At 69.1% G+C, this 56,797-nt stretch carries 51 protein-coding genes, 1 tRNA gene and 1 pseudogene (2 of these 53 running past the window's edge); 17 read left to right on the top strand and 36 right to left on the bottom strand.

Going from position 1 to position 56,797, the window contains the following annotated elements:
• Nucleotides 1-1,603: part of an IniB N-terminal domain-containing protein coding region (locus tag ACWDSJ_RS13155; protein WP_450031779.1), annotated on the bottom strand (this coding region is incomplete at its 3' end). Its footprint begins 157 nt before the window's first position; the window shows 1,603 of its 1,760 annotated nt.
• Nucleotides 1,604-1,856: 253 nt separating this feature from the next.
• Here ACWDSJ_RS13155 and ACWDSJ_RS13150 point away from each other — a divergent pair.
• From ACWDSJ_RS13150 to ACWDSJ_RS13130, 5 genes are all read left to right on the top strand, one after another.
• Nucleotides 1,857-3,566: an Hsp70 family protein gene (locus ACWDSJ_RS13150; RefSeq protein WP_450031777.1), complete on the top strand. Its 1,710-nt coding sequence runs from the start codon at nt 1,857-1,859 to the stop codon at nt 3,564-3,566.
• 9 nt (nt 3,567-3,575) lie between these two features.
• On the top strand, nt 3,576-6,089 hold the full coding sequence (locus tag ACWDSJ_RS13145) for a LuxR C-terminal-related transcriptional regulator (RefSeq protein ID WP_450031775.1): 2,514 nt from the start codon (nt 3,576-3,578) through the stop codon (nt 6,087-6,089).
• A 59-nt stretch (nt 6,090-6,148) separates the two neighbouring features.
• Nucleotides 6,149-7,261, top strand: a complete 1,113-nt coding sequence (locus ACWDSJ_RS13140; protein ID WP_450031773.1) for a hypothetical protein — start codon at nt 6,149-6,151, stop codon at nt 7,259-7,261.
• Between the two features lie 121 nt (nt 7,262-7,382).
• Nucleotides 7,383-8,741, top strand: coding sequence for a S1 family peptidase (locus tag ACWDSJ_RS13135; protein WP_450031771.1), 1,359 nt, complete (start codon nt 7,383-7,385; stop codon nt 8,739-8,741).
• A 77-nt stretch (nt 8,742-8,818) separates the two neighbouring features.
• Nucleotides 8,819-10,153 carry a S1 family peptidase gene (locus ACWDSJ_RS13130; RefSeq protein ID WP_387357998.1) on the top strand — a complete coding sequence of 445 codons (1,335 nt, stop codon included), beginning with the start codon at nt 8,819-8,821 and terminating at the stop codon, nt 10,151-10,153.
• 627 nt (nt 10,154-10,780) lie between these two features.
• Here the strand turns inward: ACWDSJ_RS13130 and ACWDSJ_RS13125 are convergent.
• On the bottom strand, nt 10,781-11,578 hold the full coding sequence (locus ACWDSJ_RS13125; RefSeq protein WP_387358000.1) for a hypothetical protein: 798 nt from the start codon (nt 11,576-11,578) through the stop codon (nt 10,781-10,783).
• A gap of 456 nt (nt 11,579-12,034) precedes the next feature.
• Here ACWDSJ_RS13125 and ACWDSJ_RS13120 point away from each other — a divergent pair, with 456 nt between their 5' ends.
• On the top strand, nt 12,035-15,238 hold the full coding sequence (locus ACWDSJ_RS13120) for a heterodisulfide reductase-related iron-sulfur binding cluster (protein ID WP_450031768.1): 3,204 nt from the start codon (nt 12,035-12,037) through the stop codon (nt 15,236-15,238).
• Nucleotides 15,239-15,716: 478 nt separating this feature from the next.
• Here the strand turns inward: ACWDSJ_RS13120 and ACWDSJ_RS13115 are convergent, their stop codons facing one another.
• From ACWDSJ_RS13115 to ACWDSJ_RS13015, 21 genes are all read right to left on the bottom strand, one after another.
• Nucleotides 15,717-16,172: a hypothetical protein gene (locus ACWDSJ_RS13115; protein ID WP_450031766.1), complete on the bottom strand. Its 456-nt coding sequence runs from the start codon at nt 16,170-16,172 to the stop codon at nt 15,717-15,719.
• Nucleotides 16,173-16,185: 13 nt separating this feature from the next.
• Nucleotides 16,186-17,478 (bottom strand): hypothetical protein, encoded by a 1,293-nt coding sequence (locus ACWDSJ_RS13110; RefSeq protein WP_450031764.1) that lies wholly within the window; start codon nt 17,476-17,478, stop codon nt 16,186-16,188.
• A gap of 37 nt (nt 17,479-17,515) precedes the next feature.
• Entirely contained in the window at nt 17,516-18,559 is a 1,044-nt protein-coding gene (locus ACWDSJ_RS13105; protein WP_450031762.1) for a hypothetical protein, read from the bottom strand.
• Nucleotides 18,560-18,590: 31 nt separating this feature from the next.
• Nucleotides 18,591-19,676 carry a hypothetical protein gene (locus tag ACWDSJ_RS13100; RefSeq protein WP_450031760.1) on the bottom strand — a complete coding sequence of 362 codons (1,086 nt, stop codon included), beginning with the start codon at nt 19,674-19,676 and terminating at the stop codon, nt 18,591-18,593.
• Nucleotides 19,677-19,686: 10 nt separating this feature from the next.
• Complete coding sequence (locus tag ACWDSJ_RS13095) at nt 19,687-20,724, bottom strand: hypothetical protein (RefSeq protein ID WP_450031758.1); 1,038 nt, start codon at nt 20,722-20,724, stop codon at nt 19,687-19,689.
• 22 nt (nt 20,725-20,746) lie between these two features.
• The gene (locus ACWDSJ_RS13090) at nt 20,747-22,366 is read right to left on the bottom strand and encodes a Gp37-like protein (RefSeq protein WP_450031756.1); all 1,620 of its coding nucleotides are present in this window, start codon (nt 22,364-22,366) and stop codon (nt 20,747-20,749) included.
• A complete protein-coding gene (locus ACWDSJ_RS13085) occupies nt 22,366-23,259 on the bottom strand; it encodes a phage tail protein (RefSeq protein ID WP_450031754.1) in 894 nt (297 codons plus the stop codon). The genes ACWDSJ_RS13090 and ACWDSJ_RS13085 overlap by 1 nt, the downstream gene beginning before the upstream one ends.
• Nucleotides 23,256-25,616 carry a hypothetical protein gene (locus ACWDSJ_RS13080; RefSeq protein WP_450031753.1) on the bottom strand — a complete coding sequence of 787 codons (2,361 nt, stop codon included), beginning with the start codon at nt 25,614-25,616 and terminating at the stop codon, nt 23,256-23,258. The genes ACWDSJ_RS13085 and ACWDSJ_RS13080 overlap by 4 nt, the downstream gene beginning before the upstream one ends.
• A 52-nt stretch (nt 25,617-25,668) precedes the next feature.
• Complete coding sequence (locus ACWDSJ_RS13075) at nt 25,669-26,085, bottom strand: DUF5361 domain-containing protein (protein WP_450031751.1); 417 nt, start codon at nt 26,083-26,085, stop codon at nt 25,669-25,671.
• Complete coding sequence (locus ACWDSJ_RS13070) at nt 26,046-26,336, bottom strand: hypothetical protein (protein WP_450031749.1); 291 nt, start codon at nt 26,334-26,336, stop codon at nt 26,046-26,048. Before ACWDSJ_RS13070 ends, ACWDSJ_RS13075 begins: the two co-directional genes overlap by 40 nt.
• A 119-nt stretch (nt 26,337-26,455) precedes the next feature.
• Complete coding sequence (locus ACWDSJ_RS13065; RefSeq protein WP_450031747.1) at nt 26,456-27,046, bottom strand: phage tail tube protein; 591 nt, start codon at nt 27,044-27,046, stop codon at nt 26,456-26,458.
• Nucleotides 27,047-27,120: 74 nt separating this feature from the next.
• Nucleotides 27,121-27,552 carry a hypothetical protein gene (locus tag ACWDSJ_RS13060; RefSeq protein ID WP_450031746.1) on the bottom strand — a complete coding sequence of 144 codons (432 nt, stop codon included), beginning with the start codon at nt 27,550-27,552 and terminating at the stop codon, nt 27,121-27,123.
• Between the two features lie 4 nt (nt 27,553-27,556).
• A complete protein-coding gene (locus ACWDSJ_RS13055) occupies nt 27,557-27,826 on the bottom strand; it encodes a hypothetical protein (RefSeq protein ID WP_450031744.1) in 270 nt (89 codons plus the stop codon).
• A 45-nt stretch (nt 27,827-27,871) separates the two neighbouring features.
• Complete coding sequence (locus ACWDSJ_RS13050; RefSeq protein WP_450031743.1) at nt 27,872-28,477, bottom strand: hypothetical protein; 606 nt, start codon at nt 28,475-28,477, stop codon at nt 27,872-27,874.
• Nucleotides 28,478-28,502: 25 nt separating this feature from the next.
• Nucleotides 28,503-29,075, bottom strand: coding sequence for a hypothetical protein (locus ACWDSJ_RS13045; protein WP_450031741.1), 573 nt, complete (start codon nt 29,073-29,075; stop codon nt 28,503-28,505).
• Complete coding sequence (locus ACWDSJ_RS13040) at nt 29,072-29,479, bottom strand: hypothetical protein (protein ID WP_450031739.1); 408 nt, start codon at nt 29,477-29,479, stop codon at nt 29,072-29,074. The genes ACWDSJ_RS13045 and ACWDSJ_RS13040 overlap by 4 nt, the downstream gene beginning before the upstream one ends.
• The gene (locus ACWDSJ_RS13035; RefSeq protein ID WP_450031737.1) at nt 29,479-29,745 is read right to left on the bottom strand and encodes a hypothetical protein; all 267 of its coding nucleotides are present in this window, start codon (nt 29,743-29,745) and stop codon (nt 29,479-29,481) included. The genes ACWDSJ_RS13040 and ACWDSJ_RS13035 overlap by 1 nt, the downstream gene beginning before the upstream one ends.
• The gene (locus ACWDSJ_RS13030; protein ID WP_450031735.1) at nt 29,742-30,572 is read right to left on the bottom strand and encodes a glycoside hydrolase family 25 protein; all 831 of its coding nucleotides are present in this window, start codon (nt 30,570-30,572) and stop codon (nt 29,742-29,744) included. The genes ACWDSJ_RS13035 and ACWDSJ_RS13030 overlap by 4 nt, the downstream gene beginning before the upstream one ends.
• Nucleotides 30,573-30,620: 48 nt before the next feature.
• Entirely contained in the window at nt 30,621-31,385 is a 765-nt protein-coding gene (locus ACWDSJ_RS13025; protein ID WP_450031733.1) for a PE-PPE domain-containing protein, read from the bottom strand.
• Between the two features lie 747 nt (nt 31,386-32,132).
• Nucleotides 32,133-32,921: a hypothetical protein gene (locus ACWDSJ_RS13020; RefSeq protein ID WP_450031731.1), complete on the bottom strand. Its 789-nt coding sequence runs from the start codon at nt 32,919-32,921 to the stop codon at nt 32,133-32,135.
• Nucleotides 32,918-33,130: a helix-turn-helix domain-containing protein gene (locus tag ACWDSJ_RS13015; RefSeq protein WP_450031729.1), complete on the bottom strand. Its 213-nt coding sequence runs from the start codon at nt 33,128-33,130 to the stop codon at nt 32,918-32,920. Before ACWDSJ_RS13015 ends, ACWDSJ_RS13020 begins: the two co-directional genes overlap by 4 nt.
• Nucleotides 33,131-33,315: 185 nt before the next feature.
• On the opposite strand from ACWDSJ_RS13015, the gene ACWDSJ_RS13010 reads away from it, so the two are divergent.
• Complete coding sequence (locus tag ACWDSJ_RS13010) at nt 33,316-33,573, top strand: helix-turn-helix domain-containing protein (protein ID WP_450031727.1); 258 nt, start codon at nt 33,316-33,318, stop codon at nt 33,571-33,573.
• Between the two features lie 551 nt (nt 33,574-34,124).
• On the opposite strand, the gene ACWDSJ_RS13005 is transcribed toward ACWDSJ_RS13010, so the two are convergent.
• On the bottom strand, nt 34,125-34,571 hold the full coding sequence (locus ACWDSJ_RS13005; RefSeq protein ID WP_450031725.1) for a hypothetical protein: 447 nt from the start codon (nt 34,569-34,571) through the stop codon (nt 34,125-34,127).
• A 254-nt stretch (nt 34,572-34,825) separates the two neighbouring features.
• Here ACWDSJ_RS13005 and ACWDSJ_RS13000 point away from each other — a divergent pair, with 254 nt between their 5' ends.
• From ACWDSJ_RS13000 to ACWDSJ_RS12990, 3 genes and pseudogenes are all read left to right on the top strand, one after another.
• Nucleotides 34,826-36,163, top strand: a complete 1,338-nt coding sequence (locus ACWDSJ_RS13000) for an XRE family transcriptional regulator (RefSeq protein ID WP_387358010.1) — start codon at nt 34,826-34,828, stop codon at nt 36,161-36,163.
• Nucleotides 36,164-36,197: 34 nt separating this feature from the next.
• Entirely contained in the window at nt 36,198-37,457 is a 1,260-nt protein-coding gene (locus tag ACWDSJ_RS12995; protein WP_387358012.1) for a pyridoxal phosphate-dependent aminotransferase, read from the top strand.
• Between the two features lie 363 nt (nt 37,458-37,820).
• Nucleotides 37,821-39,089: pseudogene (locus ACWDSJ_RS12990) on the top strand (YibE/F family protein); the annotation flags it as partial.
• Between the two features lie 514 nt (nt 39,090-39,603).
• On the opposite strand, the gene ACWDSJ_RS12985 reads toward ACWDSJ_RS12990, so the two are convergent.
• The 6 genes from ACWDSJ_RS12985 to ACWDSJ_RS12960 form a co-directional block, all read right to left on the bottom strand.
• Nucleotides 39,604-40,968 (bottom strand): Hsp70 family protein, encoded by a 1,365-nt coding sequence (locus ACWDSJ_RS12985; protein WP_450031723.1) that lies wholly within the window; start codon nt 40,966-40,968, stop codon nt 39,604-39,606.
• A 102-nt stretch (nt 40,969-41,070) separates the two neighbouring features.
• Entirely contained in the window at nt 41,071-42,393 is a 1,323-nt protein-coding gene (locus ACWDSJ_RS12980; protein WP_387358016.1) for a UDP-glucose dehydrogenase family protein, read from the bottom strand.
• Nucleotides 42,394-42,501: 108 nt separating this feature from the next.
• The gene (locus ACWDSJ_RS12975) at nt 42,502-44,067 is read right to left on the bottom strand and encodes a PfkB family carbohydrate kinase (RefSeq protein ID WP_450031721.1); all 1,566 of its coding nucleotides are present in this window, start codon (nt 44,065-44,067) and stop codon (nt 42,502-42,504) included.
• A gap of 33 nt (nt 44,068-44,100) precedes the next feature.
• Nucleotides 44,101-45,618, bottom strand: coding sequence for a PfkB family carbohydrate kinase (locus ACWDSJ_RS12970; RefSeq protein ID WP_450031719.1), 1,518 nt, complete (start codon nt 45,616-45,618; stop codon nt 44,101-44,103).
• 99 nt (nt 45,619-45,717) lie between these two features.
• Nucleotides 45,718-45,788: transfer RNA gene (locus ACWDSJ_RS12965), tRNA-Gly, on the bottom strand.
• Between the two features lie 455 nt (nt 45,789-46,243).
• Complete coding sequence (locus tag ACWDSJ_RS12960) at nt 46,244-47,287, bottom strand: GAF domain-containing protein (RefSeq protein ID WP_450031717.1); 1,044 nt, start codon at nt 47,285-47,287, stop codon at nt 46,244-46,246.
• 120 nt (nt 47,288-47,407) lie between these two features.
• Here ACWDSJ_RS12960 and ACWDSJ_RS12955 point away from each other — a divergent pair, with 120 nt between their 5' ends.
• Entirely contained in the window at nt 47,408-48,430 is a 1,023-nt protein-coding gene (locus tag ACWDSJ_RS12955; RefSeq protein ID WP_450031715.1) for an acyl-CoA dehydrogenase family protein, read from the top strand.
• Here ACWDSJ_RS12955 and ACWDSJ_RS12950 read toward each other — a convergent pair.
• Nucleotides 48,390-49,124, bottom strand: coding sequence for an MmyB family transcriptional regulator (locus ACWDSJ_RS12950; protein ID WP_450031713.1), 735 nt, complete (start codon nt 49,122-49,124; stop codon nt 48,390-48,392). The genes ACWDSJ_RS12955 and ACWDSJ_RS12950 overlap by 41 nt on opposite strands.
• Nucleotides 49,125-49,321: 197 nt before the next feature.
• On the opposite strand from ACWDSJ_RS12950, the gene dcd reads away from it, so the two are divergent.
• The gene (dcd, locus tag ACWDSJ_RS12945) at nt 49,322-49,900 is read left to right on the top strand and encodes a dCTP deaminase (RefSeq protein ID WP_387358028.1); all 579 of its coding nucleotides are present in this window, start codon (nt 49,322-49,324) and stop codon (nt 49,898-49,900) included.
• A 16-nt stretch (nt 49,901-49,916) separates the two neighbouring features.
• Here the strand turns inward: dcd and ACWDSJ_RS12940 are convergent, their stop codons facing one another.
• The 4 genes from ACWDSJ_RS12940 to ACWDSJ_RS12925 form a co-directional block, all read right to left on the bottom strand.
• Nucleotides 49,917-50,414, bottom strand: a complete 498-nt coding sequence (locus tag ACWDSJ_RS12940) for a YdcF family protein (protein WP_450031711.1) — start codon at nt 50,412-50,414, stop codon at nt 49,917-49,919.
• A 43-nt stretch (nt 50,415-50,457) separates the two neighbouring features.
• A complete protein-coding gene (locus tag ACWDSJ_RS12935) occupies nt 50,458-50,787 on the bottom strand; it encodes a hypothetical protein (protein ID WP_387358032.1) in 330 nt (109 codons plus the stop codon).
• A 105-nt stretch (nt 50,788-50,892) separates the two neighbouring features.
• Nucleotides 50,893-51,189 (bottom strand): hypothetical protein, encoded by a 297-nt coding sequence (locus ACWDSJ_RS12930; RefSeq protein ID WP_450031709.1) that lies wholly within the window; start codon nt 51,187-51,189, stop codon nt 50,893-50,895.
• Nucleotides 51,176-51,400: a hypothetical protein gene (locus ACWDSJ_RS12925; RefSeq protein WP_450031707.1), complete on the bottom strand. Its 225-nt coding sequence runs from the start codon at nt 51,398-51,400 to the stop codon at nt 51,176-51,178. Before ACWDSJ_RS12925 ends, ACWDSJ_RS12930 begins: the two co-directional genes overlap by 14 nt.
• Nucleotides 51,401-51,668: 268 nt before the next feature.
• On the opposite strand from ACWDSJ_RS12925, the gene ACWDSJ_RS12920 reads away from it, so the two are divergent.
• The 4 genes from ACWDSJ_RS12920 (at nt 51,669) to ACWDSJ_RS12905 (ending at nt 55,198) form a co-directional block, all read left to right on the top strand.
• On the top strand, nt 51,669-52,454 hold the full coding sequence (locus ACWDSJ_RS12920) for an alpha/beta fold hydrolase (protein WP_450031706.1): 786 nt from the start codon (nt 51,669-51,671) through the stop codon (nt 52,452-52,454).
• Nucleotides 52,451-53,194 carry a crotonase/enoyl-CoA hydratase family protein gene (locus tag ACWDSJ_RS12915; protein WP_450031704.1) on the top strand — a complete coding sequence of 248 codons (744 nt, stop codon included), beginning with the start codon at nt 52,451-52,453 and terminating at the stop codon, nt 53,192-53,194. Before ACWDSJ_RS12920 ends, ACWDSJ_RS12915 begins: the two co-directional genes overlap by 4 nt.
• A gap of 187 nt (nt 53,195-53,381) precedes the next feature.
• The gene (locus ACWDSJ_RS12910) at nt 53,382-54,485 is read left to right on the top strand and encodes a DUF4185 domain-containing protein (protein WP_450031702.1); all 1,104 of its coding nucleotides are present in this window, start codon (nt 53,382-53,384) and stop codon (nt 54,483-54,485) included.
• A 23-nt stretch (nt 54,486-54,508) separates the two neighbouring features.
• Entirely contained in the window at nt 54,509-55,198 is a 690-nt protein-coding gene (locus tag ACWDSJ_RS12905) for a class I SAM-dependent methyltransferase (RefSeq protein WP_450031700.1), read from the top strand.
• A 6-nt stretch (nt 55,199-55,204) separates the two neighbouring features.
• Here the strand turns inward: ACWDSJ_RS12905 and ACWDSJ_RS12900 are convergent, their stop codons facing one another.
• The gene (locus ACWDSJ_RS12900) at nt 55,205-55,810 is read right to left on the bottom strand and encodes an alpha/beta hydrolase family protein (protein ID WP_450031698.1); all 606 of its coding nucleotides are present in this window, start codon (nt 55,808-55,810) and stop codon (nt 55,205-55,207) included.
• 199 nt (nt 55,811-56,009) lie between these two features.
• On the opposite strand from ACWDSJ_RS12900, the gene ACWDSJ_RS12895 reads away from it, so the two are divergent.
• Nucleotides 56,010-56,797: the 5' end (the start) of an acyl-CoA dehydrogenase gene (locus ACWDSJ_RS12895; RefSeq protein WP_387358049.1), read on the top strand. The gene runs 1,039 nt beyond the window's last position; only the first 788 of its 1,827 coding nucleotides appear in the window; its start codon is at nt 56,010-56,012; its stop codon lies beyond the right edge, outside the window.

Raw genomic sequence — 56,797 nt, 5'->3', positions numbered from 1 at the left:
CAGCCCCGGCGTGCGCCGCACCACCGAGAGCGCTATCAATACCGGTCCCCAGCCCGGCCCCGGCCTGCGCCGCGCCACCGATGCCCGGGGAAATCCCGGACTGCAAACCACTTCCGGCCTGCACGGCACCGCCGAGGCTCGCGCCCAGATCGGCACCGGTCTGCGCGGCGCCGCCCAAGGAGCCGTTGAGGCCCGTGGAAAGGCCCGCGCCCAGGTCCGCACCGGCCTGCGCGGCTCCGCCGAGGCCCGTGGAAATGCCTGTGCCCAGCTGACTTCCGACCTGCCCGGCACCGTTCAGGGCGCCGCCGAGGTTGGACGAGAGCCCGGCACCCGCGCCCAGCGAGGCGTCCAGGCCCGAGGAGATCCCGGTCTCCAGACCGCTGCCGACCTGGGCCGCGCCGCCGAGGGCACCGTTCAGATCCGAGGACACGCCGGTCCCGAGATTCCCGGCCGCCTGCGCTCCCCCGGCGAGCGCCCCGCCGAGACCCGCCGCGGCCGAACCCGCGCCCTCGATACCACCGTTCAGCGAACCGCCCAGCGCCGCACCGAGATCCGAGCCCAGCTCGGCCGCCCCACCGAGGGCGCCCCCGAGCTCGGCCCCCGCCTCGAGGCCACTGTTCAGCGCCCCACCGAGATTCGCGCCGAGATCGCCCGCCGCACCGAGAGAACCGTTGAGGGCGGCCCCGAGGTCACCGGCCGCCCCGTTCAGGGCCGCACCGAGGTCGCCCACCGCACCCACGGAACCATTCAAGGCCGCACCCAGATCACCGACCGCACCCACGGAACCATTCAGAGCCGCACCCAGATCCGTGCCGAGGTGGGTGGTGGCGTCGGCGAGGCCGCCGACCGTGGCCTGTGTGGCGGCGTTCACCGCGCCGGTGATATCGGCCGTGGCCTCGGTGAATGCCGATGCGGCCGTCGAGATTCCGGCCTCCAGGCCGGTCGTCACATCCGCGCCGATCTCCGTGCCGAGAGTGCCCTCGAGCCCGGTGCCGAGCGCGCCTTCCAGGCCCGTGCCGATCTCCGCGCCGAGGTCACCGCCGATGTCGGTGGTGGCGCCGAGCGAACCGCCGAGGCCGCCCGCGACACCCGCGAGGGCGCCGATGCCGGCCGCGAGGCCCGCCTCGAGTCCGGCGACCGCGCCGGTTCCCACCGCGGCGGCCGCGCCGAGTCCGGCGGACAGCCCGGCACCCAGACCGGCCGCGGTCTGCAGGCCGGTCGCCAGGCCCGCGCCCAGATCGAGGCCCGTCGCGCCGGTCAGGCCGAGGTCCAGCCCCGTCCCGGCCTGCACGCCGGTCTCTACCCCAGCCGCGACACCGGCGCCCAGGCCCGCCTCGGTGACCGCGCCCGCGGTCGCGCCGAGCCCCCCGGCCGCGGCGGCACCGGCGCCCGCGCCCGCCGCCACGATCGCCGAGAGCTGGGAACCGCCACTGATCAGGGCCGATTCGGCCACCATGGGCGCCACGGCGGCGATATCCTCCGGGGTCACCGCCTCGAGACCCGCGGCGCAGAGCGCCTGGGTCGGGTTCGCGCAATAGCCGACCGCGGCCTCTTGGTCGCGCAGCAGGCTGAGGATGAACTCGAGAATCGCGTTGGGGCTCATCGCCATCGTCTCCTGGTTCGGCGGACCGTCGGCGATCCGCAGTAGTCGAATTGCCTTTCACGCTAGGAAGCCCTTGCGTTACGCGAAACGGGGTGAAGCCCCCTCCTTGCCCACCCCGGGGGCATTGGGGGCCGACCGCGTATTAGGGGAATTTCCCCGTATTAATCGACCCCGAGTAACGAGGAACCCCCAGCAACCGACAGGCCCGTTAGGTCGAGACGACCGCACCGCGCTAACGACAGGGGATTCCCGAATGACTCAGGGCCTCGCGCTCGGCATCACCGTCGGGTCGTCGAACACCGTCGCCGTCACGATTCCGGAGCGAGACGACGACCTGCACGCCGCCGCGATCGATGTCCGGCCGAGCGCGCCGGTATCGGAGGACGTGCTGGCGCGGGTCGGCGATCCGGTCGCCATCCGCACCGACGACGGCGACTCGATCGCCGCGGCCGACCTCGTGGCCGAACTGGTCGGTTGTCTCAGCGACGACACCGGGCCGGTCGCGACGGTGCTCGGCTACCCCGCGTGGTGGTCCGGGCACGCCGTCACCGCCCTGCGCGCCGCACTGGATCACGCCCGCCTGACCGATCTCACCCTGATCCCCGAACCGGTCGCCGCCGTGCGCGGTCTCGCCGCCACCCACGACGACGTCTCCGGCGGCGCACCGGTCGTCGTCTACGACCTGGGCGCGTCCGGGATCACGGTCTCGGTCGTGGGCGCCGAGCCGGGCGCCGGGCTGCTCGCGCAACCGCTGCGGTCCACCGAGACCGGCGGCGCCGAATTCGATCTGTTGACAATGCGTTACGTACTGGCAAACGCTCAGGGCGAAAACTCCTTCGATCCCTTCGACCCGATGGTCGAAAGGGAATTGGCGGCCCTGCGCCGCCGCTGCGAAAAAGCGAAAGAGGAGCTTTCCGCTATTACCGCGACCGTCGTACCGGTCCGGCTGCCGGGGAGCGCCCGCGACGTCCGCCTGGTCCGCGACGAACTCGAGGATCTGCTGCGCGAATCCCTGCTCGCCTCACTGGATCTGATCCACCGGGCCGCGCGCCTGGCCGGACTGGACCGGATCGAGCGCGTCCTGCTGACCGGCGGCGGCAGCGGCATCCCGCTGCTGACCGAACTGGTCTCCACCGAATTCGGCGTCACCCCGATCACCGTCGAGAATCCCGCGCACACCGCGGCGCGCGGCGCGGCCCTGCTGGCCGCCGACATCGCGGCACAGGCGGTCGACACCGCCCCCGCACCCGAGGTGGCCGCGACCACCGAAGCCCTTGCGGTGCAACGACTTCCGGAACCCGAGCGGGCCGCCCTGCTACCTCCCCTCCCGCAGGCGCGCCCCACTCCGCGCTTCGGCTCCTGGCGGCGCGCGGCCTTCGTCGCCGGCGCCGCGGTGGCCGTGGCCGCGCTCGCGACCGGCACCCTCGCGGTGGGCACGGCCCTGCAATCCACGCCGACCTCGAATTCGTCGTCGACCTCCACGGGCACCAGCGCCACCGGCACACCGACCACCGCGAACAGCGCCACCGCCTCCGCCGGTTCGGTCGCGCCGGTCGCGAATACCGCTCCCGGCCAATCGGATCGGGCCCCGGGCGCCGCCGCACCGGTCGCCTCCCGCAACTCGACCGATCCCGCCGCCCCCGCCGCCGCGGGCAACCCCAGCACACCCGGCACCCCGGGCACCGCGTCGGGCGCTCCGCAGGCTGCGGCACCGGACGCCAATACCCCGGCCCCCCAGGCGAATTCACCCGCCCCACAACCGGCCCCGGCCCCCGCTCCGGCACCCTCCGCGCCGACCGTGCAGCCGCCGGTCGTGCAGCCACCCACCGCGCCGTCCCCACCCACCCGGCCGTCCGTGCCGGATCTGGGCAGCACCCTGAACAACGGACTGGATCAGACCGGCAACACCCTCGGCCAGGTGCTCGACACACCGGGCCAGGTGCTCGGACATACGGGTGGCTGAGGTCGAAACGTGGTCACCGACAACACAGTCGCGCTCGAATCGCTCCCGGGTGCGCGCGATATCCTCCGCGAACTCGACGCCCAGGACGGGGAACACCGGGTCTACCTGATCCGCGGTCGCTCCGGCACCGGCAAGTCCACCCTGCTCGCCGCCATTCGAAAACGGTTGCGGGGCAGGGATTCCGCCACCGTCCTCATCGTCGACGACGCGCACACGCTCGCGCGCGCCGACCTCGCCGAACTCACCGCCACGGTGACCTCCGGTACCCGCACGGTCGTCGTCGCGACCCGGCCGCGGCCGCACGACGCCGGACTGCGCGCGCTCACCGACGCCGTCTCCCGGCGCGGTCGCGTCCTGGACCTGCGCGCCCTGGGCGCGGCCGAGATCGCCCCGTTCGCACGGGAATTGGGCATGATGGTGCCCCGCCCGGTCGCCCAGCACATCCATCGCCGGACCGGGGGCATCCACGGCGGTGTCGTCGCGGCCCTCACCGCGGCGTGCGCCACTCGCCTGGACGCCGGGATCGTCGCGGTCGACGAGGCGGTGGCGGGCTGGGCCCGCTCGCTGCTCGACGGCACCGATCCGGGCCTGCTCGACGTGTTCGTGGTGGCCACCACCGGCGCCGGACTCGACCCCGGCGAACTGGGCGAGGTGCTCGACATCGAGCACGAGACCGCCCTCGACCTCATCGACCGCGCCCGCGCGAGCGCCCTGATCACCGACGCGGATCTGTTGCTCGCCCCCGCGATCGCGCCGCTGCGCACCCTCGTCGGCGACCGCCGTTTCCTGGCCGTGCAGCGCCGGCTGCTGGAGGCGCGCTGGGCCGCGGGCCTGCTGCGCGACCACACCGCGCTGCTGCTGGCCGAATCGGGTCTGCGCGATCCCCGCTTGGCCGAATTCCTTTGCGCCGCGGCCGAGAAGGCGGGCGAGGAGGCGGTGCGCTACTACGCCGCGGCGGCCGCCGCCGGGGCCGACCGACAGGCGGTCGCGGTGCGCTGGGCCGAGGCCGCCGCCCGCGCGGGCGACGACGAGACCGCGCTGCGCCTGGCCGAACCCGTCTTGTCCGGAACCACCGCTCCCCCGGCAGAACTCGCCGCGGCGGTGCGGATCTGCGCGAGCGTGTGGACCCGCCGCGGCCTGGCCGCCCGTGCGGCGCAACTGTATTCGTGGCTCGGCCCGCAGCGCGTGGGCCCGGACTGGGCCGTCGGCGCCACCGTCCAATATCTGGCGGGCGAGGTCGAGGCGGCGACCATGCTGTCGGCCTCCGCCGCGCACTGGCCGCCCACCGAGGCCACCGCCCGCGCGGGGCTGATCGCCACGGCACTGGCCTACACCCTGCCCGAACCCCTTCCGCCCGGCGGCGCGCCGCGTCCCGGCGAAAGCGTCCGCGCGGCAGCGGTTTCCGCCGCGTCGACCCTGATCCAGGCCGCCCGCGCCGCGACCACCCCGGCCGCCGACCGCTTCCTGCCCTGCACCGCGGTGTCCATCGCGACCCTGCTGTGCCTGAGCATGGGCGAGCCGCGCCGCGCGGCCGACGCCCTGCGCGGCGGCTCCGAACGCGATCCGCATCTGCTGGTGTTGAGCGCCTGGACCGCCATGCTCGGCGGCGACGAACAGGCCGCGGCCGGATTCCTCGCCGCACTGGATCTCCCGGCCCTGTCGCGCCGCGATCAGTTGCTGGCGCACGGCGTCGCGATCGGACTGGCCCGCCGCGGCGGCGATCACGCCGCGCTCACCCGGGCCTGGGAGTCGGCGTATCCGCTGTTCGACGATGTCGCCGCCGACCTGCTGGCGCTGTTGCCGATCGGCGAGCTGTGGCTGGCGGCAATCCGCCTGCGCGACGAGCGCCGGGTGAGCGCCTTGGTGGACGCCGCGCGAGAGTTGTTGCACCGCTTGGGCAATCCGCCCGCCTGGGCGAACGCCTTCAGCTGGTACGAGATCCAGGCCGCGATCGCCCACGAACGTCCCGACGAACTGCTGCCGCCCGCCCACCGGCTCAAGGCCGCCGCCCACGCCGGCGACCCGCACGCCGCGGTACTCGCCGACGCGGGCCGCACCTGGGTGCTCGTGCTGCGCGGGGAGGTCGCCCACGACGAGGTCGCCGCCGCCGTGCGCCGCCTCGCCGAGATCGGCATGAGCTGGGACGCCGCCCGGCTGGCCAGCGAGGCCGCCCTGGCGACGGGCGACTCCGCCACCGCCACCGCGCTGCTCAAACTTGCCCGCTCGGTGCGCGCCGAGGCCCGCCCGCCGCAGCGGCCCGCCCCCGCGCCCGATCCGGCCCCGCGGGCCCGGCCCGAACAGGCGGCCGCGCCCACCGACGCCCTGCTCAGCGACCGCGAACGCGAGGTCGCCGAATTGGTGCTGCTCGGCCTGACCTATCGCGAGATCGGCGCTCGGCTGTACATCTCGGCGAAGACGGTGGAGCATCATGTGGCGCGGATCCGGCGTCGGATCGGAGCGGGCTCCCGTTCCGAGTTATTGTCGATGCTCCGCGCCATGGGACACGGTTCGCTGCTCGTGTGATGCTCGGCGCGGACGGCGCCGCCCCGGGGGCGCACGAGACGCGAAGCGAGGTAACGAGGATGGCCACAGGGGTGGGCCTACGGATCGCCGAGGACGAGTGCATCGCGGCGATCCTCACCAGCGGCACCGAGGACGCCCCCGAACCGGTCTACATCGTGCGCGAACCCGTGCTGCACATGTCCGACGACGGCGACGCGGCGCTCGGCGGCGAACCACCTGTGGGACACAGCCATTCGATCACCGGATTCTTCGCCGCGGTCGGCGATCCGGCGGGCATCCCGGTCGACGACGGGGAGGCGTACCGGGCCGAGGATCTGGTCGCCACCGCGCTGTTCTGCCTGATCAATCTGGCCGCCGACCATCTCGAGGGCCCGGCCGAGTTCTACGCCACCCATCCCTCGGACTGGCCCGAACAACAGGTCGCCGCCCTGCGCGACGCGCTGGACTATCTGGGTCTGCGGGCGGTCGTGCTGGTCAGCGAGGCCGATCTGCCCGAAACCGACGGCGGCGGACGGGCTTACGCGCGCGACGCGGCCCGGGCCGCCCTCGCCGCGGTGCTCGCCACCCCGGCCGGGACCACCCCGCCCGACCCCACGCACGCCGAGAACGCGCTCGACGTCACCGACATCCTGCCCGCGTTGCAGACCCCGCAACCGGTCGCGCAGGCGTACTCCGCCGCCTTCCCGGCCGCCGAATCCGTCGAGACCACGGCCGCCGAACAGCCGCCCACCACCGCCGAACCCCCCGCGTCCCGACAGCGCCGCCGCATCCCGCTACTGATCGCCGCGGCCGCACTGGTCGGACTCATGCTGGGCGGTCTGGTCGTGGCCCTGCTGCTCCGCGACCACGACGCCCCGGCGTCCCCGCTCCCGGACGCGCGCTCCTCGATCTCGACCACCACGCCGCCCCCGCCGCCGCCCGCCCCGACGCCCGAACCGGTCACCGAGATCCCCGAACCCGCGCCGATCGAGACCCCCGAGGTCACCGAGACCACCCCGCCGCCGCCCCCGCCGACGACCACACCGCCGCCGACCAGCGCGCCCTCGTCGACCACGACGCCCGCCCGGCCCACCCGGACCACGCCGCGACGCTCCACACCCACGGTTCCGAACCCCTGGGATCCCATTCCGGGCCTGCCGCTGCCGCCCGCGCTGGAGGTCCCGAATCCGTGATCGTTTTGTAGCGAACTTTGCCCGTTCGTGCCCTAAAGTGAAGCGCTGACCGGTGTTACCGCACAACGGCTTACCGCCCCCGGATCTGCCGGCACACACCGGTGCCTGACGAAGGGACTCCATGCGCAACCTGCCGGCGCGTCGCGCCACGGTCAAAGCCGCCGCCGTCGCATTCGCCTCCACCGTACTCCTCGCCCCGGTGTTCACCGCGCCCGCGCAGGCCGCGCCCGGGGTGGAGCAATCCACCGCGGACGAGTTGTCACCCGAACTGGCACAAGCGATTTCGCGTGATCTGAAGATGACGCCCGCCGAATACCTGGACCGGGCGGCCCGGGCGCAGCAACTGGGCGACTACGCGCGCGAGTTCCGCTCCGAGCGGCCCGAGGACTTCGCCGGGGCGTGGCTGGGCGCCGACGGCAAGCCGATCGTGGCGGTCACCTCGCTCGACGCGGCCCGGATCGCGGCCTCCGACGGGTATCAGACGCGGCTGGCGCCGATCTCGGCCGACGGGCTGGAGAGTTCCCTGGATCAGTTGGCGCAGTGGGTCGGCGGGCTGCCGCGCGAGATCTCCTCGGCGATCAACTCGGTGGCCATCGACTTCCTCAACAGCCAGCTGGTCGTCAATGTCGCCAACACCCCGGCCGGACATCTGCTGAACCTGCCCACGCTGATCGCCAACGTCAAGGTGGTCCTCTCCCCGGGCAGCGGCGGGCCGGTCGAGCGGCGGCCGATGGGCGGGGACACCTACATCAGCGCGCCGACCTCGCTGGCCGACGAGGCGCTCAGGACGGTCGACGTGTGCTCGTTCGGCTTCAACAGTTTCGACGCCTCGGGCAACGCACTGAACATCAGTGCGGGACACTGCGATCCGAACATCGACAAGGGCGATCAGCACGCCGAGGTCTACGTGCCCGACGTCCGCGACCTCAAGGCCAGCCCGCAGGTGGGCTCGTTCGTGCGGGCCCAGCTGGGCGGGCGCAGCGGCCTGGACTACTCGGTGATCAAGCTGAACGACCGCGCGGTGCGGGCGGGCATGGATCAGCCCTCGGTGCGCGGCGCGAACGGGACCACCCTGACCGTCACCGGCGTCGCCGATCCGATCGTCGGCGCGCCGGTCTGCAAGTCGGGCCAATCGTCCACGTTCACTTGCGGTTTCGTGGTCGCCGACCGGGTCGAGACCCAGCTCTACACCACCGACGGCGAATCGAAGACCGTGCGCGGTTTCGCCAGTTCGGCCTGCACCCTCGGCGGTGACAGCGGCGGCGCGATCGTCTCCGGCACGCTCGCCCTGGGCATCACCAGCGGCTCCAACGCCGCCGACGCCCCGGACTGCGGGGAGGCCAACATCGGTCTCGCGCAGTACGGGGGAACCGCCTCGCTGGGCATTCCGATTCGCGCGATTCTCGCCGATATCGAAGCCAATCCCGCAGGTGGGGTGGGTTCCGGAATTACGGTTCGCACGCGTAACAACGCGGGCTGAACCCGAACGCGAGATGAATTTTCCCCGCTCCTTCGAGACGAGTAGGCATAACGATCAGAACCCCATATAGTCGCCTCATGCTCCTGCCACGCATCCGTCTGTCCGCCGCGGGATCGAGCCCGCGGAACCCTCTCCGCAGAGCAGCGGTCGCCGCGTCGGCCGCCGCGCTGGTCCTCGGACCGATGGCGGGGTCGGCTTCCGCGGAACCCGCGCCGGCGCCGAATCTCCCGGCCGAGCTCGTCGCGGCGGTCCAGCGCGACCTGAAGATCTCCCCCGAGGAGTACCTGCACCGCGCGGACGTCGCGCAGAAGCTGGCCGGTTTCGCGACCAACGCCCAGCGGCAGTATCCGCAGTCCTACGCGGGCGCGTGGCTGGACAACGCCGGCCAGGCCGTGGTCGCGCTGGCGCAGGGGCAGGGCCTCGACGACGCCCGCAAGGCCGCGCAGGACGCCGGTTTCACCGTCAAGGACGTCGCCAAGACCGAGACCGTGCTGCGCAGCGAGAAAAACGCCTTCCAGCAATGGCTTTCGAATCAGCCCGAGGCCGTGGCCAAGGCCGTGCGCGGCGTCGCGATCGACACCGTGAACAACAGCATCGCGGTGCGCGTCGACAAGGCCGGTCTGCCGATGCCCGGATTCGTCGATCCGGCGCGCGTCATCGTCATGCCCGCCCCGCCGGTCGGCCCCGAGGAGGCGGAGATCCCGCAGGCCCAGCCCGTTGCGGGCGAGGGCAACGGCGCGTACTCCGCCGGCACCGGATACGCCTCGGTCGCCGGACGCATGCAGCTGATCTGCTCGGCCGGGTTCAACGGCCTCGACCGCAACAACAACGTCGTGAACATCACCGCGGGCCACTGCGATCCGAACATCCCCGCCGCGGGCACCGCCAACGCGCCGGGCATGTTCGAGCTGCTGCCGGGCAACCGCCTCGGCAACCAGCTGGGTTCGTTCCAGAAGTCGGTGCTGGGCAACCAGGACTACTCGATCATCGCGATCAACGACGGCAGCCGGGATCGCTTCAGCAACAACCTGGTTCGCGCGGCCGCGGGCCCGATCGCCATCACCGGCGTGGCCGACCCCGTCGTCGGCGCCCCCGTCTGCAAGTCGGGCTCGCGCACCGGCTTCAGCTGCGGCGTCGTCAACGCCGTCGACCAGACCGTCCAGGTCGGCGATCGTGAACTGACCCAGTCGTTCTCGGCCAACATCTGCGCCCTCCCCGGCGACAGCGGCGGCCCGATCGTCACCGGCACCCTGGCCCTCGGCATCTCCAGCGCCTCCTCGGTAGCCGACTACCCCGTCTGCGCCATCCCCGAGTTCCTCGGCCTCCTCACCGGCGACGCCCCCCAACTCTTCGCCCAGCCGGTCAACGTGGTCCTCTCGGACAACCCCGGCCTCCGGGTCCGCACCAACTGAGTCTGACGCCGAAAAGGCCGACAGCCCTTGGGCTGTCGGCCTTTTTTGTGTCGTTGATCAGAGGGGTTCCGACCCCTAAGGCACGGCATCCCTCACGTAAGGCACCCCCTCGCGCAAGGCCCCCCTCACGCACGGCATCGCTCACGCAAGGCACTCCTCAGGCACGGCACTCCTCACGCACGGCATGCTTCACGCACGGCACCCCTCACGCGAGGCACTCCCAGGCACCACCACCTCCGAAGGCTTACCGATCCGCAGGCTCCTATGAGTACTGCCTCCGGAGGGCACGCCTTCAATGGCAAGGCAACCCCAGTCGCACCCCTTATTCGAATCCGCACCCGTTTCAGGGCCTTACAAGGGGTGCGGATCCGAATAAAGGGTGCGGCTGGGTTGCCTTGCCTGGGGATGCCAAACCCATGGGGGTGCAGTGCCTTTGGAGGTGCGGCAACCCAAGTCGCACCCTTTATTTGGATCCGCACCCGTTTCTGGGCTCTAGAAGAGGTGCGGATCCAAATAAGGGGTGCGGCTGGGGTTGCCGTTACCACGTAGACGTACAGGGTTTTTGGGGCGTGTAGACGGAAGCGGCCCGTGCTCTGGGAGCACGGGCCGCTTCGGGGCTTGCGGGGGTTACTTCTGGGCGGGCTGTTGGTTTTGGGCGGCCTGTTGCTTGGCCATGTTCTCGTCGCTCCACTGGGTGGTGCCCGCGTCGGCGATCATGGTGTTGACGAGTTCGATGCCCGTGGCGATCAGGGTGGGGCCGCCGACGGCGACCGTGCCCAGGATGCCGCCGATGCCGGCGCCGAGGGGGAGGCCGGCGAGGCAGCCCACGCCGAACAGCGGCAGGCCGAAGACGCAGCCGACGACCGCGCCGATGGCGGTGCCGACGAAGCCGCCGACGGCGGTCGCGATGCCGAACTTGCTCGCGAAGTCGTTCATCGCGCGCTGGTTCTCGATCGGCGAGGCGACATCCTTGAGGGCCACCCGGCTGCCGTCGCGGCCGACCGTCTGCACCTCGACCTGGTGCTGGTCGGCGACGGGGGCGATGGTCTTGTCGGGGGTCAGCTGGAGTTCCTTGCCCTCACCCTTGATCTCCGGCTTCACCTGCACCTGCTGGCCCGCGAAGCTGTAGGTGAGCGGCAGCGTCACCAGGGTCTTGCCCTCGGCGTCCTTGACGTCGACCGTGTCCACCGTCGCCGCCGGCTCGTCGGCCTTGGCCGCGACCTCGGTCTTCGAGAGCTGGAAGGTTCCCCCTTGCAGTCGCGTCACCACCGACTTCGGCGCTCCGGGCTGCTGCGCGTCCACGAGCTGGACGGAGTAGTTGACTCCCTCGGCCGGAGCGGCCGGCTCGGCATGGGCAGTTCCCAACCCGATGGCCATAGCGCCGATGACCAGGGTGCCCACCGCAGGGTAGCTGCGGAGCTTCATTCGGTTATCCAATCCATCATCAAGTTTCGCCTTGCACGTGTCGTCATCCCCGCGAGAGCCCACGCATCCCTCAGGTCGTACCTGTGGAACCCTCCCCGAGCGGGGAGATGACACACACAGCTAGCAGGACGACTGGAGCTTAGTCCAATAGCTGGCGAGAAGCGAGATCCCTTTTCCGCCAAACGAACTAAGCTGTCCCGGGTTTGGGACGGCATTTGCCGGGTTTTACCGTGATAGCGATCCGCGCTCGCACATAACCGCAGGACGATGGGTGAGCGCGGTCACATCACGGGTCCGGTCAAGCCCCTGCAAGCTGGGGCCTTCCGAGCCGTGAGGATATGATGGACGGATAAGTTACCGGTGGGTAACTTACTGCCCGTTAGGATAACGGGCAGTAAGGGTGGCACTTCAGCCCTGCCGCCCGGACAGCTCGTTGAACCGAAGGAAGGTCGCGACATGAATGCCCTGACAGTGACGCTGGGCACGATAGGGGCGCTGCTCAGTCTGGTGTGCTGGGCAGCGTTCTTCGGCGGCGTGTGGAAGATCGTCTCCGCCATCATGATCGGACAGCCCGCCCCGGACCGCTGGCGTCCGTTCTTCCCGCGTTTCGGGCAGATGCTGATCGAGTTCATCGCGCACACGCGCATGAACAAGTTCCGCACGGTCGGCTGGGCGCACTGGCTGGTGATGGTCGGCTTCATCACCGGCGCCATCCTCTGGTTCGAGGCCTACGGGCAGACCTTCGATCCCGAATTCCACTGGCCGATCATCGGTAACTGGGGCTTCTACCACTTCTGGGACGAGCTGATGGGCATCGGCACGGTCGTCGGCATCCTGGTGCTGATCACCATCCGCCAGCTCAACCACCCCCGCGTGCCCGAACGGATGTCGCGCTTCAGCGGTTCGAAGTTCGCCCCGGCCTACGTGATCGAGGCGATCGTCCTGCTCGAGGGTCTGGGCATGATCTTCGTGAAGGCGGGCAAGATCGCGCTGAACGGCGAGGGCAACCCCGCCACCGACTTCTTCACCATGCAGGTGGCCAAGCTGCTGCCCGCGAGCCCGACCATGGTGTCGATCTTCGCGTTCATCAAGCTGATGTCGGGCATGGCCTTCCTCTACTTCGTGGGCCGCAGCATCACCTGGGGCGTGGCCTGGCACCGGTTCGCGGCCTTCTTCAACATCTACTTCAAGCGTGAGGACGACGGCGGCGTCGCGCTGGGCGCGGCCAAGCCGATGATGTCCAAGGGCAAGGCGATCGATATGGAGACCGCCGACCCCGACAACGACACGTTCGGCGCGGGCCGCATCGAGGACTTCTCCTGGAAGGGCTGGCTGGACTTCACCACCTGCACCGAGTGCGGCCGCTGCCAGAGCCAGTGCCCGGCGTGGAACACCGGAAAGCCGTTGTCGCCCAAGCTGTTGATCATGTCGCTGCGCGATCACGGCGCGGCCAAGGCCCCCTACCTGCTGGCGGGTGGCCGCAAGGATATGGGCGGCGACGAGGTCGGTCTGGTCGACGCCGAGGGCAAGCCGAACGAGGCCGCGCTGGCGAAGATCTCCGAGGCCGCCCGCGCCGAGGCCGAGCGCCCGCTGGTCGGGCCCGAGGACGCGAACGGCGTCATCGATCCCGAGGTGCTGTGGAGCTGCACCACCTGCGGCGCGTGCGTGGAGCAGTGCCCGGTCGACATCGAGCACGTGGACCACATCCTCGACATGCGCCGCTACCAGGTGCTGATCGAGTCGGAGTTCCCGACCGAACTCGCGGGCCTGTTCAAGAATCTGGAGAACAAGGGCAACCCCTGGGGCCAGAACGCCAAGGACCGGCTCAACTGGATCTCCGAGGTGGACTTCGAGGTTCCGGTGTTCGGTCAGGACGCCGAGACCTTCGAGGGCTACGAGTACCTGTTCTGGGTCGGCTGCGCGGGCGCGTACGAGGACCGCGCGAAGCGGACCACGAAGGCCGTCGCCGAACTGCTCGCCACCGCGGGCGTGAAGTACATGGTGCTCGGCCAGGAGGAGACCTGCACCGGTGACTCGGCCCGCCGCGCGGGCAACGAGTTCCTGTTCCAGCAGTTGGCGATGCAGAACATCGAGACGCTGAACTCGGTGTTCGAGGGCGTCGAGGACAACAAGAAGAAGATCGTCGTCACCTGCGCGCACTGCTTCAACGCGCTCAACAACGAGTACCCGCAGATCGGCGGCGTCTACGAGGTCGTGCACCACACCCAGCTGCTGAACCGCCTGGTGCGGCAGAAGAAGCTGGTGCCGGTGTCGTCGGTGTCGGAGAAGGTCACCTACCACGACCCCTGCTACCTGGGGCGGCACAACAAGATCTACAACGCGCCGCGCGAGCTGATGGCCGCCTCCGGGGCCCGCGTGGCCGAAATGCCGCGCCACGGCGAGCGTTCCATGTGCTGTGGCGCGGGCGGTGCGCGCATGTGGATGGAGGAGCAGCTCGGCAAGCGCGTCAACCTCGACCGGACCGACGAGGCGCTGGCGACCCTGGACGGCGGTAACGAGCCCTCCCGCATCGCGACCGGGTGCCCGTTCTGCCGCGTGATGCTCACCGACGGCGTGACCGCGCGCAAGGATTCGGGCGAGGTCGGCCAGGGCGTCGAGGTCATCGACGTCGCGCAGCTCATGCTCGACGCCATCGAGCGGGTCGAACCGGCCACGCTGACCGAGAACCTGAAGGTGGTCCAGCAGCCCAAGCGGGTCGAGGCCGAGCCGGAACCGGAGCCGGAACCCGTTGCGGCCGAGGCCGATACGGAGACCGCCGAGCCCAAGGCCGCGCCCGCCGAGGGCAAGGGCCTCGCCATGAAGGGCCCCGCGAAGGCGCCCGGCGGCAAGGGTCTGGCCATGAAGGGTCCGGCGAAGGCACCGGGTGGCAAGGGTCTCGCGATGAAGGGCGCCGCCAAGGCCCCCGGCGCGAACCAGGACGCCCCCGCCGCCGAGACCGGCGACGACGAGTCGGTGATCCCGTCGGCCAAGCCCGGCGGCCTGGCCATGAAGGGTCCGGCGAAAGCGCCTGGTGGTAAGGGTCTTTCGATGAAGGGCGCCGCGAAGGCACCGGGCGCCAAGGCGCCCGCCCAGGAGACTCCGGCCGCCGAGAAGGCCGAGGATTCGGGCAGCGCGTCCGCTCCCGCCGCCAAGCCCGGCGGCCTCGCGATGAAGGGCGCGGCCAAGGCGCCGGGCGGCAAGGGCCCGGCGGCGAAGGCCGCGGAAACCCCGGCGGCACAGCCCGAATCGGCCCCCGCCGAGGAGGCGCCGCAGGCGTCGGCCCAGTCCACGGAGACCGAGCCCACGGAGACCAAGCCCACGGAGACCAAGCCCACGGTCGCCCCCAAGGGCCTCGCCATGAAGTCTGGCTTCAAGCGTCCGGGCGCCAAGGCCCCGGGTGCGCCGAAGCCCGCGGCGGAAACCCCTGCCGCCGAGCAGGCTTCGGCCCCGGCAGCCGAGGAGGCCTCGCCCCCCAGCACGCCCGCCGCGGCCGAGGAGTCCTCCGACGCCACGGAAACCGCCGCCCCCTCGACCCCGAACGAGCCCGCGGCGGAGGACCCGAAGCCCACGGAGGCCAACGGCACCCCGAAGCCCCCGGCCGCCAAGCCGGGCGGACTCGGCTTCAAGTCGGGCGCGAAGGCCCCGGGCCGAAAGAACTGATCGGTCCCTGACGACCGCGAGGGCGGTGTTGCCGGAAAGTGGCAGCACCGCCCTCGTCGCGTGAGGACACTCTCGAACGGACATAGCCGAGAGTTAGCCTCCGGGTGGAAAACTCGACCCGAAACACCCCCTCAAACAAGCATCGCCCCCGCCGAGAAACGGCGGGGGCGATCTCCTGCAGGGGAGGTCGGACATTCGATTCCTATCACGGGAAGCGAATGGGGTTCCAGTGTCGGACAGTTCGACGGACACACTGACGGTAGCCGGTTGATAACGTCGATTCACCAGTAGAAATTGGCGATTCAACCCCGGCAAGGCTCTCACCTCGCGCTCCAGCGACACCGCACGCTGCTGGGCACAGCCGATTCCGACCAGGAAAACCATCAGGCTACCTCGAGGCTATTGGGAGATTTAAATCACCGACAATCGGTGTAACATCCGCGCATTCGAACGCGACAACCCCGAATGGGCTTTTCTCTCACGAGATTCGCACGTACGGCACCGGATTGACGGCGATCGAGGAGAGGACGGGGTTCAGGCCGGTGGCGGTGCAGACCGCCTCGACCGACACCAGATCACCGGCATTGATGTCCAGGGTGGTGGTGATGGTCAGGGTTCCGGAGCCGGTGCCGGAGACCGGGTCTCCGGTGAGGACGACCACGCTGTTGATCAGCAGGCGGGCCTGCTGGGAGATGGTGCCGTTGAAGCCCGCGGCGCCGCCCGAGAACGGCAGGCTCACTTCGACTTTCGCGCCGGGTTTGGTGCCGAGGGCGCGGAGTTGGTTGTTGCTGGAGCCGGTGACGACCGAACCGGGGTAGGCGGGGTCGGCGGTCCAGTTGATGATCGGGCCGAAGCTCGCGGTCAGCTGCTGGGGGGCGGTCTTGATCATGCCGACCGGCTGGAAGCCCGTGGTCACAGCGACGAGAAAGGGCATCGCGCACTCGCTTTCATGGGATGGTCACGCCTTTGAGGCTGACCTGCAAGCCTTTTCCGGTACCGGTGTCCAGCGTGGTGATGTTGACGGTCAGCCGGTCGCCGGGCGAGAAGGTGAAGGGCGTGGTCGGCGTGATGGTCGTGTCGGCCGCCTGATTCGCCGCGGCGATGGTGACCGAGGAGTTCGAGACCGGGGTGCCGTTCTGCCGCAACTCGACGACCAGATTTCCGGTGCCCGCGGTCTCGCACCGATAGGTCACCGAACTCACCGAGATCTTGCGCTCGATGCGCAGTCCCTCGGGCAGCACATTGCCCACGCCCAGCGCGCGGATTCCGGTGTGCGACTTGAACGCGATGTCGTAGATCTGACCGGCGGCCGTGGGCGGGCGGGCATCCGACAGGCGGGTGTCGTCGGTGGCGACGGCCCCGAGAGCCGTGCGCGCCGCCGCGGCGTCGACCGCGGTCAGCACCGCCTTGCCGACCGCGTTCGCGTCGCTGATCTGCGACGCCGGATGGGTGTGCACGGTCGGGGTGCGGGCGTCGGACAGTCGCGGATCGTTACCCGCGACGGCGGTCGTCGCGGTCCCCCCGATGGTGGGCGGAAAAGCCGTGGGCTTGTTGACGATTCCGTTCCAATCGGTGGTCCCGGCCGGGCCGCGGATGACGATGCCCTGCCCGTTCGGCGTCCAGCCACCCGCAGTGTGGAACACGTAGAGCAGGCCGTCGGCCCGGACCACGTATTGCGCGCCGTCCGCGGGGGCGGCGGGCAGCGCGGCGTAGGTCGCCACCTGCCCGTCGATCTGCACGCCGGAGCCGCGCTCGCCGCGCACGACGGCCGAACCGGGCGAGGCGGGGACGGGCGCGACGAGCGTCAGGTCCACCAGTCCCGTGGAGCCCTGATCCGGGTTCTGGGCGTCCGGGCCCGCAACATACTCGCCGACCGTGAAGCTGAACGGATCCATGGGGATTCGCTCGCCGTCGTAGGACAACTCGAACGACACCCGCCAGGTCCAGTCGGAGGGATTGGTCTCGCCACTCGGCGCGACCAGACGGATGCCGCGCATGCCCCGCCAGGTGATGTAGCCGAATTCGTCGAGCTCGCAGACATAGTGCGTGGGCAGCTGTACGTAGGTCGCCGGGTCCGGCTGGGCACCGGCCACCAGTATCTTGGGCGCGTCGGCGGTGAAGGTGAGGGTCCCGCTCAAGGGGGCGAATTCGGGAAGGTCGCCGAGATCGGGCCCGTCGGCGATGTTCGCGAGGAAACGCCCGACAACCTTTCCGTATTTGAGTGGGGGCAGTTCAGCCATGAGGAATGCCTTTCGATCGGGTTGTGTCGCAGCGCGTTCAGGCCGACTGCGCGTAGACGACGAGTTGCGCGTTGTCGGTCCGCACCGTGTAGCGCGCCGTGCCGAGCGTGCGCAGCACGACGACGTACAGCGTCACGGTCTGGTTCGCGGCGACCACGCCGACGGCCGAGCCCGGCTTGATCGGGTTCAGGTACGCGGGTGAGACGAGGACGCTGCCGATGACGGGCGAGCTGCTGCCGAGCCCGTAGCCGATGCGTTCCCCGTCGGGCGCGCCGATACAGACGGCGATATCGCATTTGGACTGGCCGGCGGCGCCTTCCGTCAGCACCGAGACCCAGCCGCTGACCAGGGGACGCCACGGCATCGGCTGGGCGGGAATGGTGATGGCGGCCAGCGTCTTCGCCGTGTCGTCGAGATGACTGCCGCCGGCGAACTGGCCCTGGCCGATCGCCCAGGGCCCGCCGAGCCGGGGCGTCGGCGTGGGAACGAACCGCTGGCGGGCCGCGTCCCAGGCGAGGACGAAATCCTCGGCGAGCGGGTGGTCGGCGTCGACGAGAACGTCGGAGGCGTCCTGAATCCGTCCCGGCTCGCCCGGATCCCCGGCCTCACCGGTTTCGCCACGCGGCAGGGTGATCGAAAGCTGTTGCGCCGGGGCGCTTCCCGTGATCTGCGCGGTCGCCGACGCACCGGTGTTCCCGGCCGTGGCGGTCGCGGTCAGCCGGGTCGTGGCGCCCCGCGGGCCGGTTCTACCGAAAGCCGTTGCGAAGGGCACGAACTCGAGTCCGGTCCAGTAGTAGATCGCGTTCTCCGAGACGACGCGCCAGGCCTTGCGTGCGTCGGCCATGCCGAGGCCGAGGGCCCGCAGTGCGGCGGGGTCGGCGATATCGCCCTGCCAGTTCCAGGGCCACGCGGGCGCGCCGTCGGGGCCGACCGGTCCGGCCGGGCCCTCGCGCAGTTCGACGAGTACGTCGCGGTCCACGAGTTCGACCGGGTTCACCGTGTGGGGCAAGCCGATCGAGTCCGCGACACCGCGCATGCTGATCATCACGTCGTTGTCGAAGACGATGGGTGTGTCGGTCACTGTGCTGTCTTTCGTGATCGGGCCCGACGGCCTAGGGCGCGAGGGGCAGGCCGACGGGCCGCGCCCAGCAGACGATCTGCGCACCGGCCCGCGAGTAGTTGTAGTTGGCCGATCCGGCGTTGCGCCGGATCACCACGACGAGCACGGCGGGCTGTCCGGCCGATACGACACCGGCGGTACTGCTCGGGGTGACCCGGGCGCCGTAGTACTCCTGGAAGCGGCAGTGCGCGTCGATGCTCGCGCCGAGCCCGGTGCCGAGCGCCACGATCTGGCCGCTCGCGGAACCGAGCCGCACCTCGGCGTCGACCCGGGTGTTGAACGTGCTCGTACCCTCCAGGTTCTGCACGACGACCCCGCCGGTCACCATCGGCCGCCAATCGCAGTCCTGGGCGGGAATGTTCAACTGCGCCACCGTGATCGAGGCGGCCGACACATTGTTCTGCGACGCGGCGAAACCGACGCCCCCGTCCCAGGCCTGGCCCTCCATGAGCGACCACGGACCCCGCAGGCCCGGGTAGGGCCGGGGACGCCACTTCTGGACCGAGGTATCCCAGGTCGGGACGGAACGGTCGGCGAGGGTGGCGGTGTCGGCGAAATCCGACGCACCGCGAATCGGCCCGGGGCCGCCGACCTCACCCTTGCGACCTCGAACACCGCGCGGGACGGTCAGATTCAGCACCAGGTTCGGCGCCGTGCCGGTCACGGTGGCCTGGAATTCCGAGCCGGCCGGCCCGGTGTCGACGCTGCCGAGCGTGATCGTGCACGGATTTCCCTCCGGCCCGGCCGCGCCGAACGCCTCGACGAACGTGTCGAAACTGCTGCCGTTCCAATAGACGAGGGTGTCGGTGGCCAGGACGCGCCACGCCTTACCCGCCTGCGCGGGGCCGAGTTTCGTGGCCATCGCCGACAGCGCGGCCTGGTCGGCGATATCGCCCTCCCACCGGAACGACACGCACGGTTCCCCGGCGGGCCCCTGCGGGCCCGGCGTACCCGTCATCAATTCCAGGGAGCCGTCCCGCGGCGTGGCATGCATGGACTGCACCAGGCCCGGCGTGCCGACGCCCTCGTCGATGCCGCGGATCAGGGCGGATGCGAAATACTCACCAATGCTGGACATGTCACCTCCTTCAGAGGGGCTGGGCGTAGACGACCAGCGAGGCCGACGTCGTCATGACACCGATCGCGCCGGTACCGGTGCCGGTCCGTTCGACCGTCACGACGAACGTCGCGGCCTCACCGGCGGGCACCGTGGCGTCGGTGGACGACGGCGACAGTGTCCTGGTCGACTGTTCGTCGCGATACGACGTGAAGATCGGCAGGTAGAAGTAGGTCCCGGCGCAGCCCATGGAGGCTCCCACCACCGGGCCCTGCGAATGGAACAACCGGACCACGCCGTGCGCGCTCTGGCTGTTGTTGTTCACGGAGTAGATGTAGAGATGGCCCTGGACCGTCGGCCGCCAGGCGTACGGCAGCGCGGGCACGGAGAAGGTCCCGGCGATCAGCTGGGCCGTCGCGACCTCCTGCCCGGCGTTGAAATCGGAATCGAACCAGCCCCACGGTCCCGCACCGAGCGGCGGCGGCGCGGCGCGGAACTTGGCGCCCGCGCGGTGATACGCGAATACCGATCCCTGCACCGCGCCGTTCGAGGGATCGAAATCGTCCGCGACGCCGATCGTCCCGGATCCGCCGGGCGGTCCCTGCGGACCCCGCAATCCGGCGGGCGCGGTGACCCGCAGGGATTGCTGGGCCCCGGTGCCGACGAACTGCACGCCGGGGGTGGTGAGCTCCGGCTCGTGTACGGTCTCGACGTCGGTGATCGACAGGGCTTCGCCCACCGGGCCCCGCGGTCCGACCGCCGAGGGCGAATGCCGCCACTCCTCACCGGTCCACACATCCATGCCGTTGTCGTCGAGGCGATGCCACCACTTGCCGCGGTCGTCGGGGCCGAGACCCGTGGGGCGAGCCGCGGCGTTCGCGATCTGCCCCACCTTCACGAAGGTCGCGCGCGGCGTACCGCGGCGACCCCGGGGACCGGCGGGTCCGGCAGGCAGGCCGGTGGCGGCCACCTCCTCGGAGATGTCGAAATCCGCGGTGACGACGGCGAGTCCGTCGGAGTCCGATTCGCGTCGAATCGTGGCGCGGGCGGGAAAACTGATGTCCCCCATGAGTTTCACTCCTCCTATGGGGTCAGAAGATGAGCAGGTCGAGATCCGCGCCGACGTCGGTGGCGAGATCCTTGACCGCGCGCGCGACCCGGCCCAGCCGTTGCCACGCCTTGACCATCGAATCCTCTTCATCGGATCCGTCGCCGACGGTGATCTGCCATTTCGCGGCGGTCTCGCGGTCGTCGGTGAAGGACAGCTCGGTCACGTAATCGGTGAAAACCAGTTCGCCCAAGGCGAATCCGATCTGGTCACCGAGCCCGAAATCCTGGCCGAGGATGTAGGGCGCGTTGTCCTCGACGGTCACCTTGTGGCTGGTGTAGCCGCGGGTGAGGTGCAGGCCCTGCCGGGCCGCGACCAGACCGTCGAGATTGAACGCCTTGTCGCTGCCGGTGATGTAGAGCTCCCGGAACGCGTAGGGCCCGGCGCCGATCACCCGATCGGTGTCGCGGTAGGAGGCCCAGGCGAGGAAGACGTCGTTGAGTTGGCCGCGATAGAGCCAGTCGAGACCGATCAGCGACAGCAGTCCCTTGATCGCTATCTCGATTCCGGCGTTCACCCAGCCGGGCGACCGGCCGCCGACGATGATGTCGGTGGCGGTCGGCTTGTGCAGCGCGACCTCCGACGGGCCGATGCCGGAGTACTCGCCCTCGAAGTACCAGACCCAGGGGAAGTTCTTGAACGTCCCGAACCGGCCGGGCTGGCCGTAGACGGCCTCGTACTCGGTGGTCGAGTTGAAGTTCGGGTATCTGACCGGGGTCGTGCCGTCGTCGGCGAATTCCTCGATCCACGACTGGATTCCGTCGAGCAGGGTGCCCGTACTGCCGGTCACGCCGGACTTGTCCACGGTCTCCAACACGACGGTCGGGCGTTCGAGATAGAACCATTCGGGCGCGGGCTGCTCGTCCTCGCCGGGAATGAAGAACCGCGCGGTCAGCATGACCCCGGAATCCTCGAGCATGGGCTCGAACAGCTTGTCCGCCATATCGAATCGCGCGGACGCCGCGCTCCAGCGGCTGGTGTCGGTCTGCGCGTCGACCGGCACGACCGCGATCGGGAACAGCGCGTTGCCGATTCCGCCCCACTCGGGTTTGTCGGCCTCCGACGGCGGCACCCAGCCGGGCGCCTGCAACCGGGCGAGGTTGGCCGTCAGATAGGTGGTCACCAGGGTGCGCACCGGGCCGAAACCGATCATGTGCCGGGGGAATTGGGCCAGGATCGGTGCGAACGGGGAGGCCCAGCAGCAGATGGTCGCGATGTGGTTCCAGCAGTGGATGGCCTCGATGTCGACCGTCTCCACACCGTTCTCGTCGCGCACGATGGACGCCTTGGTGACATAGCCGTCCCAGCGAAAACCCTTGGTGTTCACGGTGATCGGGATCGTCGCGTTCGCTCCGTCGGCGTTGTTGAACAGGTGGTCGTAATGCACCATGTCGCGCGGGCAGATCATCTTCAGCCCGCCCGCGGCGTTGCGGGGATAGGTGAACTCCAGCGACAGATAGCTGTGCTCCTCCCCCACCTCCCGCATGAACTTGTCCCAGAACCGCACCAGCACATCGGGATCACGCAGCTGCTCCTGCTCCGCGCGCTCGATCTCGTCCATGCGCCGCGATTCGGCGTAGGGATCCCACAGCGGCGCGGCCATCAGAACGGCCTCGACGATCGGGGCGTCACCGATACGATGAGGCTGGAATTCGTTGTGCCGCCGTCGATCCGAACCGTGATGTCGGTGGCGCTCCACGGCGGCAACGACGCCAGCCAGCGCCGCCCGGCCAGCTGCCCCCAGACGTTCACCGAGTCCGAGCCACCCTGGGTGTACAGCCGGGCCGTGCGATGCCGCGGGTGGGTATCGATCCGCAACGTCTGCGCCGCGGTCAGGGTCGGCGTCTGCACCATGCGCAGCAACTCACCGTCGGTGGGATCGAGAATCGACCAGCGGCCCGGGCCGTTCATGGTGTAGCGCGGCCAGGCGGGTTGATCGGCGGCGTTGCGGGCGCGGACGGTGCCCTCGTTGCGGCCGGCGGTGTTGGTCCAGACGGAGGTTTCCTCGAAGTGGTGTTCGAGGGGGTCCATGGCGGTGGCGGACATGCGATAGACGGCGAGCGCGTTGCGGGCCGGGTCGACGTCGCCGACGGGTTCAGGCGCGGATTCGAGCTGGGCCTGCTGGAACCGCCATCCCTGGTGACGCGTGAAAATGCCGATGGTGCAGGGCTTGTCGGTGGACCAGCCGCGGAACCACGCGTCGTGGATGGCGTGGAAGTCCCGGACGGGCGAGGACGTCGTGGATCTCGCGCTCGCCGAGATCACCACCAGGAAGTCCCATTCCTTCTTCGAACGCACCGACCGCTGGAACGTGGCACCGTCCTGGCGGGCGCCCTCCGAGACGAGCAGTTGTACGGGTGCGAACATGAAACCGTTCTGCTTCGACAGCCGCACCCCCTCGTATCCGGCGTTCGCGCCGGACAGGTGCCAGACCCGGCCGTTGACATCCCAGACGACGACCTTCGTGTCCTGGATGTCCAGTAGTTGGTGGATCATCTACCGAGACCTCCTCCGCGTTGTTGCGCCAGCGTGCGGCGCCGATGCACCCGTTCCACCGCGATGGCGGCGCTCTTGGGGTCCATGCCGTTGAAGTTGTAGATATCGCCGCGAGCGGTGCGGCCGCCCGGGCCGTCGGCCAGGTTCAGCAGGCCGAATCCGCTCCCGACCTCTTCCTTGACGCCGTTGGCCAGCCACTCGATCGGCCGGGTCAGGAATCCGGCGGCGGTGCCGGCGGCCATCGAGCCGACCATCTGGCCGACGAGGGGGGCGATCGGTCCGGCGGGCCCCAGGAAGGGGGCGACCGCGGTGCCGATGACACCGCCGAGCGCGCTGCCGCCCGCCTGGGCGACGCTGGAGATCGCACTGGTGAGACCGCCGACGAGACCGTGCTGCTGGAAGCCTTGCAGCCCCGCCGACAGCGCCTGCAGACCGAGCTTCTCCTGGTCCGTCGGCTCCCGCATGGGCTTGCCGTCCACCGGATTCCACGGAATACCGGTCGCCTGGCCGAGCATCGCGCCGAGGGTGGTCAGGTAGTCCTTGTCGGTGTCGGCGTTGGTGTAGGCGGCGCCGACCGCGGTGCCGAGGTATTGCCCGAGGAAGGTGCCGACGCCGGGAGCCTGGTCACCGAGGAACGGGGCCAGGGCGTTGCCCAGATCGGTGCCGAGCCGAGCGCCCGCGAGTTGACTCAACGCGGTGAAGTTGCCCTCGTAGGGGTTGTAGCGCTCCTGCATATCCGCGAGCGACTGTCCCTGCGGCAGAGCGAGATTCGGGGCGGCGTCCGGGCTCTTGGCCGGATCGAACGGATGCGTGGGATTCGCCGCACCCAGGTCGCCCAGTCCGAGGCTCTGCGCGGAACGAACGTAGAGCGGTTCACCGGTGTCGGGGTAGGCCACCGGGCCCTGGCCGATGGAATAGCCTCCGCCACCGGAGGTTCCGGCGCTATCGCCGCCCGAATTCGGAACGTAGACCCAGTACCCCCGCGGAGTGCCGTCACCGCCACCCGCGCCGCCCGCTTGCCCGGCGGGTAGGCCGGGCGAGAAGCCGCCCGCGCCCGCGCCCGCCGGACCGCCTTCGCGAAGCATCCGACTCTCGGCGGGGGCGTCGGCGTTCCCGGCCGCGCCGGGCGCGGGTGCGGTCTCGCCGGTGACCGTCATCGAGGCGCGCAGGCTGCCGCCGAACCGGGATCCGATCGCGCTACCCAGTTCCGCCCCCAGCAGGGGTGCGAGGGCTCCCGCGGGTCCCAGGGCCGGAGCCAGCACCGCGCCGAGCGCGGCGCCGACGCGGCCGCCCGCTTCGGTGGCGGCCGTCTCGAGCCCGCGCCCGAACGCGTTCGCCAGGAGGTTCAACTGCCGCAGGCCCAGACTCTGGGCCGAGCCGAGACGTTCGAACGCGCGGCCACCGCTACGCGGCAATCCGTCCGCGTCCATCCGCATCGACGCCGTCAACGGGTCCGGCGCACCGGGCACGCCCGAGTCGAGCACACCGCTGGCGGCGGATTCTCCCGGATTCGCGAACAGCGGCGCGAGGGCGGATCCGAGGGCTGTTCCGGCAGCGCCGCCCAAGCCGATGGCGAAGTCGGCGAAGCCGCCGACAGCGTCCGCGGCCCAGCCCGACAGCCCGAAGTCCTGTGCCCGGAAACCGTCCGGCTGCGGCTTGATCGGCGCGACGAGGCTCTGCGACAACAGATCTCGCCACTGTCGCGCCTGCGATTCGCCGACCAGGCCCCCGGCCGCGAAGCCGGGCAGCATGGCGGACAGGAATCCGGCGGACGGGACCCAGCCCGCGTTCAGCGCCTCCAGCAGTGGTAGCGCCCCGGCGGTCGCCGCCGCGTTGACGACGTACTCGCCGTTCGACAACCTGGCCAGGATCGAATCATCCTGGGGCCCACCGGATCCGATGACGATGCCGCCCGAGGCACGTTGCACGGGCACGCGATCGGCGACACTTCCCTCGGCGAGCGCCGCGGCGGGGTTGGTGAACGTGGCCCGGCTGGTGACCTTCAGGGTGCGGGTGCGCTCCTGCTCGCTCAGACCGGAGACCCAGTCGGACAGTAGTTTCGGGACCACACCCAATACGTGGTGGAACGCCTCGACCAGCACATTGTCTTCGACGGGGTCACCCGAGAGTTCCCCGGTGAGCGACGAATCACCTTCGACCAGAATCCTTTTCGAGTTCGGCAAAGTGATGATCGACGTGCCCACCACCGGGCCGCCCTCCCAGACCGCACCGCTGGGCAGGGTGATCCGCCGCCCCGGCGCGGGCTGGCCGTGCGTCGACATCGCGAGGATGTCCGGCACCGCCATCACCGCCGGCCGCGAGCCCGAGCCTGGCGGAATCCGTGTCTCGGAGCTCATTTGTTTCTCCACTGTTGTTCTCCTCTCGATCGGCGCGGCCGGGATCGAGGACCTACTCGCGCCAGTCGAGGAAGTCGTTCATTCGATCGATGTCCACCGCTGTGCCGATGCGCTCGCGATGGGATCGCACGCCGGGGCGCGGAATGCGATCCGGCATATTGCGGCCGCGGGCGCCGTCCTCGGTCTTCGACCACACCAGCCAGCGCAGCGATTCGGTCATGTCCGCGAGCAACTGCTGGGTGAGCTGCCAGCGGTGCTCCTCCGGATTCGCCGCGCGAGACAAGGCGGAGTCGGCGGGCAGCCATCGGACGATGGCTCGCAGATCCCGCCACGACAGCGACGCCTCACCCAGTTGCGAAAGGCGCAATCCGAGGGTGATCAGGTCGTATTCGATAGCCTCGCCGTGCTCTTCGAGCAGAGCATCGAGGCTCAGAATTCCCCCAGGCCGACCCCCGAGTGGGACCGCCACGCCTCCAGCAGCGCATGGAATTCGGCCGGATCCATCTCGTCGACCGCGGCCAGCGCGTCACCGGGGAGCGTCGCCTCCAGCAGCGTGTACATGGCGTCCACATCGCCCAGGCGCCGGATGCGCCGGATCAGGCCCGGTTTCAGGTACGACAACGACGGCAGCCGCAACTCGATCCCGTTCACGGTGTGAACGAAGTCGTCCTTCACCTGGCTGAGGTGCTCGATCTGGGCGGGAGCCTTGGGTGAATTCATGTGTGCACAGACCCTTTCGTGAAAGTCGTTGATGCGCAGGACTTTTGGTGGAGAAAAGGCCCAGCGGCAGCGGGCGGGCCTGCGCATGGGTGTGAACCACGCTGCCGCTGGGGGCTTTGTCAGGCGCCGGTGAGCACGCCGTCGTCGAGGTAGCGGTAGGCCTTGATACCCGAGTCGTCCTTGAACGCCTCGACGGTGATGTTGAAGCCGGCCAGCTGGTTCGAGACGAACTTGCGCTCGGCGACCTGCGAGATCGAGGCGTTGGGCAGCACGATCCGCAGCTTCTTCTTGTCGTTCATCATGTCGAAGACCCACGCGCGCCGCGGCAGGACCGCGCCGGTCTCGGTGACCTTCAACAGGGTGCCGTTGGTGGCCGAGGCCGGACCGGTGGTCGACACCTGGCTCGGGCCGAAGACCTCGCTCAGGACGTCCTTGTCCCAGGCCGCGTAGAGGGTCAGACCGAAGCGCACGGAGTGCTCGGTCTGGAGGTTGGCGATGATGTCGGCGTTCCAGTCCTTGACCTGTTCGATCTTGCGCTCGCCCTTGGACTCGATGCCGTCCTCGGAGACGTAACCGAGGGCGGTGAACGCGTTGTCGAGCACATCGCTCACCGAGCTGGGCAGGGTGGAGCCGATCGGCGCCACCAGCACACCGCCGGTGACGGAGATCGGGGTGCCCGCGCCGATGTACTTCGTGGAAGGCTTGGCCATGGTGTTGCTCCCTTGGGATTGTTGCGCAGGCCCAGGGGATTACGCGTATTCAGTTGTCGCTCCCGATTCGGGAGTCAGGCGAGGACTTCGCCTCGCACGACCAGATCGGCAGTGATGATCTGCCGCATCGCGGGATTCTCGATATCCGTTTCCACGCCGACGTCCTCGATGCAGTCGCACCAGACGTCGCCGAGGTAACCCGGCGCGGTGCCGGAGAGGACGGCACGCACGAAGACGGCCAGGCCGGCGGCGTCGCCCGCGGTGTCCGAACATTCGAACACCACGCGCGGGCGGTCCAGGATGAGATACGGCCCGCGGCGGCCCTCGCGATCCTCGCGGTCCAGGCGGCGCTTGCGGTCGTCGCGGTAGATCCGCAGCATGCGCGCGGGGGCCGGGTCGGGCACGCGAGTGACCACGGTCGCGGTGTCGGAAGCGGCGGCCAGTTGCGCGGTGAAGAAGTCGACCAGCGTCTTCTCGATGTCGGGGTAGGCGATTCGTTCCGTCATCGGTCTATTGGCCGTCGTCGTGCATGATCCACACATTCACGCTGTTGTCCGCCGGCGCCTCCGTGTAGGTCCACAGCGTCGTGGGCTCCTTCAGCGGAATCGTGAGCGTCTCACCGGGCCTGAGCCGCCAGCCACCCGGACCGGCGAGCGGGATCACATGGATCCACACGGTGCGCGCCGGGTCGACGTTCTGCATCACGACGGCCGGAGGATTGACCACGTGTGAACATTGGACATTGGACAGTGCGGTCATGGTTTCCAGAATCAGTGCCATGACAATTCCTTTCGAGAGAGGGAATGAGTTCGAGGATTCGCGGGCCTACCGCGCGCGGGCCCGGGCGATGCGCTCCCGCAGTTGATCGACCACCCCGGCGTATGCCTCGGTCCGGGTGGCCGCCTCGCAGGACAAGCCCCGCGGATGCACCGCGATCCAGCGCCCGTCGTCGGTCTGGCCGACCTCGATGTGGTCGAGGTCGTAGAAGGACTCGGGGTCCGGGGACGGCCAGTGACCGTTCTCGTCCTTGGCCACGTGCAGACCGGTGTCGAACGCACCCGGCGGCCCGCCGGGTGTCGGCACCCAGCGGATCTCCTCCAGTTCCGGGTGGATGCGCACGCCCCGCCGGTGCAGGTACTCCGCGACGCGGGTGGCCTGTTTGAGGCCGGTGACGGTGGGTTCGGCGGTTCTCGGGGAGTTGCGGGCCTGCCATTCGGGCAGGTGGATCACCGAGAGTTCCTCGGCGAGCGCCTTCACCTCCGGGTCGAGGGCTTCGAGTTCCGTTGCGGCGCCGAGCTTTCCGGTGAGCGCCTGTTGCACGAAGGCCAGATACTGCGGGGTGACGAGTTGGCCGCCTTCGGTTTTCACGTAATCGGGGGCGGCGCGTTCGTCGCCGAAGCTGACCGAGCCGATGATTTCCTTGTCGGACATGTGCGAATTGGTCTCCGTGGTCCGGTCACGCGGCGGGCGGGGTCACGACGGTGTCGGTGCAGCGCAGGTACGTCCAGCCGGCCGGGGTGTAGACGACGCCCAGGTCGGTGCCGTCACCGCCCACGTTGTCGGGGCCGACGGCGGTCACCGACACGTGATGGATCTCGGTCAACGCGGAGGTGTCGTAGCGGGCGTAGAACTCGACCTTGCCCTCGTCCCCGATCTGGCGAACGGCGTCGATGCCGCGGAAGCCGGGAAGGTAGAACTCGGTTGCGTCGATCTGCCCGACCACCGCGGCGGTCTTCACGCCCGTCGACGACGCCGCCGGCGACACGGTGTGGTACGCGTACAGCCACGTGCCGTCGGGGAAATAGATCTTGCCGAGGTCGTAGTTCGTGTCGCTGCCATTGGGCGGCGGGATCCGCGAGGTCTTCACGGTCACCAGCCCGACCTCGTTCAGCTTCCGGTCGTCGTAGCGCACGTAGAGTTCGATCTTGCCGCGGTCGTCGACCTGCCGGAGCGGGTCGATCCGCAGGAATCCGGGAATCAGGAACTGCCCGGCGCCGGGGAGCGTGAGCACAACGGATTGTTCGGTCATGATCGGTGTCTTCCTTCGGTGCCGCGATCCTTCTCGACCTCGGCCATGAGTTCGCCGGACATGTGCAGTTCGGGGATCCGCCCCTGTTGGGCGGCCTCTATCACGCCGCGCAGGACGCCGAGGGCCTCGCGGAAAAGGCCGGTGACGCGGTCCAATTCGCGGATGGAGGCTTCCTGGGCGGCTTCGACGGCGTCCAGTCGCTGGGTCACACTCCGCAGCTCGCGGGAGACGCGGGCCAAGGTCGCGAGGGCGATGTCGTTGACGTCCTTGGCGGCGGTGACCTCGTGGCGCAGTTTTTCCATCGGGACGCGTTTGCGGTCGCGCAACCAGGAGAAGAAGGCGGTCGCGCCGGAGCCGCCGACGAAGGTGGCGGCGCCCAGCGCCGCGGTTTCGGCCAAGGGCATCAGGCGCCCTCGCGTGCGTGATCGAGCGTGGTGAGCAGGTCGGCGCCGGCGTCGACCGCCGATTCGAGCAGGGGCTCGTTGCGGACGATCCACACGTTGACGCTGCGCAGGATCTCGAGCGCGGTCAGCGCGGCGGCGCCGAATCCGGCGAACTCCGCCGGGGCGTATTGGAACAGCAGCGCGGCGGCGGCGATCACGTTGATCAGGCCGCCGATCACCGAGACGACCGTCTTGGCGTTGCGCGCCACCATCTGTCCGGCGCTCATGCGGCCGAATCCGAACGGCCCGAACGCAGTTCGCCCGACAGCTTCGCCAGCGCGTCGACCAGGGTCAGATGCTGCCCCTCGGCATTGCGGCCGAGTTGCGGCCAGCCCTGCCCGTTCGGGCCGAGCAACTGGTCCCAGACCTCGACGACCTTCTGATAGAGGTCGGCCTGCTGCGCTTCGGTCAGCGCCATGAGAACTCCTTCGGTGGGTGTGGACAGCCCCAGCAGGCGACGCAGTTCGTCGACGCTGCCGCGGAAGGCGTCGGCGTCGACGTAATGGCCCGCCACCAGGGCGCGATCGGTGAACTGGAGAATGTCGACGGGCTTGCCGCCGAAGCCGTCCCAGAAGCGGGAGTCGTCGCCGGGGTACAGCTCACTCGCGTAGCCGGTCCCGGAGACGTAGCTGGACTGGATGAGGCCGGGCACATCGGACAGGTCCGGGTAGCCGATCCGCTGCCAGTACCAGCGCGGGATATAGGACAGATCGAGGCGGCGACCCCGCGCGTTCAACGCCTCGACGAATCCCCAGAAGGTCGACATGTCACCGGAATCCGCCTCGAAGTCGACCATCGCGGGGGCGTCGCCGAGATGCTCGAGAAAGAGTTCGGCCTGGGCGTCCACATCGCAGTCACCGCGCAGATAGTGATAACCCGCGAGCAGCAATCCGTTGGCGCGCACGGCGTCCCGGTAGCGGGGCCAGGTGCGGTCGACGAAGTAGTCACCCTCGGTGACTTTCGCGAAGACGAACGAGAAACCTTCGGCGGCGACCCGGGCCATGTCGATGTCGGGACCGTTGTTGTTGCTGATGTCCACGCCGAACACCACCATGTTGACTCCAAAGACGTTGAGATGCAGAGTGTTTGCCGGGGTCGGCCGTCAGCCGTGGGCGTTCAGGACGGCCGCCAGGCGAGCGCAGTAACCGTTCGTCACGTAGGCCGTGGTGTGCGCTCCCCCGACCAGGTAGCCCTCCATCAGCGCGGCGGCCCGGGACCACCGGTCCCAGGCGCGGACGGGGTCTCGCCACCACTCGATTCGGTCGGGCCGCCACCGGTTGCGGCGCATGCGCTCGGCGAGATCGGTGGACCAACCGCCGAGTTCGGCGAAGCTGAACGCCGACACCACCTCGGCCAGATCCCGCAGCGGCGAGTCCGCCGGACAGGAGGTGATCCCGTCCGCCGGACTCGCCACCTCCCAGGTGAAGATGTCATCCGGCCATTCGTCGTGCTGACCGTTGATCCCGAATCCGATCGGGTTCGGCTCGATCGAATCGCCCTGCCGCCGCAGCGGATTGGCGACGGTCGCCGCCCAGACGAGTTCGCAGTCGCCGTACGCGCCGCGCGCCTTGGCCTCGAGGAAGCGGGTCACCACCTGCGCGCCGAGGCTGTAGCCGAGGAGGCCGACCTTCGTCGGCGTCCGCCGGATCTCCTCGGCCACCGCGCGGACTCCGGCGGTGATGGATTGTTGCTCCGAACAACCCGCGAGGGACAGCCCCGGATTGACCGGGCCGACACTGGCGGGATAGTCGATGTCGGCGCCGATCGTGTAGGTGCTCGGATCGAGCCGGTCGGTGACCGCGCACAACAGATTGCCGCGGGAGGCGAGTGTTTCGCCGGTACCGCGGCAGGTCAGAACGGTGATCATCGGCGCGCCGCTCCTCGTGATCGTTCGGGATGGTCGGAATTCGGATCGGGCGGCCACGCTGTGCGGGTCACAGGCCGAGGAGCCGGAAGAGCACGGGGAGGACGACCGGGGCGATCCGGTAGGCCAGTTCGACGAGGTCGAGGGCGAGGGCGAGCATGGTTCACCTCCTTTCGCGGGTGGGTGGGCGGCCCCACCCGCCGCGAACGGGGGTGCGGGTGGGGCCGCCGGGGCGCCCCGGCTTCCGATTGCCTGCGACCGCTTTTCGAAGGGGTGCCGAGGATGCGGGAGGCGTGACCGGGCGGGGCGGGCTGAGGAAAGCTCGGCGCCCTGCCCCCGGCCGTCTCGGGCCGGGGGCAGGGCAATTGCGCCTCCGCCGCTCTACACCGTCTGCGACCGCTGACGCGGGAGACGGGACACGGGGAGGCGGGTTTGCGGCGACGCTCTGCCCGGCCCGATACACAAGGGGGTCAAGGGTTTTCGTCGGGGGCGTGCCGCAGCTGCGGGGGTTTGGGGAATTGCTGCGCGGAAGGTGTTGTGCGGGAGAGGATCCGGGAGATTCGGGATCGGGGCACAACTGTGGCGCTGCACATAGCTTCACGTAAGTCGCGGGGTTTGTCAAACCCCAATCGTGGACTTGGGTGAAAGTTGCTGGTGGAGCGGGTTTTTCGCAACATGCCTGGAGACGAGAAAGGCCGTCGAGTTCGGGGACTCGACGGCCTGGGTGTGGACGGGAGGGGGGTAGCGGCTTCAGCCCGCGCGGCGCACTTCTATTCCGATCGTGGGGCGCGCGGGGGTGGAATCGGTTGTGGCGGTGCGTCGTCGGCGCATGGGATGGATCAGGTGGGCGTCGAGGACTTCGCCGACGGTGTACTGTTCCGGCCAGTCCGGCGCCCAGGGGCCGGGGATGGGGGCGATGCGGCCCGCGTCGCGCAGGGTTTGGATGCGCCGCACGGTGAGGGAGCGGTAGGGGTCGCCCAATTCCCTTGCGAGGGTGGCGATGCCGGAGGCGTTGAGGCGGCTGCGGCGGGCGATGGCGAGGCGGTCGTCATCGATCTCGACGACGGTCGCGGGCGGGCAGACGATGCGGTTCGCGGCTTCGACGGCCGCGCGGATCTGGGCGGGTGCGTCCTCGGCGCCGGGTGTCATGGCCAGGGCGATCAGGTGGCGGTCGAGCCAGCGGGCGAGGCCGGGGGTGGCGGTCGGACCGTCGTAGTCCAGGCCGCGATGTTCGCAGGTCAGCCGGACCCAGGAGACCAGGACGGCGTGCAGGCGGTCGGACGCCTCGACGGCCGCGGGGTGGTACGGAAGTTGCTGGGCGCCCGAATGTCGTTGCCGCTCACGGCGTCCCAGCCGCGCCTGGCGGGTGACCGAATCGAGGAGGTCCACGACGAGATCCGGGATCTCGCGGAGCAGTTCGCCCAGGTCGCGGACCGCGGCGCGGTCGAGGTACAGATCGCTCGTCGCGGCGGCGGGCGATCGGACAGCACAAGCTTCCCCACTTCGCTGTCCCACATCTCCGGCTCGCGGGCGGGTCATGCGGCCGCACCCCGACGGCAGCACGCCCGCGGCACCCGATCACCGGAGCACGACAGCAGGTCGAACACCCCGCAATTCAGCGCCACGGCGATGCGTCCGAGGTCGGTGAGCCGTAACGATCCGGGTTCGGCCAGCCGTTCCGCCAGCTCGGCCGCGGGGAGTTCGGTGCGGCGGGCCAGCTCGGCGAGAGTCACCCCGGTTACCTCCATCACAGCTCCGACTCGTAAGCCGATGCAGCTATGGTCTAGTTCCATATGGACTACTTTAAGGTCCATATGGACCTCTGCCAAGTCCGTACGGAACGGTAACATCGATGCAGCTTCGACGCGGCGCGTTTGCGCCAACACGCCGACCATGTTTGCCAGAACGCCGTTCGGACTTCACAATGGTCCGTATGGAATTGCGGGACCTGGATGGCGAGATCAATCGCGCGGTGGGCAGCGAGCTCCGTGCCGCGCGCGCCCGGCAGGGCCTCACCCGGCCGCAGCTGGCGGCCGCGTCGGGCTTGGCGGTGAGTACTATTCAGCGCTTCGAGAACGGCGAGCGATCGCCGGACATGCTGCAGTTACATGCGTTGTGCGACGCGCTCGGCATCTCCCCGCAGGAGATCGTCGCCAAAACGGTCGAAATCGTCGAACGACACCGGAAATAACTCCCGCGGATCCCGCCCCAGTTCCCACGCCGCACGGATCAGATCGCTGACCGTCGCGGTGCCTTGCTGTATGCGGCGCACGATCTCGGCACCCAATCCCGCACCGACGATCGTCAAAGCCTCACCGTCCAAGAGCTCCGTGAACCACGTTGCCCATCTACTCGCCTCCATGCGGCGTATCCCCTTCTCGACCCACCACGGATCCCAAGACCCCGATCCCACCGGACCGGATTTTTCGAATGCCGGAGGGCTGCCCCGGCCGGAACCACGCAAAGAACGCCCCACCCCGCGAACGACAGCTCTCGTTCGCCTGCCCCGACCCATCAGGGGTGACGGTCCACCTCGACCTATCTCATACCTTTCACCGTCCGTTATGCCCAGCCGCACAATGAATTTCGGACATACCCGACCGCCGGAGTATACACAGAAACATCGGGTTTTCATCAGATACGCACGTGGACAAGGCATCTGATCCAGGGGGTCGATTCCGGGATTCCGGGTCCGCCTCGTCGACTGCCAAAGGAGGCGGAACCGGAATCGGGGCGCGAGGGTTATACCTCGCCGCCGCCCACCGCCAGGGCCGTGGTGATCACGACCGAAAGGGGTGGGAGTTCGAGATCGGGCGCGGGCGGGACGATCCAGGTGCAGCCCTCGCGCGTCCAGCGGCCGAGGCCGGTGGGGAGCATGACCGCGCTGCCGATGCCCGGAATGCCGATATCGAGACGATTGAGAACGTCGAGAACCTGTGTGCCGGGCCGAGAGTCGGGGACGACCAGGAAACTCCAGCGAATCTGGCGCGCCAGGACGGGGCCGATCATTTCCTGGTCGGTGAGGGCGTCGCGGACTCGTTCGGCGCGCATCGTCGGCAGGTGCACCACACCGGTGCGGCCGGTGATCGGCAGCATGACGAAACCGCCGCGTTCGGTGACCGGCAGCCCGAATTCGTCCCGGTAGTGCGCTACCCAATCCGCTGTGGTCCTGGGCTTTTCCACGTTCACGACGCGCTCCTCGATCCTCCCCACCAGCTTCGCTTCGGATGCTTCCGACCGGAACGCCCGCTCGCCCTCCTTGCGCTGCCCTTGCGCTGCCTTTGGCGCTCACCTGCGAACTCGCTGATACCAGCTCGGTTTCGGCTGTGGTCATGATCACCATCCGCTCGTACTCTGGACTGTGAGTTCGTCGCGGAAGGGATGACATCGTGGTCCGGCAGTGGTCAGGCAGAGAAGCCCGCGCCCTCCGCGATGCGAAGCGGATGAGTATCCGAGAGTTCGCGGCGCATTTGGGTGTTCACGAACGACTGGTCTCCAAATGGGAGGCGGGCGGCTCGCGGGTGCATCCGCGTCCGGTCAATCAGGCCGCCCTCGACACCTCCCTCGCCAGGTCCGACGATGTGGTGCGGGCACGGTTCGCGGCGTTGATCGATCAGCCCCTTATCGATCGGCCCGCACCGGAATTCGAGGCGCGCGGTGAGGGTTCCGCGCCCACCAGGTATTCGAGCGACGCGGAACTGTTGGCACTCGTCGATTCCGGTGCGATGAGAGGCGATGCGTTAGCAGCGATTTCGGAGAGGGATCTGATCATGGCGGCTGCCCACGAAGCGAGCGAGCACGCCGGACGGGCCGAGGCCACCAACGTCGGCGCTTCCACGCTGGAGCAACTCGACGCCGACGTCACGCGCATCGCCAACGACTACGTCCACGTCCCGCCGGTTCCGATGATGGTGGAGATGCTGCGCGTGCGCCGCCGGGTGTACCGGCTGCTCGAGGGTCATCAACGGCCCGCGGACACCGGGCATCTGTACATGCTGGCCGGGACGCTGTCCGGCCTGTTGGCCAACGCCAGCACCGATCTCGGCTACCACGACGCCGCGGGTGAGCAGGCCCGCGCGGCGTGGGCGTACGCGGAACTGTGCGCGCACAACGGTTTACGCGCGTGGACCCGCGGCATGCAGGCGCTGATCGAATACAAGTCCGAACGCCCGCGCCGCGGCATCATGCTCGCCCAGAGCGGGCAGCAGTACGCCGAATCGGCGACGGCCCGGGTGCGGCTGCACAACATCGAGGCCCGCATCTGGTCCAAACTGGGCAGCGTCGCCGACACCGAGCGCTGCATCCGCGCCGCCGACGCCGCGCGCGGCAGCGGCGAGACCGATTCGCTGCACGACGAGGTGGGCGGGGTGTTCGGCTTCAACGAACCCAAGAGCCACTACTACGCCGGGGCCACCTACATCCATCTCGACCGCGCCGAGCCCGCGCTCGCCGCGACCCAGCGCGCGATCGAGCTGTACGCGGCCGGTCCGGAGGAGCAACGCTCCTACGGCGCCGAATCGCTGGCCCGCATCGACAACGCGGCCGCGCATCTGCTCAACGGCAGCCTCGACGGCGCGGCCGAGGCGCTGGCCCCGGTGCTCGAACTCGCCGAGGAGAAGCGCATCGCGCAGTTGGAGGAGCGGCTGAGCGGATTGCGCCGCCGCATCGCGGCACCCCAGTTCCGCGATGCCGCCGAGGCCCGCAACCTGGACGAACGCATCGAGGAGTTCTGCGGTTCGACCTCCGCGGTGCGGATGATTCCGGTCCATTTGTCGGCCTAGGGCACTCCGCGCGGGCGCGGCGCGCAGTGGCACCATGGGACGGGTGAGTCCTACCAGCCAGTCACCTCATCTGCCGCCGCGCGTGCTGGAGCAGTCGACCAAGCTCCAGAACGTCGTCTACGAGATCCGGGGACCGGTACACGCGCACGCGGCGCGGCTCGAGGGCGAGGGCCACCGCATCCTCAAGCTGAACATCGGCAATCCGGCGCCCTTCGGTTTCGAGGCGCCCGACGTGATCATGCGCGACATCATCGCCGCGCTGCCCTACGCGCAGGGCTACTCCGAGTCCAAGGGCATCCTGCCCGCCCGCCGCGCGATCGTGACCCGCTACGAGCTGGTGCCGGGCTTCCCGGAGTTCGACGTCGACGACGTCTACCTGGGCAACGGCGTCTCCGAGCTGATCACCATCACCATGCAGGCACTGCTGGACAACGGCGACGAGGTCCTCATCCCCGCGCCCGACTATCCGCTCTGGACGGCCATGACCAGCCTCGCCGGGGGCACGCCCGTGCACTACCTGTGCGACGAGTCCAACGGCTGGCAGCCCGATATCGCCGATATCGAAGCGAAGATCACCGATCGCACCAAGGCGCTGCTGGTCATCAATCCGAACAACCCGACCGGCGCGGTGTACTCGACCGAGGTGCTGCAACAGCTGGTGGACCTGGCCCGCAAGCATCGGCTGCTGCTGCTGGCCGACGAGATCTACGACAAGATCCTCTACGACGACGCCAAGCACATCTCGCTGGCCACGCTCGCGCCGGATCTGCTGTGCCTGACCTTCAACGGGCTGTCCAAGGCGTACCGGGTCGCCGGATACCGCTCGGGCTGGCTGGTCATCACGGGTCCGAAGGAGCACGCGGCGGGATTCCTCGAGGGCATCGATCTGCTGGCCTCGTCGCGGTTGTGCCCGAATGTGCCCGCGCAGCACGCGATTCAGGTCGCGCTCGGCGGTCATCAGAGCATCGACGACCTGGTGCTGCCGGGCGGGCGGCTGCTCGAACAGCGCGATGTGGCGTGGGAGAAGCTCAATATGATCCCCGGCGTCTCCTGCGTGAAGCCGCGCGGCGCGCTGTACGCCTTCCCCCGGCTGGATCCCGAGGTCTACGAGATCCACGACGATTCGAAGCTGATCCTGGATCTGCTGTTGCAGGAGAAGATCCTGATGGTCCAGGGCACCGGCTTCAACTGGCCGCATCACGATCACCTCCGCATCGTCACGCTGCCGTGGGCGCGCGATCTCGCGGTGGCGATCGAGCGGTTCGGCAACTTCCTGGCCAGCTACCGGCAGTGACGGTCGCCGCGGGGTTCACTCCCAGGCGAAACCAACCGTGAGTCTGAAAAATCGAGGTTTTTGAAGACTTAGCTGGCGCTAAGAACGGCGATTTGTGTACAGTAGTCCTCGGCACCGAAAGTGCCCGGCCGAGCCGCCTACCCCCCCTGGGCCGCTCGGCCCTGGATTCGACCGCCTACCCCCCTGGGCGTCGAGTCCCTGGGCGGCGGAGACATCCCCCTGCTCTCCGCCGCCCCTCCCCCCTCTTCAGCTGCGTATTCGCCGCGATCCCGGCATCGGCGTACATGCGTCGCCACGGTGAAGCCGAAAATCGAATCCTTTAAGCTCGCTCCGGTCAGGCACGCAACGGACAGGTAGGGACCGGTGAGCGACCACCATCACCACCACGATCACTCGGGGCCGATCGCGATCGGTACCTCCGCCGCCCGGGTGGTGGTCGGGCTACTCGTCGGCATCGGTGTCCTCGTCGTCGGTGGGGTGATCTGGCTGTGGCCCAGCCACCAGCACGTGGACATCCCGCTGCCGATGCAGACCGCGGGCGGCGGCGCGATGCGGACCGAATCGGGTCTGGTGGTCATGCAGGACATCGGGCCGTGCGGCAGTCAGTCCAACGGCCGGGTGTTCGACGACACCCCGACCCCGCCCGCCACCAGCGCCTACACCTGTCAGCGCAGCCTGGTGTCGATCGACTCCGGCCCGCATCAGGGCAAGCACACCCTGCTCGAAATCGCCCCGGGCCCAGGGCAACCCGATCTGCACGCGGGCGACAAGATCCGGCTGGTCCGGCAGAACGATCCCAGCGGCACCCCCGTCTACGCCTTCGACGACTATTCGCGCGCCCTGCCGCTGGCGGTGATCGCGCTGGTGTTCGCGGCGGTGATCGTCGCGGTGGCGCGCTGGCGCGGATTGCGCGCGGTGCTCGGGCTGGTGTTCGCGTTCGGGGTGCTGGTGGTGTTCCTGCTGCCCGCGCTGCTGGACGGACAGCCCGCGCTGCCGGTGGCGCTGGTGTCGGGGGCGCTGATCCTCTACGCGGTGCTGTATCTGGCGCACGGGGTGAATCTGCGGACCAGTTCGGCGCTGCTGGGCACATTGAGCGCGATGGTGCTCGCGGCGGTGCTGTCCTGGCTGACCTTGAAGATGACCCACGTGACGGGGTTGTCCCAGGAGGACAACACCAATGTGGCCACCTACCTCCAACACGTCAGCATCACCGGACTGCTGTTGGCGGGCTTCATCATCGGCTCGCTCGGCGTGCTCAACGATGTCACCATCACCCAGGCGTCGGCGGCCTTCGAACTCGCCGCACTCGACGAACAGGCCACGCGCCGTGAGGTTTTCGCCGCCGCCATGCGGGTCGGGCGCGACCACATCGCCAGCACGGTGTACACGCTGGTGCTCGCCTACGCGGGCGGGGCGCTGCCGTTGCTGTTGCTGTTCTCCGTGGCGGGACGGTCGATCGGCGACGTGCTGACCGGGGACGCGGTCGCGATCGAGATCACGCGGTCGGCGGTGGGCGGTATCTGCCTCGCGTTGTCGGTGCCGTTGACGACGGCGATCGCGGTTCTGCTGGCGCGGCCGTTCACCCTGCGGTCGGAGCCCGCGGCTCCGGTGCGTTCCGGGGGGCCGAGGCGTTCGCCCGGGTCGGGGGGCGCGACTCGAAGGTCCGAGCGTGCCGGGGTACGAGTTCCGATGGGCGGCAAGGACTCCGGACCGCCGAGCGGTGAGGCGCGCGGGCGGGGACATGCGGGCGAGGAAGCGCGGCCCCCGGCCGGGCGCAGCGGGGACGCGCGAGGCCGCCGCGGCACGCCCGGGCCGACGCGCGGCGAATTCCGAGTGCGCGACAACGGATCCGGGCCGCCCAGCGTGGAATTCCGGGTGCCCGGTAACGCGTCCGATCAGCCGGGACCCGAGCACCGAGGTCGGGTGGGCGGGCCGAACCGGCAGGGCGGCAACGATTTCGGTCAGTGGGGCCGCGAATCCTCCGCCCTCGGAAGCGATTTCGAATATCCCAACGAAACGGACTACCACACGGGCACTTTCGACGGCTTCGCCGACCACGGGCACGAGGAGCAGCCGGACCCTCGGCAGTCCTGGCCCACGCGACGTCCCGAGCCGCGGCGGCACCGCTACCGCGACGACTGACCGACTACCGCCCCGGTCCCGGCAGCTGGATCGGCGGCAGCAGCGGCGGAATCGTCGGCACCACGATGGGCGGCAGGCCCGGCACGACGATGGTGTTCTGATTGGGCGGCGGCGGGGCCGCGGTCTGGGTGGTCGTCTGCTGCTGCCACTCCGGCGGCGGGGCGGCCAGCGACTCGTTGGTGGTGTCGGGTCCCGGCGGGACCGAGGTGGGGGCGGCCGAGGTCGTCGGGGCCTTGGTCGCGCTGGATTCGCCCTCGGACTTGCTGCTCTGCGAATTGCCTTGCAGCACTTGGGGAGCCCAGCCCAGACCCAGGCCGACGGCGGCCACGACGACGAGCGCGCCGACGGCCACACCCGCCACGCTCAGCTCCCGGCGACGGCCGCGCGGACGCTCGATGTCGAGCTCGTCGACGGGATCGCGGCGCGGACGCGGCGCGGGCTCCTCGACCAGCCACGCCGGCTGGAGCTGCTCGGTCTCCTCGATCACCAGCGGCGGAGGCTGCGGCGCGCCGATCGGCCGGGCCGGGCGGGCCAGCAGCGCGGCGCCGCGCGCCACCACCGCCTCCGGACGGTCGGGCACCACGACGGGCATGCCGAGCCAGCGTCCGAGTACCTTGGGCACCAAGGGGATTCGCGCGCAACCACCCAGGGCGACGACCGCCTGCACGGCCTGCTCGGACCGCATGATCACATCGCGGGTCATGCGCGCCGACGACTCCACGGCGAGGGTGATCAGCGCCTCGAAGTTCTCCTGCGAGATCAGCACCAGCCCGTGCTCGCTCGGCAGCGCGACCGCGGTGTTGATCGACAGCTGCTCCTTGGCCTGGCGGCACAGCGAATCCAGCACGGCCAGCCCCGCCGGATCGGCCGGGTGGGCGATGCGGCCGGAGGCGATCTGCTGCTCGCGGATGAGCGAATCCAGGTAGTCGCCGCTGATGTCGCTGGTGCGCTCGCTGTGCACGACGCGGCGGCTCGCGACGTCGACCACGGTGACCGACAGGCCGGAGCTGCCCAGGTCGTACAGCGCGATCGTGCGGTAGCCGTGCGTCTCGCCGGAGGACTGGAGGAATTGCAGGGCGGCGACGGCCTCGGGCACGAGTTCGTAATTGGTCAGTTGCCGCCGGGCGAGGGCCGCGCGCAGGGCGCGGGCGTGCTGCTCGTTGCGGAAACCGATGGCGGTGGCCGAGATGTCGAGGGTGAGCGCGGCGGCGAGACCGTCGGCGGCGACCTCGGCCATCGGGTGGTCGTCGACGGACAGGGCGTGCAGGTCGAACAGGTCGGGCGCGAACCGCTCGGCGGAGTTTCCGGAGCGTGACCGCGCGATGCGGATCGCGCCCGCTCCCACGGAAACTCCCAGTACCGAACTCATCTGCTGCCCATCTCGTTCGCATTCCACGACGCGCGGCGGGCGCCGCCTGCGGATGGCCAGCGTCGCCACACAGTGGGAGCCACTGTACCCGTCCGGAATACCCTACGACGTGCCGAGCCCGGCGTACACCCATCCGGCCGACCGCCAGCTGGCGCGATCGAGACAGTTCCGGCCGTCGATGATGGACCGCGAGCGGACGACCGGGTCCAGGTCGGCGGGCGTGAGCGCGGTGAACTCGCGCCATTCGGTCAGCACCAGAACGACATCCGCGCGTTCGCACGCCTCCGCGACGGAGGTGGCGTAGTTCAGCGTGGGGAAGACCTTACGCGAATTCTCCAGCGCCTTCGGGTCGTACACGGTGACGACCGCGCCGTGCAGCTGGATCATTCCGGCGACATTGAGCGCGGGCGAGTCACGCACATCGTCGGATTCGGGTTTGAACGCCGCGCCGAGCACGGCCACGTTCGCGCCCAGCAGCGAACCGCCGCACGCCTGCGCGGCCATGTCGACGACCTTGGTGCGGCGGCGCATGTTGATGTTGTCGACCTCGCGCAGGAACGCCACCGCGTGGTCGGCGCCCAGCTCACCCGCGCGGGCCATGAACGCGCGAATGTCCTTGGGCAGACAGCCGCCCCCGAAGCCGAGCCCGGCGTTGAGGAACCGGCGGCCGATGCGGGCGTCGTAACCCAGCGCGTCGGCGAGCACGGTGACGTCCGCCCCGGTGGCCTCGCAGACCTCGGAGACCGCGTTGATGAACGAGATCTTGGTCGCCAGAAAGGCATTGGCGGAGACCTTCACCAATTCGGCCGTCGCCAAATCGGTTACGAGGTAGGGCACCTCGGCGGCGATCAGATCCGCGTAGATCTCCCGCACCAGCTCCTCGACCCAGGCCGAGTTCGGCCGGTCCCGATCGATCCCCAGCACCAGCCGATCCGGCCGCAGCGTGTCCCGTACCGCGAACCCCTCCCGCAGGAACTCCGGATTCCACGCCACCTCCACCTCGGTCGAGGCGCCCGCCCGCGCCCGCGCCCCCAGCGCCGCCGCGGTCCCGACCGGCACGGTCGACTTCCCCACGATCACGCTGGGCCGCTCCAACATCGGCGCGAGCGTGTCCACCACCGCGTGCACATACCTCAGATCCGCCGCGTACTCCCCCTTCTTCTGCGGCGTCCCCACCCCCAGGAAATGCACATCCGCATGCCCCGCCGCCTCCTCGTAGGACGTGCTGAACCGCAACCGCTTCCGCTCCAGATTGCGCCGCAACACCTCCTCGAGCCCCGGCTCGTAGAACGGCACCACCCCATCGGAGAGCTTCGCGACCTTCCCCGGATCGACATCCACCCCCACCACGTCATGCCCGAGCTCGGCCATGCACGCGGCATGGGTCGCTCCCAGATACCCAGTCCCGAATACGGTGACACGCATGATCGATTGGTAAGGGGTGGGGGTGGCGGGGTGGGGTCGGTGGGGGAAGGCTGGGGGTAATTGTGGGTGTACAGGGGGAAACTGGGTGGTCAGGGGGGTGGGGGATGATCAGGGGAGGGCTTCGGCCCGGTCGTCCAGGAACTCGCGGCGGATCAGTTCCCCGAGGCGGTAGAAGGTGTGGTCGATATTGTCCCGCGGGAAGGTCAGCAGGCAGCGCGGGGGCGTGTGCGGTACGAACGCGCAGGACTCCTCGGCCAGCACGATCACCCGATCGAAGCCGTAACGCCCCTGGAACAGGCCGACCTCGTGCACGACGTTCTGCCGCCCCTGTTTCCGGCCGTCGCAGGTGTCGTCCTCGGCGGTGAGCACGCAGATCGCGAAGCTGCACCGTTCGAGATACTCGGTCAGCGCCTCGGTCACCTGCAACCCGCCCCACGGGTCGCTCTCGAAGGCGAAAACCGGTAGCCGGAAATACCTTTGGACGAAATCCTCGACGACCCGCCATTGCGCGCTGTGCCCGTGACTGATGAACACCCCGTCGGCTTCGATCCCGCTGTTGCGCCGATTGGCCAGCAGACGCAGGAAATGTTTTGTGACCGAGGCGAATTGGCTGTGTCCCGTGCTGCCGACATAACCCAGTTTGTGCCGTACCAGAGCCATTCCGAGCAGCGATCCCAGCTCCACCTGCAAACGATCGGAGGTGAGCACGGTCAGCAGGCCCGCCGCGAACACGTCTCCGGCGCCCGTCGAATCCTGGATCTCGTCTTCCGGCAGCGGAGCCTGTCCGTAGAAATCCCCGAAAACCTTCTGCCCGTCCCGCCGAAAGGACCAGATCCCGGTCGGTCGTTTGAGCACGACGACGGCGTGCGAACTGTCGAACGACGCGAGGATTCGGCTCGCCACATCATCGTTCGATTCCCCCCGGCGATACCGGCCGATCTCCTGGAATTCCCGATGGTTGAGCAGAAGATAATCGCTGAGGCGCATTATCGCCAACACCTCGGGAGCACGCTGTACCGCCCAGACATGTCCGGGGTCGAACGAGATGAGTGTGCCGGTCCCGGCCGCTTTCACCGCCCGTAGCACCCGGACCAGTTCACCCGCCGTGACATCGTCCAGAAATGACGTCACATGAATCAATCGAGCGCTACCCAGATAGGCGACGACCTCCTCGAACCGACGATCCAGAAAGGTCGCCATATCTTGGTTGGCCCCGGCGTGCGTGAGCAGCGTGCGGTCGCCGGCTTCGGTGAGCGCGAAGCAGATCCCGCACGCCTTGGACTCCTCCACCGCGACGAGAGAACGATCCACCCCCAACGCGTCCAACTCGTCCACGATGGACACCCCTATGACGGGGGAATGCCCCGCGACGCCGACATAGCCCAGGCGCAGCCCGGACCGAGTGGCGGCCATGGCTCGTATCGCGTTGAAGGCCGAGCCGCCGAGCGTGGCCTTCGGCGTCGCGGAACTGGCGGCCTCGATGGCTCCGTAGATCGTGTTCGCGTCCACGTTCAGCTCGGTGCCGAGTTCCAGCCGCTGCCCTTCCTCGGCGACCAGTTCCCGAATGCGATCGGTGAGTGTGCGTCCGCGCGAATCGGGCACGCGAGCGGATTTGATCGTGATGTAGTCGAGGTTCAGCGCGCCGATACCGACGACGTCCAAGGCGTAAACCATGTCCCCTGCTCCTGCTTCTCGCCGACCGTACCCTCAGACCCGAACCGAGGCGCTTCCGACGGTCAGAAGTTCTCTGAGCAGCATGCGTTGCAGCTCGACGAACTTCGCCTCGACCCTCCCTGCAGGAAATCCCAACCTGATCAAACCGGACAGATTCGTGAACAGGTCACAGCCGTACTCGACCAGGAGGGCGACGCGACCGAATCCGTAGCGTCCTTGAAGGATACCCACCTGATGCACGATCATCTGGTCCGGTTGACGCGATCCCCGCGCGGAATTCTTCGCCGACAGCAGACACACCGCAAAGCCACACCGGGAGACCGGACCATCGACCGTTTCGGCCAGTCGGTCGGCGGCGAAATCGGACGGACCGAGGTGTTCGGTCGGTATTCCACAACGGGTTTCGATGAATTTCCGAACCTCCTGCCACTGCGGATTCTCGTCGTGCACGATGAGCACTCGCCGCCGCACGCCCCCACCGAGGGGCGAATCCTTCTGCTGCAGAAAGCCTTGCCCGAGATCGAGCGGGGCGCCCGGCGGGGTCTGCAGCTTACGACGGGCCAACGCCAGTCCGAGATAGCCGCCGAGTTCGACCTTCAGCCGATCGGACGTGACGGCCGCCAACACCGACGCGGCGAACACATCCCCCGCGCCCGTGGCGTCTTCGATCTCGGTCTCGCGCACCGGGCGCTGGAGTTGGAACCGGAGGGTGCGCAGCTCGTCGCCCTCCCGGACGAACACCTCGGTGTAGTCGTACCGTTTGGTGACGAAGACGGCGACCCCGGGACGATGACAGATCCGCAGAATACGACGGGCGAGCGTCTCATCGGTGTCACCGAGGTGATACGACCCCAGCGCCTTGAATTCGCGATAGTTGACGAACAGCACGTCGGCCAATTCGAGGATTCCCTGCACCTCGGTACTCGGGTGTTCGGCCCAGTCGAAACCGGGGTCGACGCTGAAGCGCAGGGCCGGATTGCGCCGCCGCGCCGCGCGCAGCACCGTCAGCATCCGCGCCGGTGTGCGGTCGTCCAGGAAGGACGTCACATGCACGAACCGAGCGGAGGAGAGATATTGGACGACGGCCTCGAAATTGTCCTGAATGTGTTGTGCCATCAGCAGATTGGCGCCGGGGTAGGTGCGCATGACGCGCTCGTTGTCGTCGATGAACGACAGACAGAGTCCACAGTGCTCGCGGCCGAAGCGCCCGACCCAGGTGTCATCGATACCGAGTTCGCTCATCTGCGCCCGGAACGAAACGCCCGGCGCCTCGATACGACCGAGCGCGCCGACGTAGCCGAGTCGAAGCCCCAATCGCATCTGTGCCAGCGCGTAGATCGTCAACCAGGCTGAACCCCCGAGCGAAAAGTTCAGCGAGGAGGAACCGATATTATGGACCGCCTCGAGGATCTCATCGCGATCCGTCGGCCCTTCCCGATTCCATTCGAACCGAGCAGTCGATTCGGTGATCTGCTCGGCAGCGAGTTCGGATAGCCCTGACGCGGTGGCAATGACATCAATGTTCAAGGCCCCGAATCCGATAACGTCCATTCGGCTCAAGATTCGCCCCACCATGCCTCATCGCCGAAACCCTGGTTCCCCCGAGGGTAATCGTTACGGCCGCGATGCGAGCGGAATCGGAAATCGAAGAGCCGGTGACGGGAATCGAACCCGCACTCTCAGCTTGGGAAGCTGATGTTCTACCACTAAACTACACCGGCTTGGTGGCACGCGAGGTGCTGGGGGAACCTTAGCAGATGGAGTGGTGTGGGGGCCAAACTCGGGAGGCCCCGCCCGGTCCACTACGTCGACACCCCTCCGGACGGCGTGGTGGAGCCGGGCGGGTCGGCCCGCTGGGGGTCAGGGCGTTCGGGGTTGCCGGGATGCCTTGGGGGCCAACGGGTTCGGGGTGCGCGGGTGGGGGTTGCCCGGGTGGCGCGGGGGGATGGGGGGAGATGATTCGTGCACGCCTCGGCCTCGTCAGTGGTCGGCTCGCGGAGCGCGGGCCTGGGTCACCATTGAGCGCGGGCGGCGTCCCCTGGGGACAGACCACACAACCTCCGGGGAGGTGCGCGTGTCACAGCGGACCTGGAGAGTGGCCGAACGGGCCAGGTCTCGAAAGCGGACCCTGTGCAGGGCCGATGGTAGTCGATCTCGGGGCGGGCTTCCAGGGGAGTCAGGCGGGGTCGTCGGCGATGGTGACCAGGGACAGGGCGAGCGTGGGAGAGACCTCGGGGTCGAGGAGTTGGGCGACGAAATCGGCGGTCATCCAGCCGCCGCCGAACTTGCGGACGCGGACGCTGTCGCGGACCACGCCTTCGGTGCGCGCCTTCTCGACAAGCCCTGGGACGCGGACGATGTCGTCGGGATGCATGCCGGGGGTCTGGCCGGTGGCGACGCCGTGGCCCAGGTTCGGGGCCCAGCCGGTCAGCCATTGCAGCGGGCAGGTGGTCGGCCAGCGGGTCTCGAGGACCACGCCGTAGGTGCCGCTCGCGGCGATCGCGGCCCGGGAGACGGCCAGATCCAGCATGTCGATGCGCAGTTGGAGCCGGTCGAGTCCGGCCATGTTCTGGCACAGCACGCGCAGGCGGGGGCCGACATCGGTCGGGACGTATCGCTGGGCGTAGAGCAGCATTTCGAGATTCTCCGCGCCCGTGCGCACGGGGACGGTGCCCGTTTCGGCGTAACCGGGTGCGGCCCCGAGGATCGCGTGCCACATGCGAACCAGATCCGGAATGCGCGCGACCCGGCCGAAGAAATCCAGCGGGCCGTAGACGCTGCGATCCAAATGCTGGTCCGCGATTTCCAGCAGATCGATGAATTCGGGGGTGACGTGCAACCGCGGCGGCCCGCCCGTCACGTCGAGTTCCCATTGGAACGCCGCGGCGTGCGCGCTCGGCCTCCCGATACCGTTCCCGTACACGACCTGTACCCCGGAGACGATATTGTCCGGACCGGCCACGGGATATCCGGCGTAATGCCGTTCGGTCGTCCCGCCCGGGGCATCGGGATCGGGAACGTCCGCGGTGCGCACCACGGGCTCGGCGGACTTCACCACCTCACCGACGAGCCGGGTCACCGTGCGCGCGTCGACCGGGCGCAGCACGCTGGAAATCTTGCGAAAATCGCGCACCCGGCCGTTTTCCGCGATGACGCGCGGTTCGCGACCCAATGTCTCGATCAGAAGTTCGCTGCGGCTCGGCACATGTCGATCCTGCATGGGGACGATCCTGCCCCTTCGAGGAAATCGTTGCACCCCTGTGGTTCCCGGCGGCCCGCCGGAATACGCTTCGATAGCATCGGTCCGGTCGTCCGCGCGCCGAAACGGGAAGGGCCTGGCATGTCGAAGGATTGGCCGTCCGAGGCCCGCCTGCTCGTCGCGGAGGTGCTCGACGGGGCCGCGGCCGAGGTCGATCGGTCGGCCCGCGTTCCGCCCGCGCATCTCGACGAACTGGCCCGGCGCGGGTTCTACGGCTTCGTGCTGTCGGAGGGGATGACGCCCGACATCCTGATCGATACCGCGGCCACGATCCTCGGCGGCTGCCTGGCGACCGGCTTCGTCTGGGCCCAGCATCTGGGCGCCCTGCGCGCGGTCGCCGCCGGGAATCCGGCTCTGCGCGAACGGTTCCTGGGGCCAATGGCCGCGGGTGAGTACCGGTGCGGGGTCTCCTACGCGGGCGCGCGGACCGAACCCACGCTGTTCGCCGAACGGACCGACGCCGGTTTCGTCGTCGACGGCACGGCCCCGTTCGTCACCGGGTGGGGTCAGCTCGCCGCGCTGGCCACCTCGGTCCGATTGCGTTCGGCCGCAACCGAATCGGTGGCGACGCTACTGATCCCGGTCGCCGAGGTCGAGGGGTTGACCGCCGATCCACTCACGCTGGTGGCCGCCAACGCCAGCGCCACGGTCCGGCTGCGTTTCGACCGCGTCCTTGTCGGCGAGGACCGGCTCGTCGGCGACGCGCCCGTGAGCGCGTTCCGCGCCGGGCGGGCGGGCATCGCGGACTGGATCAACGGCGCGCTGCCGCTGGGCGTCCTGTCCGCCTGTCTGCGGGAGCTGCGGACCCTCGCGGTGGACGACACCCCCTACGCGGCCCGATATGCCGCGCTGCGTGGCCGTTTCGCGGCCGCGCTGGGCGATCCCGAGGCCACCTACGCCCTGCGCGCGGATATCGCGCACGCGGCGGTCGAGGCGGCCGCGGCGGTGGTGGTCGCGGCGGGCAGCCGCGCGGCGCTCGCGGGCTCGACGCCCGAACGGCTGGCGCGGCAGGCCACCTTCGCGCTGGTCTGCACGACCCGCGACCCGATCCGGTCCGCGCTGCTCACCCGGCTGGCGCCGAATCGGACTCCCGCACCGGACTGAGCATCCACAGCCACCAGCCCGAGCGCGGGAACTGCACCGCGAACGACGTGATGTACATCTCCCGCTCGACCCCGGTCTCGGGATGAATGTGGATGAGCGTGTCGAACGGCCGCGGATCGACCGGACGGGTGTTCCACATCCGTTCCCATTCCGGCGCGCGGCGGCAGGTCTCGATGATCGGCCCGCTGATCTCCGGTTCCATCGCCCCGAGGGCCAGGACCTTCAGCGAGTAGACGAAGCCGTGGGCGGCCTTCTCCCAATCGCCGACGACGCGACGCGAGCGCGGATCCGCCATCAGCCATTCCACCAGGCTGGTCCCGGGCGCCAGGCCCGGAAGCGCCACGCGCGCGGCCGCATTGGCGGCCACGATCCGGTAGGTGTGGATGTCCTGATAACAGGCCGGGGTGGCGATGGCCTCCAGCGCCGAGAGCTCCTGCGGGTTCGGGGTGACCTGCGCGGGCACCGGGACCCCGGCGTGCAGGCCGGTCATGGCCTGGATCTTCTCCGGTTCCACGCCGAGCGCGGTGAACAGCGGCGTGAGCACGCTCCGGGAAATGGGACGTTTGTTGCGTTCGATGGCCGAGAGCGTCTCCTCGGAGATGCCGACCATTTTGGCGAGTTCGCTCTGGGTGAGATTCGCGACATTTCTCTGCTCGCGCACGAACGAGCCCAGATTTCGAATGGACGGCGACATCGAAACGTTCCTAACTCGGAGCCCGGACAAGATGTACGGGTCGCAGGTGTTGACTCCGACGCGCCCACTATCCAATGCTGATAGTCGGACAGGCAAGCGGGCCTGGTCCGATTCCGGGGGTCGGGGTGGGCGACCGACTCGTCGGAGGGGAGAGCCGGACGCCCGCCCCCGCGTCCGACGCACTACGCTCTGTCGGCGTGCTGCTTTCCGATCGCGACATTCGTGCCGAGCTCACGGCCGGCCGGCTCGGGGTGGATCCGTTCGACGAGAAACTGGTTCAGCCGTCGAGTATCGATGTGCGGTTGGATCGAATGTTCCGGGTGTTCAACAACACTCGCTATACCCACATCGATCCCGCGCAGCGGCAGGACGAGCTGACCACCCTCGTCGAACCCGCCGAGGGCGAGCCGTTCGTGCTGCATCCGGGCGAATTCGTGCTGGGTTCCACGCTCGAGGTGTGCACGCTGCCCACCGATCTGGCCGGGCGGCTGGAGGGGAAATCGAGCCTCGGCCGGTTGGGCCTGCTCACCCATTCGACGGCCGGATTCATCGATCCGGGTTTCAGCGGGCACATCACCCTCGAACTGTCGAATGTCGCGAATCTGCCCATCACGCTGTGGCCCGGGATGAAGATCGGGCAGCTGTGCCTGTTCCGGCTGTCCAGCCCCGCCGAGAATCCCTACGGCAGCGCGGCGGCGGGATCGAAGTACCAGGGGCAGCGCGGACCCACGCCGTCCAAGGCGTATTTGAATTTCCCTCTACCGCACAGTATTTGACAATTATCGACGGGATTCAGCAGTCCTCGATCGCCGCCTTCGCATATCCGGCCGACTGGTAGAGATATTGATAGGCCCAGCGCGCCGGGGTGATGCGCGGGTGCGCGACCACCACGAGAATCTCACCGTCCCAACACTTTCGGAGAATGTAGCGGGCCCGGGAGACGTGCGGGGTGAAGGTCACCACGAGCACCCGGCGCCAGCCGCCCGCGCGGGCCCGCGCCGCCAGTTCGCGGCCCTCGCCCCGGGTGGTGCGCGGATCCGGATCGAAGCAGTCCACCTCGAAGCGGTAACCGCCGTGGCAGACGCGGTTCAGCAGCGCGCTGTGCTCGTAGGGATTCGAGAACAGCACCCGGGGCGCGTAGCCGTCGTGGGCCAGCCGCAGCGCCAGTTCCTCGCGCCCGTCGTGCGCGCCGCCGAGGACCACGATGGCGTCGGCCGGGGCCGGGGCGTCGACGCGCGGTCGCACGTACACCGGCCACAGCGCGGCCACGGCCACGGCGAGGACGAGCACCGGCGCCGCGACCGCTCGGACGATCCGCCGCCCGGTCAGGGGATCAGTTGGGGGCGGTGAAGCACTCGGTCGCGATCTTCTGCGCCGCGGTGCGGGCCTTGTCGGCGTCCTCCTTGCTCATGCCCGCGCCCGGGTCGGCGGTCGGGGCCGTCGAGGGGGACTTGGTCATGGCGCGCAGGCCGTCCTGCGAAATACCGGCGTCCACAAAGTGTTTCGCGGCGCAGTCGGCCAGGTTGGCCTGCAGGCCGCCGGATTGCAGGGACTTGGAGACATCGGCCTGGGTCACCTGGGGCTGGGAGTCCTTGTGGTCGGAGCCGCACGCCGCCAGCAGCGGCAGGGCGACGAATGCGGCGGCGATCAGCGAATTCCTCAACTGTTCCTCGATTCTCGCGAATAAGTCGGCAGCGGCGGCGCGGGCACCGCCGTGGTGATCCTGCCGTATCACGCGGCGCGGCAACAGACGTGGGTCACAGATCCGTCACAGATCCATGGCCGCGCGTAGGGCGGTATCGAGACGTTCCACAATCTCGGCGTCGATCTCGTCGACCCGGCGGGCGAGCCAGCCGCGGTAGATGCGCCCCAGATTCCCGGCGTGCACCCAGCCGTGTCCGGGGATCGAGACGGCGAGGATGTCGTCGGGATCGGTGTCCTGCACCTCGGCCGCGATCAGCCAGGGGCGCGGCGACTCGTTGATGCCGTCACTCGAGATCAGGACGACCGTGCGTTGCCGCGGGGAACCGTGCGGGTTGTAGAGCCAGAGTTCACCCCTGCGCACGCAGTTCCTTCTCCGCGGCCAGCAACTCCGCCTCGTCGGCGGACGCCAGCGCGGCCGCGTCCGGCACCGGCCCACACCCCGTCCGCACGGCCTCGCGCCGCGCGGCCCGGGATATCCACGCCGAGGGCGACATTCCCGCGCGAGCGGCGGCCTGCTCGGCATAGGACCAGGCCGCTTCGTCCAGGGAGAGAGTGACCTTACGGGTTGCCATACTTTTTATCGTACCCTCGCCCCTCCGCTTCGCTCCGGGACGAGGGACAGGGGAGAGCCCGGGCAAGGGACGAGAAGACCCCAGCCAAGAGACAGGAGACTGGGCAAGGGACACGGAAGTCCGGGCGCGGGACAAATAAGTCCAGAAGCAAGGGCCGAGAAGGGGCGAGGAGGAACGGCCGAGGGAGAGCACGGGGACGCGTCAACTCTGTTGGCGGGGTGTCAATGGTTGTTAGGGTGGGCGCGCGAACGTGAGGTTGGGAGTGGAGATGTTGAATCACCATCGGGTGGGGCGTGGGGAGCCGTTGGTGTTGGTGCACGGGGTGGGGAGTCGGTGGCAGGTGTGGGAGCCGATGATCGAGGCGTTGGCGGGGCGGTTCGAGGTGGTGGCGGTGGATCTGCCGGGGTTCGGGGGGTCGGCGGCGATTCCGGGGGCGGGGGTGGACGAGCTGACCGACGCGTTGGCGGCGTTTCTGGTGGAGGCGGGGATCGAGCGGCCGCATCTGGCGGGGAATTCGATGGGTGGGCTGATCGTGCTGAATCTGGCGGCGCGCGGGCTGGCCCGGAGCGTGACCGCGTATTCGCCGATCGGATTCTGGTCGACCAGCGGGCGGGTGTGGTGTCAGCAGTCGCTGGGGCGTTCGAAGGATCTCGGAGTGCGGATGCGGGGGGCGTTGCCCGCGATCCTGGGGACGGCGGCGGGGCGGACGGCGTTCCTCGGGCTGGTCTTCGGCAAGCCGTGGCGAGTGGACGCGCGGGTGGCCTACGACACCGCGACGGGCGCGCTGGATTCGCCCGGATTCGATTGCGCGCTGGCCTCTTTCACGCACGCGCGATTGCAGAACGGCGGTCGGCTCGACCGCATTCCGGTGACGATCGCCTGGGGCAACCGCGACATCCTGCTCACCTACGCCACCCAGAGCCGCCGCGCCCGCGCCTGGCTGCCGCGAGCCCGGCACCTCACCCTGCGCGGCAGCGGCCACACCCCCTTCTACGACGACCCCGCCGGATGCGCGAAGATCCTGCTGGAACAGCCGACAGAAAGTTCGCAATGAGCCACGTATCGCTGCGCTTCGACGGGGACCGCGCCCGCGTCGCCCTGGACCGCCCCGACAAGCACAACGGCCTCACCATCCCGATGCTGCGCGACCTGGTCGGCGTCGCCCGAGAGATCCGCGGCCGCAACGACATTCGCGCCGTGATCCTGTCCGGCAACGGCCCCAGCTTCTCCTCCGGCCTCGACATCGCGAAGGCCGTCGGCGATCCGCTCACCATCGTGCGCAATTTCGTCCCGCTGCCCGGCCGCGGCACCAACACCTTCCAGGAGGCGTGCTGGGCGTGGCGGCGGCTGCCGCAACCGGTCATCGCCGCGGTGCACGGGCACTGCTACGGCGGCGGCCTGCAACTGGCCCTGGCCGCCGACTTCCGCCTCGCCACGCCCGACGCCGACTTCTCGGTGATGGAGGCCAAGCACGGCCTCATCCCGGATATGACCGGGGCCGTGACACTTTCGCGCCTGATCGGCATGGACAAGGCCCTGCTGCTGACCATGACCGCCGACCCGGTCGACGCCGCCTACGCCGAGCGGATCGGACTGATCACCGAGGTGACCGCCGATCCGGGCGCGGACGCCGACGAACTCGCCACGCGCATCGCCGCCCGGCCCCCGCGCGCGGTCGCCGCCGCCAAGCGGATGTTCGACCGCAGCTGGCACAGCGGGGTCCGGCGAACTCTCGGCATCGAACGCGCGACCCAGCTTCCACTGCTGCTCGGACAGGCTCTCGGCCGCCGTTGACCTCGTGAAATCATTTCCAGCCGAAAAATTTTATTGATACCCAGTTCCCCGGTGCGTGAAACCCATACGATCATGGCAAGCTGTTAGCATTCGCAGACCTTGCCAGCCAAGTCGATGATCGTGTGCGGAGTCACAGATCTTCCGGTGGGCCGCACCGCTCGGCAATGACCCGGAAGGCCCACCGACCTTGATCAAGACCGCATCCATCCTGTCCGTGCTGACGGGAGTCTCGGCCTTGCTCCTCACCGTCACCCCGCCTGCCGTCGCCAACCCCAACGCCATCAATCCGATTCCGGTCCTCAACGGCACCAGCGGCCTCCCCCAACTGGTCGGGCGCAGCCGCGCCGTCTTCCAGGTGACCGGCATGGCCAGCCCCAACCACACCGAGAACAACAATGTGCTCGGCACCGACCTGGGCATCATGTGGGACAACGGCGCGGGGCAGATGCTCACCGCCTTCGGCGACACCGCCGGTGTCGGCCTGCCGAATCTGCTCGCGGGCAGCGTCTGGGCGTGGCGCTCGAATGTGTTGCTGCGCAGCCACACTCAGGATCCGAGCAACGGCATCTACTTCGACAGCGTCGTGCGCGACGGCCTCGGCCAAGCCCGCGATCTGATCCCCAGCCCGAAGATCCCGTTCATCGAGATCAGCCGCATCCCCACCGCCGGGATCGCCGTCGACGGCGTGCAGTACATGAGCCTGATGTCGGTGCAGAGCTGGGACGAGGTCGGCCAGTGGACGACCAACTACTCCGGCCTGGCCGCCTCCGCCGACAACGGCGAGACCTGGGCGGATCTGTCGTTCACCCGCCGCCCGAACGAGGGCGGCGACGCCAACTTCCAGATGAACGCCTTCGTGAAGTCCGGCGGATACGTCTACGAGTACGGAACCCCTTCGGGCCGAAACCATTTCGCCTACGTCGCCCGCGTCCGCGAGCACGACATCCAGAACCTCGACGAGTACGAGTACTGGGACGGCGGCGGCTGGCGCAAGGGCGATGTGAACGCGGCGGCCCCGATCACCGGCGGCGTCGGCGAGCTGTCGGTGATGTGGAACCAGTACCTCGGCCAGTACGTCATGCTCACCACCGATCCGTGGAATTCGGTGGTCATGCGCCGGGCGCCGTCGCCGGAGGGGCCGTGGAGTCCGCCGGAGGTGCTGATCGACACGCGCGAACTGCCCACCGCCTACGCCCCGTCGATCTTCCCGTACCAGACCGGGCGTGACCTGTACTTCCTCACCACCGTGCACAGTCAGTACAACGTCCTGCTCATGCGCACGACCCTGTAACCCCGCCCTTTACACTCGGCCCCATGGATGCGGCGGAGTGGGATGCCCGGTATTCGCGCAGCGAACTGGTCTGGGGCGCACCGCCCAACGCGACCGTCGTCGAACACGTCTACGGGCTGGAGAAGCGGGTGCGGCTGGCGCCCGACGCCCCCGGTGAGGAGCCGCCCGCCCTGCCCCGCGCGCTGGATCTGGCGTGCGGGGAGGGGCGCAACGCGCTGTGGCTGGCCACCCACGGCTGGCAGGTGCGCGCGGTGGACTTCTCCCAGGTCGCCATCGATAAGGGCCGCACGGTCGCCTCGCGCCTGTCGCGGTCGGTGCGCGCCCGCGTCGACTGGCAGTGCGCCGATGTCACCGAACCGGACGCGGCGGGCATCACCGGCCCGTTCGAGCTGATCCTCATGGTCTTCCTGCATCTGCCCGCCGACCAGCGCCGCGCGCTGCTGGCCCGGACGGCCGAGTGGCTCTCCCCCGGCGGCACCCTGCTGGTGCTCGGGCACGACAGCCGCAATCTCACCGACGGCTTCGGGGGGCCGCAGGATCCGTCGATCCTGTTCACCCCCGACGACGTGTCCCGCGAACTGGCCGATCTCCCGGTGCGGGTGCACGTCGCCGGTCGCGTGTTGCGCGCCACCGAGGGCCGCGACGCCATCGACGCGCTCGTGGTCGCCACCCGGATCGTGCCCGATCTCGAGGAGCAGGCGACCGCGGGCTGAGCGGGATCACTGCCGTCCGGACCAGCGCCGCAGCCACGGCTCGACGGTCTCGGCGATCTCGTCGAATCCGGCGCGGAACGAATGTGCTTGTCCCGCGATGATTTTCACCTCGGCGGCGTCGGCCGGATCCGGAATGCCGAACGGATCGCGCGCGCCGTTGATCACCAGCACCTCGATCGCCGCCGAGGCCGCCGAAAGCTCGGCGCGCCTTGACTTTTCGGGCTTTCCGGGAGGATGCAGCGGAAACGACAGCGCCACAACGCCTTTCGCGCCGAGCGGCACGGCGGTCCGGCAGGCCACGCGCGCGCCGTTGCTGCGCCCGCCCTGGATCAGCGGAACACGCCGCACCTTCTTGCGCAGGGCCGCGACGATCTCGGCCCACGCCGCGTCCTGCGCGACCGCCGAACCGGGCGCGCGCCGACCGGCGACCCGATAGGGCTGGGTCACCCGGGCCACGGCCACTCCGAGTTCGACCGCGCGATCGCGCACGACGAGCAGATCCTTCGCGTCGACGCCGCCGCCGGAGCCATGGGTCAGCACCAGCAGCGCACTGGCCCGCCGGGGACGGTCGAGTTCGATCTCCGCGGGGCCCGCACTCGTCTCGATGCGCACGAGCCCACGGTAGCGGGCCTGTTCTTCGCGTCACATTCGGGCGTCGACCTCTTGGACTGCCCATTACCCACCGGTAATATACGGTGTAAGTTACCCGCGAGTAGTAGGCGGTACTCCGACGACTACCCCGGTGGAGACACAAGGGCGGGAACGGGACACAGACCGACCGCACCGACTCAACGGAGAGTGAGCAACAGAGATGGGTCACTACAAGAGCAACGTCCGCGACCTGGAGTTCAACCTCTTCGAGGTGCTCGGCCTCGGTCCGATCCTCGACTCCGGCGCCTTCGGTGATCTCGACACCGACACCGTCAAGGAGATGCTCAACGAGGTTCGCCGCCTGGCCGAGGGTCCGCTCGGGGAGTCCTTCGCCGACGCCGACCGCAACCCGCCGGTCTTCGATCCGAACACCCACAGCGTGACGCTGCCGGAGTCGTTCAAGAAGAGCTACCGCGCGTTGCAGGAGGGCGGCTGGGACAAGCTGGGCGTCGCCGAGGACCTGGGCGGCATCCCCTTCCCGCGGTCGGCCTACTGGGCCATCGCCGAGCTGATCCTGGGCGCGCAGCCCGCCGCGTTCATGTACGCCGCGGGCGCGGGCTTCGCGAACATCTTCTACAACAACGCCACCGAGGAGCAGAAGGGCTGGGCGAAGATCGCCGCCGAGCAGGGCTGGGGCGCCACCATGGTGCTCACCGAGCCCGACGCCGGGTCCGATGTGGGCGCGGGCCGCACCAAGGCGATCCAGCAGGAGGACGGCTCCTGGCACATCGAGGGCGTCAAGCGGTTCATCACCTCCGCCGACTCCGACGATCTGTTCCCGAACATCATGCATCTGGTGCTGGCCCGCCCCGAGGGCGCCGGGCCGGGCACCAAGGGCCTGTCGCTGTTCTTCGTGCCGAAGTTCCACTTCGACCACGAGACCGGTGAGCTGGGCGAGCGCAACGGCGTGTTCGTCACCAACGTCGAGCACAAGATGGGCCTGAAGGT

The organism is Nocardia sp. NPDC003482, from assembly GCF_053588115.1.
This window is presented reverse-complemented; position numbering and strand designations above follow the sequence as displayed.

Bases quoted from the DNA above. Each gene is read 5' to 3' on its own strand.
- ACWDSJ_RS13150 (WP_450031777.1), top strand. From the start codon at position 1,857: ATGACTCAGGGCCTCGCGCTCGGCATCACCGTCGGGTCGTCGAACACC.
- ACWDSJ_RS13140 (WP_450031773.1), top strand. From the start codon at position 6,149: ATGGCCACAGGGGTGGGCCTACGGATCGCCGAGGACGAGTGCATCGCG.
- ACWDSJ_RS13135 (WP_450031771.1), top strand. From the start codon at position 7,383: ATGCGCAACCTGCCGGCGCGTCGCGCCACGGTCAAAGCCGCCGCCGTC.
- ACWDSJ_RS13130 (WP_387357998.1), top strand. From the start codon at position 8,819: ATGCTCCTGCCACGCATCCGTCTGTCCGCCGCGGGATCGAGCCCGCGG.
- ACWDSJ_RS13125 (WP_387358000.1), bottom strand. From the start codon at position 11,578: ATGAAGCTCCGCAGCTACCCTGCGGTGGGCACCCTGGTCATCGGCGCT.
- ACWDSJ_RS13120 (WP_450031768.1), top strand. From the start codon at position 12,035: ATGAATGCCCTGACAGTGACGCTGGGCACGATAGGGGCGCTGCTCAGT.
- ACWDSJ_RS13115 (WP_450031766.1), bottom strand. From the start codon at position 16,172: ATGCCCTTTCTCGTCGCTGTGACCACGGGCTTCCAGCCGGTCGGCATG.
- ACWDSJ_RS13110 (WP_450031764.1), bottom strand. From the start codon at position 17,478: ATGGCTGAACTGCCCCCACTCAAATACGGAAAGGTTGTCGGGCGTTTC.
- ACWDSJ_RS13100 (WP_450031760.1), bottom strand. From the start codon at position 19,676: ATGTCCAGCATTGGTGAGTATTTCGCATCCGCCCTGATCCGCGGCATC.
- ACWDSJ_RS13095 (WP_450031758.1), bottom strand. From the start codon at position 20,724: ATGGGGGACATCAGTTTTCCCGCCCGCGCCACGATTCGACGCGAATCG.
- ACWDSJ_RS13090 (WP_450031756.1), bottom strand. From the start codon at position 22,366: ATGGCCGCGCCGCTGTGGGATCCCTACGCCGAATCGCGGCGCATGGAC.
- ACWDSJ_RS13085 (WP_450031754.1), bottom strand. From the start codon at position 23,259: ATGATCCACCAACTACTGGACATCCAGGACACGAAGGTCGTCGTCTGG.
- ACWDSJ_RS13080 (WP_450031753.1), bottom strand. From the start codon at position 25,616: ATGAGCTCCGAGACACGGATTCCGCCAGGCTCGGGCTCGCGGCCGGCG.
- ACWDSJ_RS13070 (WP_450031749.1), bottom strand. From the start codon at position 26,336: ATGAATTCACCCAAGGCTCCCGCCCAGATCGAGCACCTCAGCCAGGTG.
- ACWDSJ_RS13065 (WP_450031747.1), bottom strand. From the start codon at position 27,046: ATGGCCAAGCCTTCCACGAAGTACATCGGCGCGGGCACCCCGATCTCC.
- ACWDSJ_RS13060 (WP_450031746.1), bottom strand. From the start codon at position 27,552: ATGACGGAACGAATCGCCTACCCCGACATCGAGAAGACGCTGGTCGAC.
- ACWDSJ_RS13055 (WP_450031744.1), bottom strand. From the start codon at position 27,826: ATGGCACTGATTCTGGAAACCATGACCGCACTGTCCAATGTCCAATGT.
- ACWDSJ_RS13050 (WP_450031743.1), bottom strand. From the start codon at position 28,477: ATGTCCGACAAGGAAATCATCGGCTCGGTCAGCTTCGGCGACGAACGC.
- ACWDSJ_RS13045 (WP_450031741.1), bottom strand. From the start codon at position 29,075: ATGACCGAACAATCCGTTGTGCTCACGCTCCCCGGCGCCGGGCAGTTC.
- ACWDSJ_RS13040 (WP_450031739.1), bottom strand. From the start codon at position 29,479: ATGCCCTTGGCCGAAACCGCGGCGCTGGGCGCCGCCACCTTCGTCGGC.
- ACWDSJ_RS13035 (WP_450031737.1), bottom strand. From the start codon at position 29,745: ATGAGCGCCGGACAGATGGTGGCGCGCAACGCCAAGACGGTCGTCTCG.
- ACWDSJ_RS13030 (WP_450031735.1), bottom strand. From the start codon at position 30,572: ATGGTGGTGTTCGGCGTGGACATCAGCAACAACAACGGTCCCGACATC.
- ACWDSJ_RS13025 (WP_450031733.1), bottom strand. From the start codon at position 31,385: ATGATCACCGTTCTGACCTGCCGCGGTACCGGCGAAACACTCGCCTCC.
- ACWDSJ_RS13020 (WP_450031731.1), bottom strand. From the start codon at position 32,921: ATGACCCGCCCGCGAGCCGGAGATGTGGGACAGCGAAGTGGGGAAGCT.
- ACWDSJ_RS13015 (WP_450031729.1), bottom strand. From the start codon at position 33,130: ATGGAGGTAACCGGGGTGACTCTCGCCGAGCTGGCCCGCCGCACCGAA.
- ACWDSJ_RS13010 (WP_450031727.1), top strand. From the start codon at position 33,316: ATGGAATTGCGGGACCTGGATGGCGAGATCAATCGCGCGGTGGGCAGC.
- ACWDSJ_RS13000 (WP_387358010.1), top strand. From the start codon at position 34,826: ATGAGTATCCGAGAGTTCGCGGCGCATTTGGGTGTTCACGAACGACTG.
- ACWDSJ_RS12995 (WP_387358012.1), top strand. From the start codon at position 36,198: ATGGGACGGGTGAGTCCTACCAGCCAGTCACCTCATCTGCCGCCGCGC.
- ACWDSJ_RS12985 (WP_450031723.1), bottom strand. From the start codon at position 40,968: ATGAGTTCGGTACTGGGAGTTTCCGTGGGAGCGGGCGCGATCCGCATC.
- ACWDSJ_RS12980 (WP_387358016.1), bottom strand. From the start codon at position 42,393: ATGCGTGTCACCGTATTCGGGACTGGGTATCTGGGAGCGACCCATGCC.
- ACWDSJ_RS12975 (WP_450031721.1), bottom strand. From the start codon at position 44,067: ATGGTTTACGCCTTGGACGTCGTCGGTATCGGCGCGCTGAACCTCGAC.
- ACWDSJ_RS12970 (WP_450031719.1), bottom strand. From the start codon at position 45,618: ATGGACGTTATCGGATTCGGGGCCTTGAACATTGATGTCATTGCCACC.
- ACWDSJ_RS12960 (WP_450031717.1), bottom strand. From the start codon at position 47,287: ATGCAGGATCGACATGTGCCGAGCCGCAGCGAACTTCTGATCGAGACA.
- ACWDSJ_RS12955 (WP_450031715.1), top strand. From the start codon at position 47,408: ATGTCGAAGGATTGGCCGTCCGAGGCCCGCCTGCTCGTCGCGGAGGTG.
- ACWDSJ_RS12950 (WP_450031713.1), bottom strand. From the start codon at position 49,124: ATGTCGCCGTCCATTCGAAATCTGGGCTCGTTCGTGCGCGAGCAGAGA.
- ACWDSJ_RS12925 (WP_450031707.1), bottom strand. From the start codon at position 51,400: ATGGCAACCCGTAAGGTCACTCTCTCCCTGGACGAAGCGGCCTGGTCC.
- ACWDSJ_RS12920 (WP_450031706.1), top strand. From the start codon at position 51,669: ATGTTGAATCACCATCGGGTGGGGCGTGGGGAGCCGTTGGTGTTGGTG.
- ACWDSJ_RS12915 (WP_450031704.1), top strand. From the start codon at position 52,451: ATGAGCCACGTATCGCTGCGCTTCGACGGGGACCGCGCCCGCGTCGCC.
- ACWDSJ_RS12905 (WP_450031700.1), top strand. From the start codon at position 54,509: ATGGATGCGGCGGAGTGGGATGCCCGGTATTCGCGCAGCGAACTGGTC.